Origin of the sequence: Microbacterium sp. S1037 (assembly GCF_048381605.1) — a bacterium.
GTDB lineage: Bacteria > Actinomycetota > Actinomycetes > Actinomycetales > Microbacteriaceae > Microbacterium > Microbacterium testaceum_B.
Genome location: NZ_JBLWIG010000004.1, coordinates 1 through 42,284 on the forward strand (window position 1 = coordinate 1; position 42,284 = coordinate 42,284).

Annotated in this window: 37 protein-coding genes; 14 read left to right on the forward strand and 23 right to left on the reverse strand. The window is 70.5% G+C overall.

Going from position 1 to position 42,284, the window contains the following annotated elements:
- The 4 genes from ACMW4R_RS18600 to ACMW4R_RS18615 form a co-directional block, all read right to left on the reverse strand.
- A partial coding sequence (locus tag ACMW4R_RS18600; RefSeq protein ID WP_418300651.1) for an ATP-binding cassette domain-containing protein occupies nt 1–638 on the reverse strand: 638 nt, incomplete at its 3' end.
- A 2-nt stretch (nt 639–640) separates the two neighbouring features.
- Entirely contained in the window at nt 641–2,032 is a 1,392-nt protein-coding gene (locus ACMW4R_RS18605; protein ID WP_418300652.1) for an FGGY-family carbohydrate kinase, read from the reverse strand.
- Nucleotides 2,029–3,066 (reverse strand): class I mannose-6-phosphate isomerase, encoded by a 1,038-nt coding sequence (locus tag ACMW4R_RS18610; protein ID WP_418300653.1) that lies wholly within the window; start codon nt 3,064–3,066, stop codon nt 2,029–2,031. The genes ACMW4R_RS18605 and ACMW4R_RS18610 overlap by 4 nt, the downstream gene beginning before the upstream one ends.
- Nucleotides 3,067–3,214: 148 nt before the next feature.
- Entirely contained in the window at nt 3,215–4,207 is a 993-nt protein-coding gene (locus ACMW4R_RS18615; RefSeq protein ID WP_418300654.1) for a DUF4432 family protein, read from the reverse strand.
- A gap of 127 nt (nt 4,208–4,334) precedes the next feature.
- On the opposite strand from ACMW4R_RS18615, the gene ACMW4R_RS18620 reads away from it, so the two are divergent.
- The 5 genes from ACMW4R_RS18620 (at nt 4,335) to ACMW4R_RS18640 (ending at nt 10,216) form a co-directional block, all read left to right on the forward strand.
- Nucleotides 4,335–5,174 (forward strand): class I fructose-bisphosphate aldolase, encoded by an 840-nt coding sequence (locus tag ACMW4R_RS18620; protein WP_058595129.1) that lies wholly within the window; start codon nt 4,335–4,337, stop codon nt 5,172–5,174.
- Nucleotides 5,171–6,325, forward strand: coding sequence for a Gfo/Idh/MocA family protein (locus ACMW4R_RS18625; RefSeq protein ID WP_418300655.1), 1,155 nt, complete (start codon nt 5,171–5,173; stop codon nt 6,323–6,325). Before ACMW4R_RS18620 ends, ACMW4R_RS18625 begins: the two co-directional genes overlap by 4 nt.
- 130 nt (nt 6,326–6,455) lie before the next feature.
- Nucleotides 6,456–7,451: a LacI family DNA-binding transcriptional regulator gene (locus ACMW4R_RS18630; protein ID WP_418300656.1), complete on the forward strand. Its 996-nt coding sequence runs from the start codon at nt 6,456–6,458 to the stop codon at nt 7,449–7,451.
- 181 nt (nt 7,452–7,632) lie between these two features.
- A complete protein-coding gene (locus tag ACMW4R_RS18635; RefSeq protein WP_418300657.1) occupies nt 7,633–8,790 on the forward strand; it encodes an ROK family transcriptional regulator in 1,158 nt (385 codons plus the stop codon).
- 178 nt (nt 8,791–8,968) lie between these two features.
- Entirely contained in the window at nt 8,969–10,216 is a 1,248-nt protein-coding gene (locus ACMW4R_RS18640) for a D-arabinono-1,4-lactone oxidase (RefSeq protein WP_418300658.1), read from the forward strand.
- Here ACMW4R_RS18640 and ACMW4R_RS18645 read toward each other — a convergent pair.
- The 4 genes from ACMW4R_RS18645 to ACMW4R_RS18660 are packed head-to-tail and all read right to left on the reverse strand — an operon-like array spanning nt 10,213 to nt 13,346.
- Entirely contained in the window at nt 10,213–11,346 is a 1,134-nt protein-coding gene (locus ACMW4R_RS18645; RefSeq protein WP_418300659.1) for an alpha/beta hydrolase, read from the reverse strand. The genes ACMW4R_RS18640 and ACMW4R_RS18645 overlap by 4 nt on opposite strands.
- The gene (locus ACMW4R_RS18650; protein ID WP_418300660.1) at nt 11,343–12,269 is read right to left on the reverse strand and encodes a hypothetical protein; all 927 of its coding nucleotides are present in this window, start codon (nt 12,267–12,269) and stop codon (nt 11,343–11,345) included. Before ACMW4R_RS18650 ends, ACMW4R_RS18645 begins: the two co-directional genes overlap by 4 nt.
- The gene (locus ACMW4R_RS18655) at nt 12,263–12,724 is read right to left on the reverse strand and encodes a hypothetical protein (protein ID WP_418300661.1); all 462 of its coding nucleotides are present in this window, start codon (nt 12,722–12,724) and stop codon (nt 12,263–12,265) included. The genes ACMW4R_RS18650 and ACMW4R_RS18655 overlap by 7 nt, the downstream gene beginning before the upstream one ends.
- A gap of 22 nt (nt 12,725–12,746) precedes the next feature.
- Nucleotides 12,747–13,346, reverse strand: coding sequence for a helix-turn-helix transcriptional regulator (locus ACMW4R_RS18660; protein WP_363338832.1), 600 nt, complete (start codon nt 13,344–13,346; stop codon nt 12,747–12,749).
- A 411-nt stretch (nt 13,347–13,757) separates the two neighbouring features.
- On the opposite strand from ACMW4R_RS18660, the gene ACMW4R_RS18665 reads away from it, so the two are divergent.
- The 3 genes from ACMW4R_RS18665 to ACMW4R_RS18675 all read left to right on the forward strand — a co-directional run bounded on the left by ACMW4R_RS18665 (nt 13,758) and on the right by ACMW4R_RS18675 (nt 19,633).
- A complete protein-coding gene (locus ACMW4R_RS18665) occupies nt 13,758–16,841 on the forward strand; it encodes a chitobiase/beta-hexosaminidase C-terminal domain-containing protein (RefSeq protein ID WP_418300662.1) in 3,084 nt (1,027 codons plus the stop codon).
- Nucleotides 16,842–17,068: 227 nt separating this feature from the next.
- A complete protein-coding gene (locus ACMW4R_RS18670; protein ID WP_418300663.1) occupies nt 17,069–18,247 on the forward strand; it encodes a nucleotidyltransferase family protein in 1,179 nt (392 codons plus the stop codon).
- Nucleotides 18,248–18,304: 57 nt separating this feature from the next.
- Nucleotides 18,305–19,633, forward strand: coding sequence for an O-antigen ligase family protein (locus ACMW4R_RS18675; protein WP_418300664.1), 1,329 nt, complete (start codon nt 18,305–18,307; stop codon nt 19,631–19,633).
- Here the strand turns inward: ACMW4R_RS18675 and ACMW4R_RS18680 are convergent.
- Nucleotides 19,546–20,799 (reverse strand): lipopolysaccharide biosynthesis protein, encoded by a 1,254-nt coding sequence (locus tag ACMW4R_RS18680; protein WP_418300665.1) that lies wholly within the window; start codon nt 20,797–20,799, stop codon nt 19,546–19,548. The genes ACMW4R_RS18675 and ACMW4R_RS18680 overlap by 88 nt on opposite strands.
- A 256-nt stretch (nt 20,800–21,055) precedes the next feature.
- Here ACMW4R_RS18680 and ACMW4R_RS18685 point away from each other — a divergent pair, with 256 nt between their 5' ends.
- The gene (locus ACMW4R_RS18685; protein ID WP_081319247.1) at nt 21,056–22,141 is read left to right on the forward strand and encodes a glycosyltransferase; all 1,086 of its coding nucleotides are present in this window, start codon (nt 21,056–21,058) and stop codon (nt 22,139–22,141) included.
- A gap of 15 nt (nt 22,142–22,156) precedes the next feature.
- On the opposite strand, the gene ACMW4R_RS18690 is transcribed toward ACMW4R_RS18685, so the two are convergent.
- On the reverse strand, nt 22,157–23,248 hold the full coding sequence (locus ACMW4R_RS18690) for a glycosyltransferase family 4 protein (protein WP_418300666.1): 1,092 nt from the start codon (nt 23,246–23,248) through the stop codon (nt 22,157–22,159).
- Nucleotides 23,249–23,598: 350 nt separating this feature from the next.
- Between ACMW4R_RS18690 and ACMW4R_RS18695 the strand changes: the two genes are divergently transcribed.
- On the forward strand, nt 23,599–24,669 hold the full coding sequence (locus tag ACMW4R_RS18695; RefSeq protein ID WP_418300667.1) for a glycosyltransferase family 4 protein: 1,071 nt from the start codon (nt 23,599–23,601) through the stop codon (nt 24,667–24,669).
- Here ACMW4R_RS18695 and ACMW4R_RS18700 read toward each other — a convergent pair.
- The gene (locus tag ACMW4R_RS18700) at nt 24,638–25,747 is read right to left on the reverse strand and encodes a glycosyltransferase (RefSeq protein ID WP_418300668.1); all 1,110 of its coding nucleotides are present in this window, start codon (nt 25,745–25,747) and stop codon (nt 24,638–24,640) included. The two genes, ACMW4R_RS18695 and ACMW4R_RS18700, sit on opposite strands and share 32 nt — an antisense overlap.
- 137 nt (nt 25,748–25,884) lie before the next feature.
- Between ACMW4R_RS18700 and ACMW4R_RS18705 the strand changes: the two genes are divergently transcribed.
- From ACMW4R_RS18705 to ACMW4R_RS18720, 4 genes are all read left to right on the forward strand, one after another.
- Nucleotides 25,885–26,787: an SDR family oxidoreductase gene (locus ACMW4R_RS18705; RefSeq protein ID WP_418300669.1), complete on the forward strand. Its 903-nt coding sequence runs from the start codon at nt 25,885–25,887 to the stop codon at nt 26,785–26,787.
- 154 nt (nt 26,788–26,941) lie between these two features.
- Complete coding sequence (locus ACMW4R_RS18710) at nt 26,942–28,303, forward strand: alpha/beta fold hydrolase (protein WP_418300670.1); 1,362 nt, start codon at nt 26,942–26,944, stop codon at nt 28,301–28,303.
- Nucleotides 28,300–29,850 (forward strand): GMC family oxidoreductase, encoded by a 1,551-nt coding sequence (locus ACMW4R_RS18715; RefSeq protein ID WP_153001436.1) that lies wholly within the window; start codon nt 28,300–28,302, stop codon nt 29,848–29,850. The genes ACMW4R_RS18710 and ACMW4R_RS18715 overlap by 4 nt, the downstream gene beginning before the upstream one ends.
- Before the next feature lie 128 nt (nt 29,851–29,978).
- Nucleotides 29,979–30,323 (forward strand): helix-turn-helix domain-containing protein, encoded by a 345-nt coding sequence (locus ACMW4R_RS18720; protein WP_058597174.1) that lies wholly within the window; start codon nt 29,979–29,981, stop codon nt 30,321–30,323.
- A gap of 108 nt (nt 30,324–30,431) precedes the next feature.
- Here ACMW4R_RS18720 and ACMW4R_RS18725 read toward each other — a convergent pair whose 3' ends face one another.
- From ACMW4R_RS18725 to ACMW4R_RS18780, 12 genes are all read right to left on the reverse strand, one after another.
- The gene (locus tag ACMW4R_RS18725) at nt 30,432–32,072 is read right to left on the reverse strand and encodes an ABC-F family ATP-binding cassette domain-containing protein (protein ID WP_418300671.1); all 1,641 of its coding nucleotides are present in this window, start codon (nt 32,070–32,072) and stop codon (nt 30,432–30,434) included.
- Nucleotides 32,073–32,084: 12 nt separating this feature from the next.
- A complete protein-coding gene (locus ACMW4R_RS18730) occupies nt 32,085–32,567 on the reverse strand; it encodes a hypothetical protein (RefSeq protein WP_058629976.1) in 483 nt (160 codons plus the stop codon).
- A gap of 77 nt (nt 32,568–32,644) precedes the next feature.
- On the reverse strand, nt 32,645–33,574 hold the full coding sequence (gene xerD, locus ACMW4R_RS18735) for a site-specific tyrosine recombinase XerD (protein ID WP_418300672.1): 930 nt from the start codon (nt 33,572–33,574) through the stop codon (nt 32,645–32,647).
- Nucleotide 33,575: 1 nt separating this feature from the next.
- On the reverse strand, nt 33,576–34,154 hold the full coding sequence (locus tag ACMW4R_RS18740; RefSeq protein WP_418300673.1) for an NUDIX domain-containing protein: 579 nt from the start codon (nt 34,152–34,154) through the stop codon (nt 33,576–33,578).
- Between the two features lies 1 nt (nt 34,155).
- Nucleotides 34,156–35,856, reverse strand: coding sequence for a CTP synthase (locus ACMW4R_RS18745; protein ID WP_058626888.1), 1,701 nt, complete (start codon nt 35,854–35,856; stop codon nt 34,156–34,158).
- A gap of 132 nt (nt 35,857–35,988) precedes the next feature.
- The gene (gene recN / locus ACMW4R_RS18750) at nt 35,989–37,686 is read right to left on the reverse strand and encodes a DNA repair protein RecN (protein WP_418300674.1); all 1,698 of its coding nucleotides are present in this window, start codon (nt 37,684–37,686) and stop codon (nt 35,989–35,991) included.
- Nucleotides 37,683–38,603 carry an NAD kinase gene (locus ACMW4R_RS18755; RefSeq protein ID WP_058626887.1) on the reverse strand — a complete coding sequence of 307 codons (921 nt, stop codon included), beginning with the start codon at nt 38,601–38,603 and terminating at the stop codon, nt 37,683–37,685. Before ACMW4R_RS18755 ends, recN begins: the two co-directional genes overlap by 4 nt.
- Complete coding sequence (locus tag ACMW4R_RS18760) at nt 38,600–39,397, reverse strand: TlyA family RNA methyltransferase (protein WP_418300675.1); 798 nt, start codon at nt 39,395–39,397, stop codon at nt 38,600–38,602. The genes ACMW4R_RS18755 and ACMW4R_RS18760 overlap by 4 nt, the downstream gene beginning before the upstream one ends.
- Nucleotides 39,394–39,564, reverse strand: coding sequence for a hypothetical protein (locus tag ACMW4R_RS18765; RefSeq protein ID WP_193751329.1), 171 nt, complete (start codon nt 39,562–39,564; stop codon nt 39,394–39,396). The genes ACMW4R_RS18760 and ACMW4R_RS18765 overlap by 4 nt, the downstream gene beginning before the upstream one ends.
- A gap of 19 nt (nt 39,565–39,583) precedes the next feature.
- Nucleotides 39,584–40,621, reverse strand: a complete 1,038-nt coding sequence (locus tag ACMW4R_RS18770) for an HAD-IIA family hydrolase (protein ID WP_058597148.1) — start codon at nt 40,619–40,621, stop codon at nt 39,584–39,586.
- Nucleotides 40,618–41,307: a hypothetical protein gene (locus ACMW4R_RS18775; protein ID WP_418300676.1), complete on the reverse strand. Its 690-nt coding sequence runs from the start codon at nt 41,305–41,307 to the stop codon at nt 40,618–40,620. The genes ACMW4R_RS18770 and ACMW4R_RS18775 overlap by 4 nt, the downstream gene beginning before the upstream one ends.
- 398 nt (nt 41,308–41,705) lie before the next feature.
- Entirely contained in the window at nt 41,706–42,014 is a 309-nt protein-coding gene (locus tag ACMW4R_RS18780) for a hypothetical protein (RefSeq protein WP_418300677.1), read from the reverse strand.
- Nucleotides 42,015–42,284: the final 270 nt, after the last annotated feature.

Consider the following 42,284-nt stretch of genomic DNA (forward strand, 5'->3'; position numbering starts at 1 on the left):
ATCGAGTGCGAGATCAGCACCACCGCGATGCCCTTGTCCCGCACCCGGCGGATGGTCTCGAGCACGTTCTTCGTCTGACGCACCCCGAGCGCGGCGGTCGGCTCGTCCAGGAACACCATGCGCCCGGCCCAGTGCACGGCGCGCGCGATCGCGATCGCCTGCCGCTGTCCACCCGACATCTCCCCGACCGGGGAGGTAAGACTGCGGACCGTCGCGCCCAGCTCGTCGAACGCGGCGCGCGAGGCCTTCGCCATCTCCTTCGTCTTCATGAAACCGAGAGCACCGGCGAGGCCCGGACGGCGGATCTCCCGACCCAGGTACATGTTCTGCACCGGGTCGAGGTGGGGGGCGAGGGCGAGGTCCTGGTAGACGGTCTCGATCCCGAGAGAGGACGCCACCTGCGGGTTGGTCATCTCGATCGGCTTGCCGTCGAAGAGGATCTCGCCCTCGTCGACCGCGAGGTTGCCGGAGAGGGCCTTCACGAGGGTGGACTTCCCGGCGCCGTTGTCGCCGATCAACGCGGTGACCTCGCCCGGATAGACCTCGAAATCGACGTTGTTGAGGGCGCGGACGGATCCGAACTGGCGCGACAGGCCCCGGGCCTGCAGCACCGGGACGCTCGTGCTGACTGACGACATCGTCAGCTCCTTTCAGGAGTGAGGAGGGAGGAAGTGAGGAACGTCTCAGCGACGTCCTCGAAAGAAGCGGCGGACACGGCGAAAGCGGCGAACAGCGCCGCCCCGTAGGCGGTGCCCTCGTCGTGAGTCGAGACGGTGACCTCGGGCAGGAGCGCCGAGCGGGAACGGACGACGGATGCCATCGACGACCACCCGCCGGTCAGCACGGTCGAGGTCGGCGGCTCGACCTCGCGGTCCATCACCACCGTGTACTCGGCGAGCATGTCGTTGCCGTGGCGCAGGGCGGCGGCGAACAGCTCCGCGGGGCTGAGCCCGTCGCTCTGCGCGACGATTTTCAGCACGCCGTCGTCGTTGCGCGCACCCGAGACCGCGAGACCGGCGTCCGAGACCGTTCCGAGCGCGGGGAGCGCCATGGTCTCGTCGTCGATGCGCGCCCGGCCCACGGCATCCGTGATCCCGAGCAGCTGCAGGACGCGTCGCATCAGCAAGCCGGACTTCGTGCCCGCCAGGAGCACGTACTTGCCCGGGATGACGTGCCGCACGCAGTTGATGCCCGCGTGGGCGAGCCGCTCGCGCGCGGCGAAGGGAAGGGTGTCGTCGAGCACGCGCACGAGAGCCTCGGCGGTGCCCATCGAGTCGTAGAGCTGGCCCGTGTGGGTCGCGCCGACCGCGACGGCCGAGACGAGGTGGTCGTGACCGGCGATGGTGAGCGCCGCCCCGCGGAATCCGGCGGGCATCCCGGGGTCGCTCAGCGTGCCGACGGCCTCACCCGCGCTGACGAGCTCCCCGAGGATCGACGCGTCCACGCCGAGCACGTCGAGCGCCGCCTGCCAGGGGGTGCTGTCGTCCTGGTCGATGAGGCCCGTGCGCGAGACAAGCGAGTACTCCGCGACCCGCGGTCCGCCGAGCGCATGCACGACGTACTCGGGGACGTTGAGGAACGTGGTTCCGACGAGCGCGATTCCGCTGTCGCGCAGGTGGAGCAACTTGGCGATGGATGCCAGAGGCCCGACCGGCAGGCCCGTGCGGCCCGGGAACTCGGCGCGGAAGGCGTCGGGGGTCGCCATGATCTGCGCGGCCCCCCGCGGGTCGAACCAGGCCATGATCGGCGCGAGCGCCGTGCCCTCGGCATCCAGGAGCACGCCGGCCTCGGCCATGCCCGAGACGCCGAGCGCGACGATGCGGTATCCCTCGTCGAGGCGGGCGTCGGCCTCGGCGGCGAGCTCGTGCACGACAGCGATCGCCTGCGCGGCGGTCATCTCGGCCCGGCCGTGGTCGAGGTTCGTCCACGGCGAGCGGCGGCTCATCACGAGCACCTGGTGCCCCTCGGGGGTGGCCACCAGCAGCTTGGTGCTGGTGGAGCCCATGTCGATTCCGACGACGTAGTCGCTCATCGCACGTCACCGCCGCGGAGCGTGCCGGGCCACCCTGCGCCGGGGGCGGCGACGAGGATCTCGGCGGCACCGGTCAGGCGCCAAGCACCGAACGCGTGCGGCACGGCGTAGACCTGGCCGCGCTCGACATCGATCGATCCCACGTCGGACACCAGCGCACCGGAGCCCTCGCGCACCAGCACCACCGCGAAGCCGGCCTCGCGAGCAGCGGTGTCTCCCGCGGCGTCGTACAGGCGGAAGTACGGGTCGGCCACCGCGGGCAGCAGCGAGCGGAAGCCCGTCCCCGCCGGGGTCTCACCGACGGTGCTGATCAGGGCGTCGAGGGCCTCGGCATCCAGCTTCTCGGTCGACACCGACGGCATCACGGCGTCGAAGCCGAGATCGAGGTGCGACTCGTCTCGCGTCGACGTCGTGATCGACCACTCGAGCAGGATCGAGAAGTCGGTGGGCTCCTGCACCTCGGCGACGAAGATCCCTCCGTCGATCGCGTGCACGGTCCCCGCGGGCACGAGCACCCCCATGCCCGGCCGCACGACCACGCGGTTCATCCGCGACAGCATCCACTCGCTGTCCTGCGCGTCGCGGCGGCGGTCGAGCTCGTCGCGGTCGACCGGCTGGTTCCAGCCGACGTGTACGGCGCAGTCGTCCTCGGTCTCGAGCACGTACCAGGCCTCGGTCTTGCCGTACGGGCAGTCGAGGTGGGCGCTCGCGAATCCGCGGTCGGGGTGCACATGCACGGGGAGGCGCTGACGCGCGTCGAGGAGCTTGACCAGGATGCCGAGGTCCGCGGCGTCCCGTCCCGCGCGGGCCCCCACCCACGCGGCGCGATCCCCGGCCACGAGGTCGCGCAAGAAGTCACCGTCGTCGGTCACGGCGAGGCCGATCTCGTCGGAGCCGAAGCGCGAGACGGTCGAGCCGAGCCACTCCTCGGGCTGACGGTCGGTCTCGGGCACGATGCCGCGGAGCGCGGCGATGCGGTCGCCGCCGAGGTAGAAGTGCTGCACGGGGTTGGGGGGCAGCAGGACGGGCTTCATCGGGCGAACCCGATCGGCTCGGGGGCGGCCGCGGCGGTCGCTCGTTCGTGGTGGGTCATGGCTGTCCAGACATCGTTGTCTTGCTCGAAGGAGGTCTTCTCGCGACCTCGTGGGATTGAGCATGGGCGTCCGGGACAACGTTGTCAAGTCACAATTCGGGACTCATGACACCGATGTCGAGCCCAAGCTTCCACGACTGCCCCGCCGACAGCGCCCGCAACAGCCCACGCTCGCGGGCGTCCTGGCGCCCGAGGATGGTCACCGCCGTCGCCGGCTCGACACCCAGCACGACGCCGTCGTCCTGCGCCACACGCCACTGGAACAGCCCCGGCAGCGCAGCGGTGTCGAACGAGATCCGGATGCCGAGCCCCGACGGCGCGTGCACCTCGGCGCTCACCCACTGATCGGCCGGGAGCTCGTGGGCGAACACCTGCTCGGGATACCTGTCGGCGGGCGCGGGGAACTGCGCCCAGGTCGCCAGGCCGGCCTCGGCGTCGGCGTCGCGCGGCACGACGCGCTCCGCCGGGGAGTGCAGCAGCGTCCCCTCCTGGATCAGCGGCCGACCGAGGTTCACGTGGTAGAGCACCATGGGCTCGATGGCGCGCGCGCCGCGGTTGACGATCTCGTCGCGCAGTTCGATGCGCGCCTCGCCCCGCGGCACGCGGATGCGCCGGTGCAGCTCGAGGTGCGCGCCGAGCACGGTCGCCTCGACGATCGTCGCCTCCACGACGACGGCGTCGTCGAGCACCTCCGCCCGGGTCACCGTCGCCGCGAGCGTCGTGTACCGCCCGTGCTGCGGATGCTCGCCCTCGCCGTCGCGCGAGGGCGGCCCGAACGACAGCAAACCGCACGTCGTGACGAGCCCTCCCCCGAACGTCGCGCCGAACGGGCCGCCGCTCGGGCGGGGCCAGCCCGTGGGCGAGACCCAGGCCAACGGCACCCCACGATGCCGCACCTGCCCGAGATCGAGGCCGCGGTCGGGAAGGAGCTCGATGTCGAGATCGCCCGCGATGACGCGGAGACGGCGGGTTCCGGCATCCGGTCCGTCGGTGCGGATCGACGCCTCGACGGCCGCTTCCGGCCACCCGAGTGCGGCGCGCCCCCGCGCCGTGGAGGTCATCCTGTCATTGCGCTCGTCCATGAGCTCCGCCTTCCTCGCCGTGTGCGGTCACACGATAGCAGTCGTTGACAACGTTGTCTCGAGACCGCATACTGACCGACGAGCGCAGAGCCGCGCCCCGACACGACGCTTCGGAGACCCACACCCCATGTCGAAACCCCGCCTCAACCGCCTCTTCAACGCGCGCTCCGGCCGCGCGCTCGATGTCGCCGTCGACCACGGCGCCTTCCACGAGCATCACTTCCTCACCGGCATCGAGGACATGGCCAAGACCGTCGCGACCCTCGTCGACGCCGGGCCCGACGCCGTGCAGCTCACTCTCGGCCAGGCGCCGCTGCTGCAGTCCGTCCCCGGCAAGCAGAAGCCCGGCCTGGTGCTACGCACCGACATCGCCAACGTCTACGGCGACCCGCTCGAGTCTCCTCTGCACAGCGTCCTCGTTCCGGATGCCATCCAGGTCGCAGTCCGCTTGGACGCGGTAGCGGTCTGCGTGAACCTGCTCGATCTGCCCGGTGAGCCGCAGATCCGCGAGCAGTGCATCCGGTCGATCCTGGCCTTGCGCACCGACGCGGAGCGGTACGGGATGCCGCTGATGATCGAACCGCTGGTCATGCAGACCAAACCCGGCACCGGCGGATACGGCGTCGACGGCGACACCGCCAAGATCGTCACGCTCGTGCGACAGGCCCGCGAGCTCGGCGCCGACCTCATCAAGGCCGACCCGACCGACGACATCACCGACTACCACAAGGTCATCCAGGCGGCCGGGGACACCCCCGTGCTCGTGCGCGGCGGCGGACGCGTCGACGACCGCACGCTCCTCGAGCGGACGAAGGCCGTGCTCGAACAGGGCGCCCGCGGCATCGTCTACGGCCGCAACGTCATCCAGCACGACGACCCCGCCGGCATCACCGCGGCGCTCATGGCGGTCGTGCACGACGACGCCTCTGTCGACGAGGCCCTGACCCTGATCGGTGGTGCCGCATGACCGGTAAGAAGGTCGGAATCGGCATCATCGGCGGCGGCCTCATGGGCCGCGAGATCGCCGCGGCCCTGCGCCGCTGGCCCGCACTGATCGACCACCCCGCCGAGCCCGAGCTCGTGGCCGTCTGCGACATCAACCCCGCCGCTCTCGAGTTCTTCGAGCGCATCGACACGGTGCAGCTGACCACGACCGACCACCACGAGCTCCTCGCCGACCCCCGCGTCGACGTCGTCTACATCGCCGTGCGCCACGATCTGCACGAGCGGCTCTACGTCGACACCGTCCGCGCCGGCAAGGCCCTGCTCGCCGAGAAGCCCTTCGGCATCGACCGCGCCGCCGCCGACGCGGTCGTCGCCGCCATCGACGAGACGCCCGAGTCGTTCGTCCGCGTCTCGAGCGAGATGCCGTTCTTCCCCGGCGCGCAGTGGGCCGTCGACTACGTGCGCTCGGGCGCCCTCGGCCGCATCGTCGAGGCGAAATGCACCTTCCTCCACGCCAGCGACATCGACGTGAACAAGCCGCTGAACTGGAAGCGGCAGAAACAGTTCTGCGGCGAGGCCGGGGTGCTCAACGACCTCGGCATGCACACCTGGCACGTGCCGCTGCGCCTGGGCTGGACGCCCGAGAAGGTCGTCGGCATCCTGCAGGATATCGTCACCGAGCGCCCGGGCCCCGACGGCACGCCGCAGCCGTGCGACACGTGGGACAACGCCGTGATCCACTCGTGGGCCCGGCACGACGACGCCCCGTTCCCCCTCACGACCGAGACCAAGCGCATCGCGCCGGGGCAGAAGAACACGTGGGAGTTCGAGGCCATCGGTATGGACGGCGGCGTGCGGTTCAGCACCAAGAACCCCAAGCAGGTCGAGGTGTTCGCCTTCATCGACGTGCCGGGTGTGGGCCGTGAGCAGAGCTGGCAGAGCGTCGACGCGGGCAGCCAGTCGGTGTGGCCCACGGTGACGGGTCCGAACTTCGAGTCCGGTTTCTCGGATGCCATCCTGCAGATGTGGGCGGCCTTCCTCGCCGAGTACGTGGGTGAGCTGGGCGACGGCTTCGGCTGCGTCCGCCCCGAGGAGGCGGCGCTCACCCACCGCTTGTTCGCCGCGGCCATCGCCTCGCACGAGACCGGGACGTTCGTCGCACCCGAGCACTGATCCACCCGCCCGGGCGCGCCGCCTACTCGCGGCGCGCCCGGGTTCCGCGCCCGGAGCGGCGAGCGCCGGATGCCGCCCCGCGGCTCCCTAAGCTCGGAGGACGCCGCCCGACGGCACCCCGAGGAGACGCATGCGCAAATCCGGCCGCCCCACGATGATCGACGTCGCCGCCGAGGCCGGCGTGAGCCTGAAGACGGTCTCGCGCGTGGTCAACGGCGAGCCCCACGTCGACCCCGCGCTGACCGAGCGCGTGAACGCCGCCGTCACCCGCCTCGGCTACCACCGCAACGCCCTGGCCGCGAACCTGCGGTCGGGCAGCCGCGACACGATCGGCTTCATCGCCGCCGACCTGTCCAACACCTTCTACATGGCGGTCGCCGCCGCCGTGTCGTCGATCGCGGCACGTCAGCGCATGCACGTGGTCATGGCATCCAGCGAAGAAGACGCCGACATCGAACGCGCCCTCGCCCTCGACATGTGCCAGCGCCAGGTCGGCGGGCTGATCGTGGTGCCCACCGCCGCCGACCACTCCTACCTCGCGCGGGAGGTCGAGTTGGGCACCCCGGTGGTCTTCCTCGACCGCCCAGGTAGCGGCATCCCCGCGGACGCGATCCTGCTCGACAACCGCGGCGGAGCCCGGGCCGCCGTCGCGGAGCTGCTCGCCGAGGGGCATCGGCGCATCGCCGTGCTGCAGGACTCGCTCGGGATCTACACGATGGCCGAGCGCTGGGAGGGGGTGCGCGACGCCTTCGCGGCCGCGGGTCATACGCCCGATCCCGCGCTCGTGGTCGAGAACCTGCACACGCCGACCGCCGCACGCGACGCGATGGAGCGCCTCCTCGCCGCCGACGACCCGCCCACCGCGGTGTTCTGCGCCAACAACCGCGCCACGATCGGCGCGCTGGAGTCGATCCTGCCGCGCGGAGCCGACGTCGCCATCGCGGGATTCGACGATTTCGAGCTCTCCCGGCTGCTGCCCCGACGCATCCGCATCGTCGACTACGACATCGCCGACCTCGGCACGCGTGCGGCGCAGACCCTGCTCTCCCGAGGGGCCGAACCGGCCACCGGGTCGCACACCCAGCTCGTGCCGACGCGCCTCGTCGACCGCGGCGGAGTGGGCTGATCCAACGCGCGGCGGGTCCGGCGGGCGGCCCGCGCACCTCCGCGTCCACGTCGTCGGCATAAACGCGATCCGCGCACAGAAACACGCTGTACTCGCGTTTCCGTGCGCGGATCGCGTTCATGGCCGCGCGGGGAGGTCCCGGATGCCGACGCGTCGACGCGCCTCATGGCACAGTGGACGAATGGTCACCGCGAGCAGAGGCGACGGCATGCGCCGCGCCAATCTCGCGCTGGTGCTGCGCACCGTGCACCGCGAGGGCCCCCGCTCCCGCGCGGCGCTCACCGAGGCGACCGGCCTGAACCGCTCGACGATCGCCGACCTCGTCGGCGAGCTCGTGAGCGATGGTCTGGCCGTGGAGCGGGCGCCCGATCCGGTCGGCCGGGTCGGCCGCCCGTCGCCCACGGTGGCGCCCGATCCGCGTGTCGTCACGGTGGCGGTGAACCCCGAGGTCGACGCGCTCGACATCGGCGTCATCGCGCTCGACGGCACGCTGATCGCTCGCGAACGGCTCCCGCAGACGCGGCTGCTGACGCCGGAGCGCACCGCCGAACTCGTCGGCGAGCGCCTCGCCGCCTGGGCCGAAGGGCCCCTCCGCGGTCGCCGCACGGTCGGTGTGGGAGTCGCCGTCCCCGGCCCCGTGCGCGCCGCCGACGGCCTCGTGCGGACGGCCCCGCACCTGGAGTGGACGGATGCCGCGATCGGCGCGCTCATCGAACAGGCGACGGGATTGCCGGCCCGGGTGGGCAACGACGCCGCGCTCGGCGCTCTCGCCGAGTATCTCTTCGGCGCCGCACGCGGCGCGCACGACGTCGTCTACCTCAACGGCGGCGCGAGCGGCATCGGCGGTGCCGTGATCGTCGGCGGCATCCCGCTCGGCGGCGCAGGCGGGTACGCGGGCGAGTTCGGGCAGAACCGCCCCGGGATCGTGGATGCCGCCGACCGCCGGGCCGCCGACGGGGTACTGGAAGACGAGGTGAGCCGCTCGCGGCTGCTCGCCGCCGTGGGGCTCGAAGGCGGTGACGACGCGGCCCTGTCCGACGCCCTGGCATCCGCATCCGACCCCGTTTCGGCCGCCGAAGTCGATCGGCAGCGGCGGATCCTCGCGACCGCTCTCGCCAACGCCGCCAACGTGCTGAACCCGGCGGTGATCGTGCTCGGCGGCTTCCTGGCTGTGCTCGCGGCACGCGATCTCGACGGGCTCGACGCGGCGGTGCGCGCGCAGACGGTGCCCGCGTGCGCCGAGGGTCTGCGCCTCGCGGTCGCTGAGCTGGGCGAGGACCGGTTGCTCGTGGGCGCGGCCGAGGCGGTGTTCGAGGCCGAGCTCTTCCCGGGGCGGTGAGCGCTCGCCCCGGGGCCCCGCGGCGTGACGCGGGGAGGACAGGGGACGAGCGGAGGATGCCCCCGGCCGGCACGCCCTCCCCTCGTCCCTGCCCCTCCCCTCCTCACCGCGGGCGCGCCGCGCCGGCCCCGGTGTCGGCGACCCAGGGCAGGATGGACACGTCGACTCGAGGAGAACCATGACCGAGACACGCCCCGCCGGAGCCACGTGGTCGGGAAACCACCGCTACCGCGCCACCGAGGTGCTGCTGCCCGCCGACCTCGACGAGCTCGCCGAGGTCGTGGCATCCGCCCGCACCCTCCGCGTCCAGGCGACGCGGCACACGTTCAACGACGTGGCCGACTCCGACGCGGCGCTGGTGTCGCTCGAGCGCATGCCCACCCGCGTCCAGACGACCGGCGACCGGGTACGCGTCGAGGGTCTCGTGACGTTCGCGCAACTCGCCCCCGTGATCGAGGCCGAGGGCCGCGCCCTGCACAACCTCGGTTCGCTCCCCCACATCTCCGTCGCCGGCGCCACCGCCACGGGTACGCACGGTTCCGGTATCCGCAACGGCAACCTGTCGAGCGCCGTGCGGGCTGTCGAGATCATGGATGCCGAGGGCCGGACGCACCGCATCGACGAGACGCACGCGTGGTTCCCCGCCGCCGCGCTCAGCATCGGTGCCCTCGGTGTCGTCACCGCGGTAGAACTGCAGACCGAGCCGACCTACCGGGTGACGCAGCAGGCGTACACCGGGGTGGCGTGGGACGACATCGTGGCGGACCCGAAGCGGGTCTTCGGCGGCGCGCGCAGTGTCAGCATCTTCACGACGTGGGGCGACCCGGCCCACGATCTCGTCTGGGCGAAGAGCGACGACGGCGCACCCGATTGGGTCGGAGAGCTGGGCGGTCGACCCGTCGGAGACGACATCCACCTCGGGCGGATCCGGACCGTCGACAACACCACTCCGCGCGGGACCGCCGGCCCGTGGCACACGCGGCTCCCGCACTTCCGCGCCGACGCCCTGCCCAGCGACGGCGACGAGATCCAGTCCGAGTACTTCGTCCCGTTCTCGTCCGCGCGCGAGGCCCTCGCGGCGGTGCGGGCGATCGCGCCCGCGTTCGACGCGCACCTGCTCGTCACCGAGCTGCGCACCGTCGCCGCCGACGAACTGTGGCTGAGCCCCGCGTATCAGCGTGACGTCCTCGCGATCCACTTCACCTGGCGCAACGACACCGCCGGCGTGCTCGGGGTGCTGCCCCGCATCGAGGCGGCGCTCGCCCCGTTCGACGCACGACCGCACTGGGGCAAGGCCTTCACCATGCCCGGAGAGACCGTCCGCGCCACGCTCCCCCGCGCCGACGACTTCCTCGCGACGGCGAGGGAGGCGGACCCGCGCGGCGTCTTCCGCAACGACTTCCTGCGGCGGACGCTGGGTCTCTAACCGGCGGCCGGCACCCCGCGCAAGAACCCGGCGATCGCCTCTCGGAACCGCCCGGGGTCCTGGTTGGCCTCGTTGCAGTGCCCCGTCGCGTCGAACGCAACGAGTGAGACCTGCGGATGCCGCGCCGCGTAGGCCGTCGAACCGGTCACCGGCACCACCGGGTCGCGCAGACTGTGCACGATGAGGGTCGGCACCGCGGGCGCGGGACGCGAACCGTCGACCCAGTTCAGCGCGCGGGCGTCGACCGCCTCGACGAGCCCGAGCACCCGCGATCCGAGCCGGCTCTCGAGCACCCGCAGGGCGGTGGCACCGACCGAGCCGGGCAGGTGCACACCCCGCACCGCGCGGGCGACGATCCGGTTCCAGTCCAGGGCAGGGGCGACGAGCACGAGACCGGTGATCGCGCCGCGGTGGCGCGATTCCTCGAGCGCGAGCATCGCGATCGTGGCTCCCATCGACCACGCCACGAGCACGATCTCGCGCGCGCCGTGCTCGACGGCGTAGGTGATCGCGTCGTCGACGTCGCGCCATTCCCGCATCCCGAGCGACGAGGGCAGCGCTTCGGCGGGAGCCGCTTCCTCGTCACCCGCGTACGACACGACGAGTGAGGTCCATCCGACGTCGTGGGCGGCGGGTGCTGAGCGCAGCGCACCGGACCGGCTCGACCGCAGGCCGTGCACGTGAATGGCCCAGCGGGCGGCATCCGGATCCCCGATGACCCATGCTCTGGCATCGCCGCCGCGCCGGAGGGGGATCGCGACGTGCTCGGTCGGGCCCACCTCCTCGGGGGCCCCGATGCTCTGCGACGTCCATGCCCCTCGCGCGGGGCCGTCGACCAGGCCGTCCGGACGCGCGAGGATGGATCGGACGATGCGCGCTCCGTCGTCCCGCACGATCTCGCCGACCGTGAGGTGCGTGCCGTCGTCGAGCCAGACTCCGTACGTTCCGGGTTGCCGGCTCTCGGCGGTCGCGGGCACCGAGACCGTGTCGCCGTCGATCTCGACGGGGACGAAGGGCTTGGCTGCGCGCGGTGCGATCAGGCGCCGGGCGACGTAACCGCCGAGCGCGAGATGCACAGCGCCGACGGCCGCCGCGGCGATGCCGGTTCCGACGATGAGGCGGCGAGTCATGCGCGGTCTCCTGAGGTGGGGCGGGTGAGGTGGGTGTCGATGGCGTCAAGCAGAGCGCGCTCCTCGTCCCGCAGAGGGGTCGAGGTGGCGATCGCGTCGTCTTCGATGGCGACGCGCAGGGCGTGGAGTCGGGTGTCGAGTTCCCCGAACGCCGCGGGTCCGACCGGCACGCTCGCCGCGCGATCCCGAGCGAGCCGCTCGGCGCGTGCGAGCAGGCTCTGCCCCCGACGACGGATCTCTGCGACGGTCCGGGATGCCATGAAGATCCCGATCACGAACGACACCACGCCGAGATAGAACAGCGGGTCGAACAGGGCGCTGACGACGGCGTTCGGGACGAAGAACCGCGTGAGGGTGAGGTCGACGACCTCGCTGAGACAGCCGAGCACGATGCCCGCAGCGCCCACCCGGAACAGCCGGCGTGCGACGGGGAGCGAAGTGCGCGCCGATCGGTAGAGCAGGGCCCCGACCAGGGCGATTCCCGACATGTGCACGACGCCATAGGCCCACGCACCGGTCGACGTGCGCGCCGCCGTCTCGAGGAACAGGAACGACGAGGGACCACGCTCCGGCATCGCCACGAAGAAGACCACGGCGAACAGCGCGGCCAGCGCCAGCGGGAAGCCCCACCGCAGGGTCCTGATCCGCGCGCTCGCGGGCGCCGTGCCGGCCTGGATGCCGAGCCACAGCGCGACCATCGTCAGCACGTTCTGCACGAGTTTGAGCACGTTGGTTCCACCGAGCGGCGCGTCCATCGTCACGAGAGGGATGACGGTGCCCTGGGTGAGGAGAGCGATGACGCCCAGGAGGGCCGCGAGCCAGGCGATCCGCGCTCGCGGTTGCCGCCAGGCGACGCGCGCTCGCGCGATCACGACGAGCGCGAGTCCGACGAGCGCTGCGTCGATGAGCAGCGTGGTCACCATGACAGCTCCGCGACTCTCGGGCTGGCATACATCAGACGGGCGATGGCGTGTGCGACGTGTTCGGCCACGAGCTCTGCCTCCACCTGCGCCGTGTCGAGATCGGGATTGGTGTGAGGCGAAACCGACGAGCGCTCGTGCACAGCGCCGCAGCATTGCGCGTCGTCGAGAAGGTGACCGAGTTCGTGCGAGGCCGCGAACTCCCGATAGACGCGTGCGTCGGCCGCGCGGACGTGGATGGTGCCCTCTCGACGATCGGGAAATGAGACGAGGAAGCCGGTGAGAGTGCCCCACGTCGCGGTGTCGGTCTCGGCGATGACCCGGATCCGGATGCCGACCGCGTCCTCGACGGCGCGCACGACCTCGTCGAAGGTCGCGCCCGGAGCGAGCGTCGTGCGGGCGAGCGCACGATCGCCGCGCGTCCGCACGCGCGCGAGCATGTCGTCGGACGCCGTCACCGCCGCCTCCCCGTCCGGTGGATCATGACGCCGGCGGCCTGCCCCGGAGAGATCGGGCGATGGCGCGGAGCGCGTCGGGTGACATCTGGCCGAGCGCACGGAACTGGATGCTCTCCGCACCCGCCTCGCGCATCGCCTCGCGCAGTTCGAGTTCGGCCTCTGTCCGATCCGTCAGGGCCTCGTCGGTGTAGTCGGTGAGGTACTCCGCAGGCACATCGGCCCAGTGCGTGATGAGCCGCAGCACCTCTTCGTCGAGAACCACCGTGTTCGTGGTGGCGGAGAGCAGGATGCGCGCACCGTGCGCGGCACGGGGATCGACGTCTTCGAGATGAGCGAGCAGATCGGCCTCGGTCGCCGCGTGACTCGCGACCAACCGACGCACACGCTGAGCGAGCGGCCCCGCCGGTACGCGCATCTCGATGCGGGGGGCCGAATCGGGGCTCGCGAGCTGCTCGGGCGTCACCTCGAGGACGGCGGCGAGCGCTTCGATGTCGTTGGTGTTGTACGGCAGCGAGAAGCCCGCGCGCGACTGGTAGTAGCTCTTCGTCATCCCGGCGCGACTGATGAGCTCGCCGACGGTGAGCCCTTTCGCCCTCCGCAGGCGATCCACGTTCGCCACCACTCGCCGGGAGTACCGGGAGGGTGGTCCGACAGCACCGCGACCCACGCATCGATCGTAGACGACCCGTCTCTCGATCGTATTTACATGAATCGAAGAGTGCTATTTACGACCCCCTGTGCTTGGATGAAGACAGAGACATGGTGCGAGGCCCCCGACTCCTCCTTCGCTCACGCGCATCGGACGACCCCGGGCCCCTCCTGTTCTCATCAGCGGGCGCGGCGGCATTGGGGGACGCCGCGCCCGCTGTATCTCTTGCGGGGCGCGCACCTTCCCTCCAAATCGGTAGCAGGACTACCCTCACTACCTTTCCTGCAGCTCTTGCGCGCACGAATCGCACCGGATTACCCTCGACGGCATCCACAGTAGGTAGTTTGACTACCCGCTACTCGCCCTCGAAGACGACGGAGTCTCATGCGATCCCCCCATCCCCTACGCCGTTGGACGGCGCTCTCCACCACCGGTGCGGTGATCGCGTCCCTCGCGGTCGCGGGCACCGTGTCGCCGGCCACCGCCGACACGACAGCCACGATCTCGGTCGACACCGCCACGGTGGTGCAGAACGATTTCCTCGGCATCGGCGTCAACGTCATCCCGTCCGCCCTCATGGAGCGTTCACGCGGATTCGGATACTCGGATGCCGACTGGGCGGTGGATGCCGAGCGCATCGCCACCATCCGCCCCAAGGTCGCGCGCGTCTGGTTCCAGATCGACTGGATGGAGCCCGAGAAGGGGGTCTACACCTGGGACAGCGACCGGATGAAGGCTTTCTACGCCTACCTCGACGCGTTCAAGGCCGCCGGCACCGACATCGAGCTGAACTTCGGCTGGAAGGTCGGCTCGACCGTCCACGACTGGTTCGGCATCCCCGGCGTCGACCCGTGGACCAGCGCCCCGGCCGACAACGCCGCGTACGCGGCATCCGCCTCCGCTCTGATCGACCAGCTCAAGAACGTCCGCGGGTACGACAACGTCAAGTACCTGACCTATTACAACGAGCCCAACGGCAGCTGGGACTTCGAAGCCCCCGGTGACCAGCAGGCCGCCTACGTGCAGATGGCGCAGGCCGTGCACCAGCGGCTCGTCGCCGACGGGCTCCGCGACGAGGTCGAGATCTGGGGACCGGAAGAAACCGGCGCCCCGGCGTGGACCACCTACATGGCGCAGAACGGCGGCGACGCGTTCGATCAGTACAGCTTCCACACCTACGGCGACTCGTACGGCTCCGTCCCGACGAGCATCAACGCCCGCAAGAGCGTCGCCGGGGGCAAGCCGGTGAACATGTCCGAGTTCGGCTGGTCGGACGACAACGCGAGCGGCTGGGACTCGGGGTACGCCAACTACGTGATCGCGGGCGCGAACCTGGGGCTGCATTCTCTCCTGGTCTGGCAGCTCAACGGCACCTGGACCGTCGACCCGGACGGCGACACGAACGGCACCTACAACATGTGGGACGCCCTCCCGCTCGGCCTCGAGCCGCGCAAGACGTTCCTCTCCGCAGGGTTGCTGAACCGCTACATTCCGGCGCACAGCCAGGTGCTGCAGTCCAGCTCGTCGACGGCGGACGTGCGCACCGCCGCGTTCCGCGACGCCGCGGGCGAATACACCCTGCTCGTGGAGTCGAAAGGTACCGCTCCGACCGACCTCGACGTCTCGTTCGGTTCCACGGCGATCGGCAAGGACTTCCACCGTGTCGTCTACGACAACGATCTCGTTCCCGATGAGAACGCGCTCCTGCCCGCCGTATCGGCCACACTGCCGGCGGGAACGGGCTTCTCCGACCAGCTCGACGAGGGGTACTCGTTCGCGATCTACACGACGGCCGACCCCGCCGTCCAGGTGCGTGTGAGCGATGCCGACCCCACGGTGGCGTCGGGTTCGACCCTCGCGCTCACCGCCGATGTCATCGACGGAGCTGCCGGCGTGACGTGGTCGGTCGACGGCACGGGCAACGGCTCCGTGTCGAGCGCCGGCGTCTACACCCCGCCGAGCGTCGACTCGGAACGCGAGGTCGCCGTCCGCGCCACCAGCACCGCCGACCCGACGTCGTCGGCCGTCGCGATCGTGACCGTGACCCCGCAGCTCACCGCGAGCCGCGTCGACCCCGTGCAGTTCGATCTCGACAGCGGCGTCTACGCCGGCTCGGAGGTGCTGACCCTGTCGACGCCCACCGCGGGGGCGCAGATCCGGTACACCACCGACGGTTCGGAACCGACCGCGAGCTCGACGCTCTACGAGCGCCCCCTGATCCTCCCGGAGACCTCCACGAAGCTCTACCGCGCCGCGGCCTTCGCAACGGGAAAGCAGGCCTCGGGCATCACGAGCCGCCTCTTCAAGGTCGGCGGCGTCTCCGAAGGGCCCGACGGCTACACCCTCTGCGCGAACGAGGGCGGGGAGTGCTTCTTCTCCGGTCAGCAGAGCGTGGCGTTCGGTGGCGACGGACTGTTCACCTACCAGGCGAAGACGGGCCCCGTCTCCTGCGACGCGGCGACACTCGGCGACCCGAACCCGAACGGGACGCAGAAGTGTTACGTCAGCCCCGAGCTGCCGTCGTCGTACCCGCTGGTGACGCTGACCAACGCCGGCTTCGAGAAGCCCGGTGGGACGAAGTCCAAGACCGGCCCCTTCACGAACGGCTGGACCTTCAACAGTCGCTCCGGCATCCAGAACGGCCAGGGACCCCTGGGGCCGCCGACACCGTCGGAGGGTCAGCAGGTCGGATACCTCAAGACGGATGCCGGGGTCCAGGGCACCATCTCGCAGGAGGCGGCGTTCCCCGCCGGGGAGTATCAGGTCGTCTTCGCCCTCTCGGGACGATCCGGCTACCCCGCGCAGAGCTTCGACGTGCTGTACGACGACACCGTGATCGGCTCGTTCGCAGTCGGTTCGACGAGCTCGTACGAGACCAAGCGGACCCCCGCCTTCACGTCCGACGGCGGTCGCCACACGATCACGTTCCGCGCCACCGCCCCCTCGGGCGACCGCACCGCGTTCCTCGACGCGGTCCGGATCGAAGCCCCGGTCCCGCCGGAGCCGGCGCAGCTGCAGAACACCGGCTTCGAGGCTCCGTCCACGACGGGCGTCAAGTCGGCTCCCTTCACCGAGGGCTGGTCGTTCGTCGGCCGCAGTGGCATCCAGCACAACGGGAGTGCCTTCGGGGCGCCGTCCGCGCCCGAGGGCACGCAGACCGCCCTCCTGCAGTCGCGTGACGGGCAGCACGGATCGTTCTCGCAGACGCTCGACATGACCGCCGGCGACTACACGCTCACGTATCAGGCGTCGCGACGCCCCGGGTACAGCGCGGTGCAGACGGTGCAGGTGCTCATCGACGGGGTGGTCGTCGACAGCTTCGCTCCCCCGACGGCGACGTTCACCTCTCACACCTCGCCGACGTTCACCGTCTCGGCGGGCGACCACGAGATCATGTTCCGCGGGTCGGCAGCCTCGGGAGATGCGACGGCGTTCATCGATCAGGTGGTGCTGTCGCCGATTCCCTGAGTCCGGACGACGGCTTCAGGAGCGGGGGCTCGGGCGGTGCGCCCGGGCCCCCGTGCCGTAGGTCCGCGGGGTCCTCTTCCCCTCGGGCCCACGGCACGGGTGAGACGCCACCGGGTCGCGGGCGAACTGCAGCGCGGTCACCCGCGGGAAGACGCGTCGCGACCAGACCGCCCGGATTCGTCGCGGTCACACTGGGAGGTCGACCCCGTCTTCCCGAGGACCGCCGCATGTCTTTCACCTCCCCACCCGACGAGCGGTGGATTCCCGTGGCGTTCGGCGCGCTCGACGCGCGTGGCATCCCGACCCTGGCCGCCGAGGCGGACGTTCTCGCTGTTCCGATCGTCCCCGGGCCGGCGCTCTGCCTCGTCGGCGACGGCGCCACGCTGTGGCGCGAGCTCGTCGGTAACGCGCCTCGCACACCTCGCGAGTTCACGCCGGAAGAGAACGTCGTTCTCGAACATCTCCGAGACAGGGGTCTGGTGGTCCTGGGTCGAACCCATCCCGCGGCGGTGACGCACCTCGATCCTCCGGCGCTCTCCTCTCCCCTGCACGAGCTCGTCTATGCCCTCGTCCAACGCGTCGCGGCATCCCTCGGCATCCGGTGCGTGTTCGTGAAAGGGCCCGCCCTGCATCACCAGGGTCTGCGTGAGCGCGAGCATTCCGGCGATGTCGACGTCTGGTGCGATCCCGCCCGGTGGGATGAGCTGGCCGCCGCTCTCGCCCCCTGGGGGTGGGAGCGTGAGCCCGACCCGTGGAGGGGCACCTCCGTCCACCACACCGCGACAATGACGCCCACGTCCTGGGGGTGTGAGATCGACATCCACCGCCGCTTCCCGGGGCTGACGCTCGACGACTCCGAGGCCTTCGAGGCGGTCTTCGCGACCACGACCCACGTTCGCTACGCCGGCGTCGCGGTCGCCGTCCCCACGACGGATGCGCACGCCGTCCTCGCCGCTGTCCATGTCGTCCGACCGGAGATCGGGGCGGGGCCACGATCGGAGACGACGTCCGCGTCCGCGAAGAATCTGCTCGCGGCGGCTGACGATCCTCTCCGACATGCGAGGGATCTCGGCGCGATCGCGGTGCTGCGGGACGAGCTCTCGATCATCACCGGCAGGCGGGTGCACGTTCCCAAAGACGCGGTGCCCCGCGACTGGGCATGGCGCGGTCGACCCGACCGTCTGCGCGCTTACTGGACCGCCCTGCAGACCCTGCCCCTGTCCGCTCGTCTCCGCGTCGCCCGCCGCCTGCTGTGGCCCGACGACGACGTCGCGCTCGCGTCGGAACGTCGCGCCGGCGTCGCGATCACCTCGGCCTCGTCAGCGCGACGGAGACGGCTGACTCGCGCCGCCCGCGCCTGGGTTCGAAGCCGATTCCACGGCAGCCGGAGACCGAGCGATGAGTGACTCCTCACGAGACGTCGCAGGGCGACGAGCCCACATGTCCACAACAGCAGGAGTCTCATGACGTTCCTCACACTCGCCGTCTGTCTCGGCTGCATGATCGTCGTGCTGCGTGGGACCCGTGAGACAGCTGCGGCCCGAGCGGTCGGCGGGAGCGTGGTCCTCGCGGCGCTCGTTCCCGTGATGTCGGTCACCGACCAGGTGTCTTCCTCGACCGCCCTGCTGACCGTCGTGCTCCTGTGCGCGACCGCGCAGGTGCGCTCGGGCTTCCGCCCGGCGAGCGGCACGCTCTGGGGAGCGGGGATCTTCGCGCTCTTCGGCGGATGGTTGATCCTCCGAACCGTGGGGCAGTTCTCCGCGGATTCGACGATCCTGAACATCGCGATGGTCAGCACGGCGATCGCCGTCGCGATGATCGTCCCTCACCTGCGTCACGCTGATCTGCGGCCGCTCGCCACGGTCTTCCTCGTGCTGAGCCTGATCGTGACGGTGTATGCCTTCTGCGAGCAGCTGAGAGTGGTCGATACGGCGTGGTCCCTGCGCCAGAGCTCGCTGGAGAGCATCGACGAGCGGGCGAACGTGCTCGTCCCGTGGTTGACGGGACGCTCGCAAGCCAGCTTCGGTCATCCGATCCCCTTCGCCGTTTTCCTCAGTGTCGCGACGCTGGTGCTTCTGCACGCCGCCATCGAGACGCGGCGATGGCGATTCGCGCTCGGTGCCGCTGTCAGCCTCGCAGGACTCTCCCTGTCGGGAACGCGCAGTGCCGTCGTGGCTCTGCTCGTCGCTCTGCTCACCTATCTCGTGGCGAACGTGCGGTGGCGTCGATTGCTCGCCCTCACCGCACTCACGGGGGTCCTGAGCATCGGTGCTCTCCTGACGGACCTCCCCAAGCTGCTGTCCCTCGATGACAGCTTCGGATCCTCCGTGTCCTTCGTCCACCGGACACTCGTGGCCGACTCGTGGTCATCGCTGTGGTCGCAGCCGGACGCGCGGTTGTGGATCGGCGCCGGCGCCGGCGGCACTGCCGAGCTCTTCCGGTCCGGGGTGGTGCGGGGTGCGCGGAATCTCATCTACTTCGACAACATGTACATCTCACTGTTCGCCCTGTTCGGCCTGACCGCTCTGGTCCTCCTTGCCGGGGTGTTCCTGCGGGCACTGCGCGGCGGAGCGCTGGCGATGTCCACCACGGCCTTCCTCGCCGTCATGGGTTTCTCGTTCGATGAGCAGCAGTGGCAGATCTCCTTGATCCTGCTCGCCTTCTCGGCGTTGATGCCGCGCTCGTTCGGTTCGCTTTCGCGTCGTCAGTCGGCCCTCGCCGCGCCGGGATCCCCCATCGCTGACGCGCCGTTCTTGAGACCCCGTGACACGATGACCGCCGAGAGCGCGTAGCCGAGCGTCGCCGCGGCCTCGGTGGTGGCCAGCGCGAGGGGGATCCCCGCGACCCCGACCGTGGGCACAAGGAGGAACGCGGTCCCCGCACCGCACACCAGCCCGGCCGCGTCGGCGACGACGACGGCACGCGTTCGGCCCAGCGGCACCAGCACGTTTCGAACGAGCGGCGTGCCGAGCGACACGAAGAAGAACGCGACAGCGTATCCGGCGAAGAGCTCTCTCGTCGCTCCGAGGTGGTCGCCGAAGAGGACCGCCGTCGCCCACGGTCCGACGAGCCCGAGACCCGCGGCGCCCAGCACACCGAGCACCGTGTGGAGGAGAAGGGCGATGCGATGTCGACGTCCCCCCACGCCGGCTTCGAGCACCCAGTTCTGCAGGGCATCGCCCAGCGCTGACACGCTGAAGAGAGAGTAGCGATACAGCCGATCGGCCGACGAGAGCCTCGCGACGGTGCCGGGATCGCTCACGAATGTCGCCGCCGGGATCGGAGCGGCGGATCGGACGCCCCCGAGGACGACGACAGCCGCGCCGGGGGCGCTCAGACGCAAGGCACCCGTGAGAGCAGCGCGGCCGGGCCACCGCGGGACGGTCCAGCGGAAGGTCCGCCGGTGGAAGACCGTTTGGGTGCCCACTGCCCCGACCAAAGCGGACACCGGGTACCAGACGGCATGACCGGTGAGGGCGACGACGATCGCTCCCAGCGTCAGAAAGGCGAGACGAGGTATCACCTCGAAGATGGTGATCATCCCGGGGCGCCCGCGGCCGATGGCGTACCACGTCATCGACATGCCCGCGAAGGCGGCAGAAGCGCACATGGAGATCGCCAGCACCGCGTTCCCTGCCGGAGAGAGACCCGCCGCCACGACCGCGGCACACGGAGTGGCGGTGAGGAAAACGCCCGCTCGCAGCCACCAACTCGCCGCGTAGATCTCCCGCGCCCCCTCTTCGCCTGCGGCGAGCGCCACCGCCGGCGGGCCCACCACCTGCCAACCGAACATGGTGGCCGCCGTGGCGAACGAACCCACCGCCTGTCCGATGCTGAGGGCCGCCCACTCGTCCGCCGTGCACGAACGCGTCACGATCCCCAGGAGCAGTAGAGGAGCGAGGGAGGCGAGCAGCGGGAGCGAACCGAACCCTACGAGTCGCCCCAGAAGGGCTCTCATTCGATCAGACCGGAGACGAGGGATGCCACCGACCGATACTCCTCGGCGATGCCACAGCCGTATGGCACCCTGTCGCCCGCTCCTGAGGGTCACGGCAGAGGGGCGGACGGGTGACGAATCGGGTGAGTCATCGCGACCGAGAGTCCACCGCCTGCGGGCTGACCGGCTCGCGGATGCGCTACCGTACGCGCCACACCCGGACCGCCTCTTCGGAGGAAGCACCAGCGGTGTCACCGCTCCCCCGTAGAACGGACGGATGCCGACCCCTTCCACCACCTCCTCCGCAGACGGCCGGGTGACCGTCGTGACCGTGACATACGGCGACCGATGGGACTCCGGCCTGTCCTCCACGATCACGTCCGTACTCGCAGACGAACGGGCCGACGTGATCGTCGTCAGCAACGGCGCATCAGTCAGAGTGCAGGAACGGCTGCGCGAGTGCGCGGATCGCGCCGAGGGACGCCTTGAGGTGATCCTGTTCGCGAGCAACAGAGGCTCAGCCCCCGCGTTCAGCGCGGCCCTTGCGGCGGCGTACCGCCGGGACACGCCCGTCCTCATCCTCGACGACGACAATCCTCTCCCCGCGGGTGCTCTCCATGGTCTTCAGGCCGTCGCCGCCGGACTCGGTGCCGGTGACGGTGAGCGTGTTGCCGTCGCGTGTTTTCGCGCGGTCAACCCGGTCCACACCCGACTGCGCTCCGGCGTGTCGCCGAGGGTCGCTTTCGCCGAGCTTCGGCCCGGTGCGTTCCTGTCGACGGACGTCTTCCGTCGCCGTGTGGTCGCCAGAACGTCGTCGATCACCGACGTGCGAACCGAACTCGGCGTCTTTCGTGTGGTCGACCTCCCGAACGCCATGTGGGGAGGGCTTTACCTCCCCCGCCCGACGGCGGCGTTGTGCGTGCTGCCACCCGAGGACTTCGTCCTGTACGCCGACGACAACGCCTTCTCCGCGCGTCTGCGCGCCGCGGGAGTCGACATCTGGCTCTGCCTCGACATCGAGATCCGCGACACCACCGACTGGCGAGCCACCGCCGAACCGCCCCGCAGCCGCTTCCGCCTGCCGCGAATCCTCCGCACCGCGGACGCGGATCTCTGGCGCGTGCGCTACCAGTACCGCAACGCCGCGTTCCTCAGCGCCCAGCAAGCAGGTTCATCCCCCGCTGCACGCGTTCGCCTCGCGGTGAATGTCGGTGTCCGGCTCGGACTCCTCTTCGTCGCCGCCGTGATCGCTCGACGCCTCCCAGTCTTCCTCGCGATCCTGCACGCCAGCGTCGACGGGCTCCGGGGGCGGCTGGGGCACAGTTACCCCCTGCCCGGGGACGGCGGCCGGATCGGAACCTGAGCGCGCGGCGAGGTATCAGCGGTCGATGGCGCGCCGATAGGTCGCGAGGGTCTGGGCGGCCATCCGTTCCCACGAGTATTCATCCGCCTTTCGGCGCCCCCGGCGCACCAGCTCCTCACGCAGTTCCGGGTCGTCGAGGACTTCGGCGAGCGCCCGCGCCATCCGCTGCACGTCACCGGGAGGGAAGTATCGCGCGGCATCGCCGTAGACCTCGGGAAGACAGGTCGCGGAGCTGCTGGCCACCGGGCAGCCGTGTCGCATGGTCTCCAGGCCGGGCAGGCCGAATCCCTCGAAGAAGGAGGGAAACGCGTACACCGACGCGTTCTCGTAGAGCCAGCGCAGTTGCGCATCACTGACGTAGCCCGCGAAGTGCACCCGGTTCATGAGGTCCGGCCGTCGTTCCCTGAGGAGTCGGCCGTCATCGTCGATCCGCCCCGCGACGACCAGACCGACATCGGGATGGGTGCGACGGAGCTCTTCGACCGCCACGGCGAGTCGCTCGAGGTTCTTGTAGGGCACCTGGTTGCCGACGAAGAGGACGAAGCGCGAGAAGGGAACGGTGACGACGACCGCGGCCTCCGAGATGGGGTCCGCCGCGGGGTAGGTCAGCACGATCTTCCTCTCGGGCACCCCGGTGAATCGGCGCAGGTCACGGCCGCTGTAGCGGCTGACGACGACGTTCGCGCGTCCTCGGTGGGCGACGACGGCGAAGGCCACGGCTCCGACGGCGCGACGGAGCAGAGACACGAAGAGCGGCTTCTTGCGGTTGTGGATCTTGAGCAGCGTGAGGTCGTGAAAGGTCGTGATCCTCGGGGCGCCGAGGAGAACGGGCTGTTGCTGCATGCAGAAGTGCACGACGTCCGGCTTCAGAGACCGAATGAGGCGCGCGAGATCCGTCTGCTCCGCCCACGAGAAGAACGGGGCGTCCGATCCCACGGCATGGAATCGCGGCGACGGTGGCACCCATTCCGCGAGGCGGTCGGCCGGAAGCACAAGTGTGTAGTGGTTGTCGTCATCGGGGCAGCGGGCGAGCCACTCGACGAGCTTGCGGATGTACCTGCCGGTCGTCGTGAAGTACCCGCGCGCGTCGAGAACGATATGGGCCATGGCTCCTCCTGCGACCCGCCGACTGCGGAAGCGACGGCCGCTCGGGTCATCGTGCCGGACGCCCGCTCGACGGCCCGCAGCCCCCGTCCGACCTCGATCGGGCGAGAGCGATCTGACACCGAGGTGAGTTCGGTCGTGAAGGGCGTCGCGGGCTCCCGGGGCGGGAGTTCCGAGATGACGAGTCGACCTCGGCGGGATTCCCCCGCTCACGCCCGGAACCGGATGCCAGGAACCGACTTTCACCCCTCCGGTCACCCGTGGTGGCACGTTTCGTTCGGCGTGGGAGCGAGCGAGCGTCGAGGTGATCGCGCCCAGCGATCACGCCAGCCCTCACTTCCGGAGACCTTCGCATGACCTCTCTCCGCGATGCGGTCGTCGTCAATGGGCGATTCCTTGCCCACGCCACCACCGGCGTGCAGCGTTTCGCCCGCGAGATCGTGCGCGAACTCGCGCCGCTCGTTCCGCTCGTCGTCGCAGCCCCGCCCGTGACGCTCCTCGACGCCGACCTGGGCGCGCGCATCGTCCCCGTCGGACGACGGGGAGGCCACGCATGGGAGCAACTCGACCTCCCTGCCTTTCTGCGGCGATCCGGATCACCGCTCCTCCTGGGCCTGGCGAGCACCGGTCCCTCCTTCTACCGACCGCAGATCGTCGCCCATCACGACATCACCTACGTCCGGCACCCCGAGAGCTTCGCCCGCTCGTTCCGCCTGCTCTATCGGGTCCTCATCCCTCCTCTCCTGCGCACGAGCGCTCGAGTGCTCACCGTCAGCGACTTCTCCGCCGGCGAAATCGCCGAGCACTATCGCGTTCCCGCCGAAAAGCTTCGGGTCGTGCCCAATGCGGTGTCGAGCGGTTTCTCCCCGGATGGACCCGCGCACGACGAAGGGCAGCCCTACCTCCTCGCGGTTTCCTCCCCCAATAGGCACAAGAACTTCGATGCTCTCCTCCGGGCGTTCGAGTCCGCGGAGCTGCGTCATATCCGCCGTCTGCTGATCGTCGGGGGCCAAGCGAGGGCTTTCCGATCCGGGCGAGGCGATGCGGGTGCCGAGCGGGTGCGCTTCCTCGGTCGCGTCGACGACCACGAGCTCGCCGCCCTCTACCGCGGTGCAGCGGCGTTCGCCTTCCCCTCGCTCTACGAGGGTTTCGGCATCCCTCCGCTCGAGGCGCAGCGCGCGGGGACTCCCGTGCTCGCGAGCCGAGCCGCGTCCCTCCCCGCAGTGCTCGGCGAGTCCGTCCTGTGGGTGGATCCGCGTGACGTGGACGACATGCGCCGCGGCATCGAGCGGCTGGATCGCGACGAGTCGCTGCGCGCGGAGCTCACCCAGCGCGGAAGAGCGAACGAGCAACGCTTCTCCTGGGTTGCCTCGGCACGGCGTGTGGCCGAGGTCATCGCGGAAGTCCGAGCCGAGACGGCGTGACACCGCGCGCGGTCCACGCTCGGTTCAAAGCCGACCGTTGCGCGCGAGCGGTGCGGTCACCCAAGTAGGCATCCCATGTCGCGCGATTCGCGCGACCCCACTCGAGAAGACGTCCCCCGCGCACGGCCGTGACGAAGCCGTCCCAACCGCGCTCGACGGAGAGCTCCGGAGGAAGACCGGGAACCGCCGAGATCGATCGGCACAGCATCGGAAGACCGGCCGCTCGCGCGTCGAGGAGGGCGATGGGGAACCCCTCCCAGGCGGCGCTGTGGAGGTAGACGTCCAAGTCGCGCAAGCGATCCCCCACCTCGAGCGGCGTCAGCCACCCCGTGCGGTGGACGAGGCCATCCGGCCCCGATCCGGCTGTCGGGTCGCCCGATCCGCCGATCCACCACCCCTCCACGCGAATGCCCGGGAGCTCCCGTCTCAGCGCTTCGATGCGGTCCCGGAAGAACACGGGGTCTTTCTGCGGCGCCCAGCGACCGAGCATTCCGACGCGGATCCGGTCGCTCTTCGCGGGGATCCGGCTGCTCGCTTCCCTCGGCACCGCGAGCAGCGACGACACGTTGGGCACCTCGACGATCCGTTTGCGAGGGAGGCCGAGCTTCTCGGCCTCGATACTCTCCCCCGGACCGCAAGCGGCGAGGACGCTCGTACGGGACGCGAGTATCCGTTCCGCGAGTCGGTAGGCCACCCGGACGGCGCCGGGGACGTCCTGGCGCAGGAAAGCGAAGCAGTGCGGGGTGTACACGACATGCGTCGTCCGCGGCGAGCACAGCAGCCGCGCGTAGACCCCGGGGAAGCTCGAATGGGCGTGGACCACGTCGTGGTGCTCGCCCCGCAGGAGACGCCGGGCATGCGCGAGAGCCCGGGCGGGCGAGCGTGTGTCCCAGTCGACATGGGCGACCTCGAGACCGGTCCACACGGATGCCGGGCACCCGTCCTGGAACGGCGAAGCGATGACGTGCTCGTAACGGCCCGGCGAATGCGCGATGTATGAGCGAACGGCGACGGGTACGCCGCCCGTGACGCGGTCGACGAGGTGGAGGACACGATGGCGCGCGGGCGTGACGTTCACTTCTTCACGCTACGGAGAGCGGCGACCGGGCTTCCCCGTGTCACTCCCGCCCCGAACCGGGTGAAACACCGGGAAGCGGCATCCGCCCCGCCGTCAAGGCCGCGCGCCACGGCGCGCGCCCTGCCTACCGTCGCTTCATGACCACCGATCGCGATCAGCTCACCTTCGACAACCCCGTCACCCGCTACGCGCGTGTCGAACCCCCGATCCAGCACCAGCCCGAGCCGGGTGTGCAGGCCGACATGACTCCGGTCCCCGACCTCGGCGAGAAGACCTACCGCGGTCTCGGCCGCCTCGAGGGGCGGAAGGCGCTCGTCACCGGAGGCGACTCCGGTATCGGCGGGGCCGTCGCGATCGCGTTCGCGCGCGAGGGGGCCGACGTCGCGATCGTGCATCTCCCGGACGAGCAGCGCGACGCCGACCACATCCTCGGGCAGATCCGGGATGCCGGCCGCACGGGCGTCTCGATCGCCACCGACATCACCGATCCCGCCGCGTGCCGCGAGCTGGTCGACCGCGCCGCGGAGGCGCTCGGCGGTCTCGACATCGTCGTCAACAACGCCGGCAAGCAGGTCATGGTCGAGAAGGTGGACGACCTGTCGGACGAGCAGTTCGAGCTGACGTTCCGGACGAACGTGTTCGCGCCCTTCTGGATCACCAAGGCTGCTCTCGCGCACCTTCCCGAGGGCGGGACCATCATCAACACCGCCTCGCTCGAGGCGTACGTGCCCGCCCCCGACCGCCTCGACTACGCGGCGACGAAGGCTGCCGTCAACAACCTGTCGAAAGGGTTGGCCCAGCAGCTTGCGCCGCGCGGCATCCGCGTCAACGTCGTGGCCCCGGGACCGACGTGGTCTGCCCTGCAGGTGAGCGAGGGTGTCTCGGACGACCAGATGGAGCACTTCGACGACGAGAGCACCTACCAGCGCGCCGGTCAGCCCGCCGAGATCGCTCCCGCGTTCGTCTTCCTCGCCTCGGCCGAGTCGAGCTACGTGTCGGGAGAGACGCTGAACGTCAACGGCGGCATGGTCACGCCCTGACCCTCGCGCCCGGGCCGAACTCCCGAGCCTCCGTGGGGGCGACCGTCCTCGCGCGTGTCTCTCAGGAGTCCGGCTCGGGGCGCCCGTCCTTGCGCATATCGTCCGAATTGGCAAGCGGCCCGTTCCCGACCGGGGTGTGCGGGAGCGTGAAGGCATGCCCGTCACCCTTTTCCTGCTGCACGCGCTGGGTTCCAGCGCCGACGAGTTCTCGCGCCTGCGCGATCTCCTCGACGGCACCGTCGATGTGCGCGGCGTCGACCTCCCCGGCTTCGGCGAAATCGCGTCGGCTTCCGACTCCTCGCTCGACGCGACCGTCGAGCACGTGGTGCACCACCTCGTCCGCCACGCCCGGGGCCGCTGGATGCTCGGCGGGCACAGCATGGGCGGAAAGGTCGCGGCGCTCGTGGCATCCCGTGTCCTCCGCGGGGACGCACCTCTCACCGGCCTCGCCGGCATGGTGCTCATGGCTCCCTCACCGCCACGTCCCGAGCCGATGGACGAGGAGCGACGCGAACGCATGCTGTCGTGGGTGGCCGACGGCTCCCTGTCGGACCAGGATGCCGAGACCTTCATCGATCAGAACACCGCGGAGCCGCTCGCCCCGGCGGCTCACGAGCGCGCACTGACCGACCTCCGGCGCACCTCCCCCGCCGCGTGGCGCGCGTGGCTCGAGACCGGGAGCCGGGTCGACGCTTCCGCCGAGGTGGGGACGCTCGACCTTCCGGTCCTGGTGCTCGCCGGTACCGACGACGCCGACCTCGGCGCGGCCGCTCAGCCCGAGCTGCTGGCATCCGTGTACCCCCGGGCGCGCTTCGTCGCTCTGGGCGACACCGGCCACATGATCCCGCTCGAGCGCGCCGCTGAAGCCGCCGGAGCGATCGCGGACTTCGTCGCCGACGAGGTCGTCCTCGGGCCCGTGGTTCCGGACGACTGGGCCGCCCTGATCGCCGGCGACCGCGTGGAGGCCCGGGTGCGCGGCATCCTGAACCGCCGTGCGGTTCCCGATGACCGCGGATACGCCCCCGTCGTTCTCGATCTCGCCCAGCTCACCCTGCTGCGCGAGATCGCCGACCTCGTCGTCCCGCAGGACGGGCCCGCGATCGACATCGCGGCGCGCGTCGATACGCAGCTCGCGCGCGGCGAAGGCGACGGGTGGCGCAACGCCGAGCTCCCTCCCGACCCGGATGCGTACCGCGCCGGGCTCGACACGCTCGCCCGCGTCTGGCCGACCGATCCCACGAAGCGGGCGGATGTCCTGCGCGCGGCGATCGAGGGGACGACGGATGCCGACGGCCCCCTGGACGCGGCTCGGCTGCAGCTGTGGCTCGAGGACGTCCGCAACGACCTCGTCCGTCAGTGGCTCGCCCACCCCGCGAGCATGGCGCTCATCGGCTACGACGGTTTCGCGACCGGCGGCAACCCGATCCGCGGGTACGTGGAACTGCGGCTGGGGCGCCGCGAAGACTGGGAGCCCGTCGGCGTCGGCGGGACTGTAGCCGAGGGAGACGCGGCATGAAGCTCGACCAGATGCGCACGTTCGGCACCGACGAGACCGTCGACGTCGTGATCGTCGGCACCGGTGCCGGCGGCGCTCCGCTGACCGCCGAGCTGGCGAAGAAGGGCCTCCGCGTCATCGCGATCGAGGCCGGACGCCACTTCGCCCTCGACGACCTGACCCCCGACGAGACCGAGGCGGTCGAGATCAACTGGATGTCGGAGCGCCTCAGCGGCGGTGACGACCCGACCGCATTCGGTCCGAACAACAGCGGACGCGGGGTCGGCGGCTCGATGCTGCACTGGGGTGCCTTCACCCCGCGTCCCGACCGTCGCGATCTGGCTCTGCGCACCGAGACCGGTGAGGGCCGCGACTGGCCGATCGACCCCGACGAGTTGCTGTCGTACGTCGAACGCGTGGAGGGTGACATCGGGGTGTCGGGCCCGTCCCCGTACCCCTGGGATCCGTCGCGCCGCTACGCCTACGCTCCCGCGAAGCGCAACGCTCCCGCGAACCTCGTGGCCAAGGGATGCGATGCCCTCGGGGTCACCTGGGCGGACGCGCCCGCCGCAGTCCTCACCCGTGCGCGACTGCAGGATCACCACGGCGAGCGCGGAGCGTGCGTCAACTGCGGCGAGTGCCACCAGGGGTGCCGGACGGATGCCAAGGCCTCTACGGCCAACACGTACCTGCCCGCGGCGGTCGCCGCCGGAGCCGAGATCCGCGCCGAGGCGATGGTGCACGCGATCGAGCTCGATGCCCGCGGTCATGTCGCCGCGGTGGTCTACCGCCAGAACGGCGTGGACGTGCGTCAGCGCTGCCGCGCGCTCGTCCTCGCGGGCGGCGGGGTCGAGACCCCGCGTCTCCTGTTGCACACCGGCCTGGCGAACGACAACGGCCAGGTCGGACGCAACTTCCTCGCCCACGGCGCGACGCAGGTGTGGGGACGCTTCGACGAGCCGGTGCGCGGCCACCGCGGCTACCCGTCGTCGCTCATCAGCGAAGACATGATGCGGCCGGCCGACGCCGACTTCGCGGGCGGGTACCTGGTGCAGAGCCTCGGAGTCATGCCCCTGACCTTCTCGACGACGCTCGTGCGCGGCGGCGGCCTCTGGGGCACGGAGCTCATGCAGCGGCTCGAGCAGTCGCGGTACATGGCCGGGATCGGCATCAACGCCGAGTGCCTGCCATCGGACGACAACCGGCTCGAGCTCGCCCCCGAGACCGACGAGTTCGGCATCCCGCGCGCGCGGGTGACGTTCACCGCCGGCGCGAACGAGAAGGCGCTCGACGCGCACGCGACGGCGTTCATGCTCCGGGTGATGGAGGCTGCGGGGGCGCGCGAGACGATGGTCCTGGCCCGCACGGCCCACACGATCGGCACCTGCCGCATGTCGCTGGACCCCGCCGACGGCGTGGTGGATGCCGACGGCCGCTCCCACGAGATCCCCAATCTGTGGATCAGCGACAACTCGGTGTTCCCGTCCGCGATCGCCGCCAACCCGGCACTGACGATCATGGCCCTGTCCCTGCGCACCGCCGACCGCCTCCTGGCATCCGTCGCCTGATCCCGCGCGTCGCCTTTCCCCGTCGTCTCTCTCCATCGAGTGTCCAAGACACGCCGCATCGGCCCCACGCGAAACGGCGTGTCCTGGACACTCAACGTCTCGCCGCGTGACACGGGAGAATGGATGCCATGAAGCTCGAGCATCTCCGCCGGTTCGCCGTCCTCGCCGAGGAGCTGCACTTTCCGCGCGCGGCCGAGAAGCTCGGCATCCCCCTCCCCTCCCTGTACACGACGCTCGACAAGCTCGAGGAAGAGGTGGGGCAGCCGCTCGTGCAGCGCACGCCGCCGACGCGTCTGCTCCCCGCCGGCGTCCTGCTCCTCGACGAGGCGCACGCCCGCATCGCCGACGCCCCGCCGCCCGCGCCGAGGCAGAAGGCTCCGGGCGGCGGCAAGGCGAAGGCCTCGAAGGGCAAGGGCCGCGCCCCGATCGTGAAGGGCCAACCCAAGCCCTATAAGAAGCGCCAGGGCCGCTGACCCCGTCGCACCACGCATAAACGCGATCCGCGCACATAAACGCGTTCTGCACGTGTTTCTGCGAGCGAATCGCGTTTATGAGCGTTTCCTCGCGCGGTGGAGCCCGGTCTACAGCTCGGTGACCGCGCCGGCCTCGACCCGCCAGCGGCGATCCGTCTCGACCGCCGAGAGCATCCGTCGGTCGTGGGTGACCAGGAGCAGCGTGCCCGTGTACGACTCGAGTGCCTGCTCGAGCTGCTCGATCGCGGGCAGGTCGAGGTGGTTCGTCGGCTCATCGAGCACGAGCACGTTGACGCCCCGCGCCTGCAGCAGAGCGAGGCCCGCGCGCGTGCGCTCCCCCGGCGACAGTCCGTCGACCGGACGCATCACATGGTCGGCTTTCAGCCCGAACTTCGCCAGCAGCGTCCGCACCTCGCCGGAGTTCATCTCGGGCACGAACCCCTCGAACGTCTCGGCGAGTGGCCTCTCCCCGACGAGCAGCGACCGCGCCTGATCGATCTCCCCGATCTCGACGCTGGCTCCCAGACTCGCGGTTCCGTCGTCCGGCGCCTGACGGCCCAGGATGCCACGCAGCAGCGTCGACTTCCCGGCACCGTTCGGTCCGGTGATGCCGATCCTCTCCCCGGCATTCACCTGTAGAGACACCGGGCCGAGGGTGAAGTCACCCTGCCGGAAGACCGCCCCGGACAGCGTCGACACCACGGAGCTCGAACGCGGAGCCGAACCGATCGTGAACTCGAGCTGCCACTCCTTGCGCGGTTCCTCGACCTCCTCGAGTCGCGCGATCCGGCTCTCCATCTGGCGCACCTTCTGCGCCTGCTTCTCGCTCGACTCCGTCGCGGCCTTGCGGCGGATCTTGTCGTTGTCGGGCGACTTCTTCATCGCGTTGCGCACGCCCTGGCTCGACCACTCCCGCTGGGTCCGCGCTCGCGCGACGAGGTCGGCCTTGGTGTCGGCGTACTCCTCGTACTTCTCGCGGGCCTGGCGACGCAGCGTCGCACGCTCTTCGAGATACGCGTCGTAGCCGCCGCCGTAGACCCGGTGCGAGTTCTGGGCGAGGTCGAGTTCGAGCACCCGTGTCACCGAACGGGCCAGGAACTCGCGGTCGTGGCTGACCAGCACCACTCCCCCGCGGAGACCCCGCACGAAGGTCTCGAGTCGTTCGAGGCCGTCGAGGTCGAGGTCGTTCGTCGGCTCGTCGAGCAGGGCGATGTCGAAGCGCGACAGCAGCAGCGCCGCCAGGCCCACGCGAGCCGCCTGACCTCCCGAGAGGCCCGTCATCTCGGCGTCCGGCCCCACGTCGAGTCCGAGGTCGGCCAGCACCTGCGGCATCCGCTCGTCGAGGTCGGCGGCACCGCTCGCCAGCCACCGTTCGAGAGCCGTCGCGTAGGCGTCGTCGGCACCGACGACGGTGGGATCGCCGAGGGCCGCGGCCGTGGCATCCATCTCGCGCGTCGCCTCGGCGCATCCCGTCCGCCGCGCGATGTACTGCGCGACGGTCTCGCCGGCGACGCGCTCATGCTCCTGGGAAAGCCAGCCGACGAAGGCGTCGGCGGGTGCGAGGCTGATCGATCCCCCCTGGGGTTCGTCGACCCCCGCGAGCAGACGCAGCAGCGTCGACTTGCCCGCGCCGTTGGCCCCGACGACACCGACGACATCGCCCGGCGCGACCGTGAGGTCGACGCCCTCGAAGAGCGTGCGGTGCCCGTGGCCCCCGGTGAGGTTCTGTGCGACGAGGGTGGCGGTCATCCCCCTAGTCTCTCAGGGCACAAGAGCCGCGCCGCGGGCCCCCGCAACACGGCGGGCGTCATCGCGCTGGATGAACCGCGAGATCGTCAACGCGCAGATCGCCACAATGATCACCGGTGCACAGACGCCCAGCGAGAAGGGCAGGGTTCTCCACACATCGCCCGGACTCTCCCGGTATCCGATCACCACGACGACCGTCCATCCGACGGCGAGGAACGTGGCGCCGCTGGCGGCGATGCTCACCGCTCCCGGACGCAAGCGCGACCTGACCGCGCGGCCCCGCAGACAGATCGCGGCGAGCAGCGGCGCACCCCCTGCGGCGGCGACGGCGCAGAGCATGCGAGCGATGTCGACAGGTGAGGTCTCACTCCGCAGCACGAAAGAAGCGATACCGAGTGAGAAGATCCCCGACACCGACGCAGCCACGATCAGCGCGACATAGAGCAGAGATAGCCACCACGTCCCCCCGGTGTTCCTCTCCCTGGCGATCCTCATGCGCCCGCTCGTTCCTCTCATCGTGTTCCCCGCCGGAGAAGGATCCCGCGCGGAGATCAAGTATGCCGCCGCGCTGCTCACCGCGCCCGCGGATGCGCGGTGGCGTACACGTCGCGAAGAGCGTCGGCGGTGACGTGCGTGTAGATCTGCGTCGTCGCCACGGAAGCGTGCCCCAGCAACTCCTGCACCACGCGCACATCCGCGCCGCCCTGCAGCAGGTGGGTCGCGAACGAGTGCCGCAGCGTGTGCGGCGAGACGTGGGCGGTCAGCCCCGCCCGCTCCGCCGCAGCCTGGATGATGAGCCACGCGCTCTGGCGCGACAGCGGTGCACCCCGAACGCCCAGGAACAACCGGGGCGTGGCCCGCCCCTTCGCCGCGAGCGCGGGCCGGATACGCGTCAGGTACGCCTCGATCGCCGCGCGCGCGTACGAGCCCACCGGAACCACACGCTCCTTGTCGCCCTTGCCTCGCACGCGCAGAAGATCGCCGTGAACGGTGTCGTCCACGTCGAGGTGCACGATCTCCGACACACGGGCTCCCGTGGCGTAGAGCAGCTCCACCAGCGCGCGATCCCGGACGGCGGCAGGTTCCGCCGCCGACGCGTCCGAGGACCCCGGCGCCGGCCCCGCGGCATCCAGGAGATCCTCCACCTGGCTGATGGTCAGTGCCTTCGGCAGCCGTCTCGGCGTCTTCGGGGGCCGCAGCCGACCGCTCGGATCGTCGTCGACGCGTCCTTCGCGTACGAGGAAGCGATGGAGTCCGCGCACCGAGGACTGCAGTCGGGCGAGCGACGACGCCGCGGGCGGTGGCTCCGCCGCTGCGCGCTCGGCGACGAACTCGGTGACGAGCGCGGGTGTCACCGCCTCGATCTCCGCGGTTCCGCGCGCGCGCAACCACTCGACGTACACGACGAGGTCGCGCCGGTACGCGGCGATGGTGTGGTCGGAGAGTCCACGCTCGAGCGCGACATGCCGGAGGTAGGTCTCGACCGCCCGCTCGAGCTCCACGTCAGCTCGCGGCGGCCTCGCGGCGGAGGACCTCGGCTGCGGCGAGCGCGCCGGTGGCCAGGATGCCGTTGCGCAAGCGTCCCGCCAGCACCCCGTCGACGACCTCGGCGAGCGGCACGCGCTCGACGCGCATGTCGGACTCCTCGTGCTCGCGTTCGTAGTCGGTCTCGACCGACCGGAGCCCGCGGGCGAGGAAGACGTGCACGACCTCGTCGTTTCCACCGGGGGTCGTGTGCATCGAGATGAGGTGCTGCCACCGGTCGGCCTCGAGGTCGACCTCTTCGGTGAGCTCGCGCTTCGCCGTCTCCAGCGGCGGCTCGCCCGCCACATCGAGGAGTCCCGCCGGGATCTCCCAGTCGCGTTCCTTGATGGGGTGCCGATACTGCTGGATGAGGACGACACGCCCGTCGTCATCGATCGCCACGACCGCCGCCGCGCCCGGGTGCTCGACGTACTGGCGGGTCATCTGCGCGTCGCCGTACCGCACGGTGTCGCTGCGCACGTTCCACACCGCACCCTCGTAGACGAGGTCTGTCGAGACGATCTCGAGATCCACCCGCTCGTCGCGCAGCTCGCCCATGTCAGTCCTCCTCGACGTCGAACAGCTCGCTCGAACGGTGGCGCTCGAGCGCCGCACCGACGAGCCCGCGGAACAGCGGGTGCGGCTCGGTCGGCCGCGACCGCAGCTCGGGGTGCGCCTGTGTGGCGATGTAGTACGGGTGCACGTCGCGCGGCAGCTCCACGAACTCGACGAGATCGAGGTCGGGGTTCAGACCCGAGAACACCAGACCCGCCTCGCTGAGCTGCTGCCGATAGGCGTTGTTGACCTCGTAACGGTGACGGTGACGCTCCGAGATGCGGTTCGCGCCGTACAGTTCGGCCGCGAGCGACCCCTCGGCCAGATCCGCGGGGTACAGGCCCAGACGCATCGTGCCGCCCAGGTCGCCGCTCTCGAGGATGTCGACCTGCTCGGCCATCGTCGCCACGACGGGATGCGTGGTGTCGGGGTCGAACTCGCTCGACGAGGCTCCTTCGAGGCCGGCGACCGTGCGCGCGTACTCGATCACCATGCACTGGAGGCCCAGGCAGATGCCGAGCGTCGGGATGCCCTGCTCGCGCGCGAAACGCAGAGCTCCGAGCTTCCCCTCGATGCCGCGGATGCCGAACCCGCCCGGCACGATGATGCCGTCCACCGCGGAGAGGGCCTTCGCCGCGCCCTCGGGGGTCTCGCAGAGGTCGGAGGGGATCCACGTGATCTTCACGTGCGTCTCCTGACCGAAACCACCGGCCTTGATCGCCTCGGTGACCGAGAGGTACGCGTCGGGGAGGTCGATGTACTTGCCGACGAGGCCGATCGTGACCTCGTGCTTGGGGTTGTGCACGGCTTGCAGCACGCGCTGCCACCGCGACCAGTCGACGTCAGCCGCCTTGTCGATGTCGAGCGCGTCGACGATGTAGGCGTCGAGCCCCTGGTCGTGCATCATCGTCGGGATGTCGTAGATGCTCGGCACGTCGATCGCGTTGACCACGGCGTCTTCGTCGACGTCGCACATGAGCGCGATCTTGCGCTTGTTCGACTCGGTGACGGGGCGGTCGCTACGCAGCACGAGGGCGTCGGGCTGGATGCCGATGGAACGCAGCGTCGCGACGGAGTGCTGCGTGGGCTTGGTCTTCTGCTCGCCGGAGGCGCCCATGAACGGCACGAGCGACACGTGCACGAAGAACACGTTCTTGCGGCCCAGCTCGTGCCGGATCTGGCGAGCCGACTCGATGAAGGGCTGCGACTCGATGTCGCCGACCGTGCCGCCGATCTCGGTGATGATCACGTCGGGCTGCGGGCTCTCGCTCGCCTGCAGCCGCATGCGGCGCTTGATCTCGTCGGTGATGTGCGGGATGACCTGCACCGTGTCGCCGAGGTACTCGCCGCGGCGCTCGCGCGCGATGACCTGCGAGTAGATCTGGCCGGTGGTGACGTTCGCCGCCTGACTCAGCTCGATGTCGAGGAAGCGCTCGTAGTGGCCGATGTCGAGGTCGGTCTCGGCTCCGTCGTCGGTCACGAAGACCTCGCCGTGCTGGAACGGGTTCATCGTTCCCGGGTCGACGTTCAGATACGGGTCGAGCTTCTGCATCACCACGCGCAGACCGCGGGCGGTGAGGAGGTTGCCGAGGCTTGCCGCCGTCAGGCCCTTCCCCAGGGAGGAGACCACGCCTCCGGTGACGAAGATGTGCTTCGTCGTGAAGGTCTTGTTGTCTGAATTTCCCGCCGCGTCCGAAGTCTGCATCACGGGCTTCGATCCTATCAGTCGCATCTGTCCGGTGGGCTCGCGGATCCGCTCCGCTTCGTCCGGAAGTCTGTCACCGACCTCCGACATCCACGTCACGGGGTCGTGACGATCGCGGGTCGATCCGTCGGATCAGGCGCCGGTACGCCCGGTCTCGAGCAGTTCCCGGGCGTGCGTCAGCGCGGCATCCGAGTCGCTCAACCCCGACAGCAGGCGCGCCATCTCGGCCTCCCGCTCCGCACCCTCGAGCCGTCGGACACTGGATGCCGTCACCGCTCCGTCGTGACCCTTGACGACCGTGAGGTGGTTGCCCGCGAACGCGGCCACCTGCGCGAGGTGCGTGACGGCGATGACCTGCGACGACTCGGCGAGACGCGCGAGACGGCGTCCGACCTCGATCGCCGCCGCGCCGCCGATCCCGGCGTCGACCTCGTCGAACACGAACGTGGGCACCGGATCGACCCCGGCGATAACGACCTCGATCGCGAGCATGACGCGACTGAGCTCACCCCCTGATGCACCGCGTGACACCGGACGCGGATCGGCACCGGGGTGCGGCGCGAGCAGGATCGACACCTCGTCGCGCCCGTGACCCGCGGGGGTGGCGGGGGCGACGTCGACGGTCAGACGCGCGTCGGGCAGGGCCAGGGCGTGCAACTCTTCGGTGACCGCCGCGCCCAGTCGCGCCGCCGCATCGCGCCGCGCCGCGGTGAGTCTCTCCGCGGCCGAGTCGAGTTCGGCCGCCGCCGCATCGCGCTGGGTCTCGAGGCGCTGCAGGCGGTCGCCGTCATCGTCCAGCTCGACCAGACGGGCTGAACCCGTCTCGAGCAGCGCGATGGCAGCATCCACCGATCCGTGTGTTCGCGTCAGCCCGGCGAGCACCGCGCGCCGCTCGTCGACCGCGGCGAGTTCGTGCGGTCCGGACTCGTCCAGATCGGCGAGATAGCCCGACAGCGCGACGGACGCGTCGGTGGCGCGGTACCCGAGGTCGGCGACCTGCTCCCCGATCGCGGCGAGCGCGTCGTCGCTCGCGGCGATTCTCTCGAGAGCGCGACGCGCCTCAGCGAGCAGAGTGATCACGTCGGGCGCGCCGTCTTCGTTCGAGAGCGCGGCGTGAGCGGTGACCGCCGCGATCCGCAGCTCCTCGGCGTTCGCGAGACGCTCGGCGCGGCGGGCGAGCTCCTCCTCCTCACCGGGAAGGGGCGCGGCGGCCTCGATCTCGGCGATCGCGGCGCGGAGCTGCTCGGCCTCCCGCGCGCGTGCGTCGCGGTCGGTCGTGAGCGTGGTCAGCTCGGCATCGAGAGTCCGCCAGGTATCCCACGCCGCGCGATAGGCGGCGCGCGCGACGGTGATCGTCTCGCCTCCGAAACGATCGAGGGCCTCGCGCTGCGCCGACGACGACTTCAGCCGCAGCTGGTCCGACTGCCCGTGCACGACGACGAGTTCGTCCGCCAGGTCCGCGAGCACGCCCGCCGGAGCGGTGCGACCGCCGACCGTGGCACGTCCTCGTCCTTCGCTCGAGACCGTGCGTCCGAGGTACAGCTCGGCGGATCCCCCGCCGACGGGCTCGACGTCGCCGCCTGCTTCGCGCACGCGAGCGGCGACCGGACCGTCCTCGGGAACGAGCCAGACGCCCTCGACCGCCGCCTGCGCCGCTCCCTTGCGCACGGCGCCCGAGTCGGCGCGTTGACCGAGAAGAAGACCGAGCCCGGTGACGACCATCGTCTTACCGGCGCCGGTCTCGCCCGTGATCGCCGTGAAACCGCGTCCGATCGGCAGCGTCGCGTCGGCGATGACGCCCAGGTCGCGAAGACGCATCTCCTCGATCACGAAGCACCTCCCGACGCGCCGCGCCATCCCGTGACGGGGAGACGGAACTTGCGCACGAGTCGTTCGGTGAACGCCGCGGGATGCAGGCGTGCGAGCCGAACCGGCCGCGACGAGCGACGCACGACGACCCGAGCACCCGGGGGCAGCTCGTGCGAACGGCGCCCGTCGCACCACAGGATGCCGCTGCCGCTCGTCCGTTCGAGGACCTCGACCGCGACACTCGCGTCCGGGCCGACGACCAGGGGGCGGGCGAAGAGCGCGTGCGCGGACAGCGGAACCACCGCGATCGCTTCGACCGTCGGCCAGACGACCGGCCCCCCGGCCGAGAAGTTGTATGCGGTCGACCCGGTGGGAGTCGCGATGACCACTCCATCGCAGCCGAACGACGAGAGGGGGCGCCCGTCGACGGCCATGACGACTTCGAGCATGCGCTCGCGGCTGGCCTTTTCAACGGTCGCCTCGTTCAGGGCCCAGGTCTCGTAGATGACGCGGTCATCGGCATCCTGGATCTTCACCGCGAGGGCGAGGCGCTCCTCGACCGTGTAGTCACGGGCGATGACGCGACGCACCGCGTCGTCCATGTCGTCGCGCTCGATCTCGGCGAGGAAGCCGACATGGCCCATGTTGATGCCGAGGATCGGAGCCGTACTCCCCCGCACCATCTCGGCCGCGCGAAGGATCGTCCCGTCTCCGCCGAGCACGATGGCGAGCTCGACGTCGTCGATTCCGACGTCGGTCCCGAGAGTCGCGACGCCCTCGAGCGACAGCCGCTCCGCGAGCTCGGGCCGGTCTTCGGCTGAAACCACGGGCACAGCCCCCGCCGCGAGCACCGCGGAAATGATGCGCTGGGCGGCCTGGACGGTGTCGTCGCGGCGCGCGTGGACGACGAGGAGGATTCGGCGATCGCTGGGGGTCATCGGCTTCCGGTCAGTCGGGTCACGGTGCTCTCCCATTCTGAGGGGTCGGTGCCGTGAGCGGCCGAGAACCACGCGACGTACTCCTGGTTGCCGTGGGTCCCGACGATGGGCGACGAGATCAGGCCGTTCGTCTTGAGCCCGGCGTCCCAGGCGGCCCAGAGCACACTGTGGACGGCATCGGATCGCAACGCGGGATCGGTGACGAGCCCGCCCTTGACCGCGGTGCGACCGACCTCGAACTGCGGCTTGACCAACAGGACGACGTCAGCGTCCGCTGCAGCGGTTTCGGCCACCGCAGGGAGCACGTGATGGAGCGAGATGAACGAGAGGTCGCCCGTCACGAGCGTCGGGCGCGCGGCGATGCCCGTGGCGTCCGAGAGCGAGGCGGCGGTCATGAACCGCACGTTATACCCCTCGACCGACACGACGTCGGGGTCGGACGTGAGGACTGTGGACAACTGGCCGTGTCCGACGTCGACGGCGAGCACCGGTCGCGCTCCGCGTTCGCGGAGCACCTGCGTGAACCCGCCCGTGGACGCCCCGAGATCCAGGGCGACGCGGCCCGGGACGTCGATCTCGAAAGCATCGAGGGCGGCGATCAGTTTGTGGGCGCCCCGACTGACGTAGTGGTCGGGGGTCGCCACCTCGATCACGCTGTTCTCGTCGACCGCAGCGGAGGCCTTCACGACCGCTCTGCCGTCGACGCTGACCTCGCCCGCGGCGATCAACTGCGTGGCGTGCGAGCGCGAGCGCGCCAGACCGCGGGCCGCGAGTTCGGCATCCAGGCGCGTCATGCGCGCGCGGCCGGCGGCGCGTCGCGAGGGCCGGACTCCAACCGTCGCGCCAACTCGTCGTGCAGCGCCGCGTACGCGTCCGCCCGTGTGTCCAGCGGCTGCTCCTCGATGATGCGCAGTCGGCTGATCAGCTCGGGGTCGGCGTCGTTCTCTCGGCTCTCCGACATGGATGCCATGGTACCGGCGTCAGCGCACGCGGAACGGGTCCGCGTAAAGCTGCTCCGGGACGCGGAACCCGAAGATCGCGCGGCCGGAGTTCCAGATCGCCGCAGCTCCCGCCCTCAGCAGATCGATCTGACGCGAGCCCTCGGACACGATGCGGAGATCGACGCCGTCGATCTCGACGACGGCGTCACCCACGCGAGTCCGCTCACCCTTGACGGTGGTCGACGGGTACGGCTCGAACAGCTCGCGCAGGTCGGCGACGATGAAGTCAGGCCGCTGCGAGGGCGGGGCCGCGAGCACCTGTTTCGGACGATCGATCCCGGTCAGGACGAGGAGCGAGGCCATCTCGGCGGCGCGCGCTCCCTGGATGTCGGTGTCGAGACGGTCGCCGATGAACAGCGGATTCGTCGCGCCGGTCCGGGTCACCGCCTCGTCGAAGATGGGACGCTCGGGCTTTCCCGCGATCGTGGCGAGACGTCCCACGGCGGTGTGCACCGCCGAGACCAGGGTGCCGTTTCCCGGCGCGATCCCCCGGGCCTGCGGAATCGTCCAGTCCGTGTTCGTCGCCACCCACGGGATACCGCCCTCTTCGACGGGCGTGGCAAGCGCGTAAGCGGCCTCAGCGAGCTGCGTCCAGCCCACCTCCGGCGCGAACCCCTGCACCACCGCAGCGGGCGCGTCCTCGGCGCTGCGCGTCACCACGAAGCCGGCCTTCTCGACCTCGACGACAAGACCTTCTCCGCCGATCACGAGCAGCGTGGAGCCGGCCGGAACGAGGTCGCGCATGAGTCGCATCGCCGCTTGAGGGCTCGTGACGACATCGTCCGCCGCGACCCGTAGCCCCAGAGACGACAGATGAGCGGCGACGGTGGCGTCGGTGCGAGACGCATTGTTGGTGATGTACCCGAGACGGCGCCCCTCTTCCTGCGCGCGATTCAAACTGTCCACCGCGTGCGGGAGCGCGCCCGGACCGGCGTAAACGACCCCATCCAGGTCGGCGAGGACGACATCGACGTCGTCGAGCGGCGTCGCCTCACGCTTCGCGCGCCCGAAGATCATCGCGACTCCTCCGCGTCGTCCGCGTCGTCCGCCACCGTCTGCATGTCGATCGCCTCGTCTTCATCCACGTCCGCGACGGGAATGACTCCGGATGCCACGTCCACGCCGCCCTCGTCATCGATGAGGTCGATCTCCTCGACGACGATGACCTCGCGATCGGCGACACCGGACGCGGCGTCGAGAGCGTCCGAGGCGATCTGCGCACGGTGCTCCCACTCGGCGGCTTCATCGTGGCGCCCCAGCTCTTCCAGAACGGCGGCACGCGCCGAGAACAGCGCCGGGCTCCACTCGAACGCGCGGTCCGGGTCAGCCTCGGGAATGTCGAGCTCCTGCAGCGCACGATCCGTCTGTCCGAGATCCAGACGAGCCCCGGACATAGCGATCGCCAGTTGCACGCGCACCGGGACGGACAGCGTCATCCGGTCGACCGCGCGTCCCTCCTCGAGCGCGCGATCCGGGCGTCCGACACCGCGCTCGCTGTCGACGATGAGCGGGAGCTGCTCGTCGGAGCCGGTGATCCGCCTGTGAGTACGAAGTTCACGCAAGGCCAGGGCGAAGTCGCCGACCGCATACGCGGTGATGGCGACCGTCTCGCGGACCACGCCGACACGCCCCGCGCTGCGAGACGCTGCCAGAGCGTGCTGGTGGGCGAGCTCTGGATCCTCATCGATGAGGCGGGCCGCCATGGCGAGGTGCCGGGCGACGTTCTCCGCGTTGTCCTTGCTCAGGGTCTTCAGTTCGTTGCGCGCCGCGCCCGGAAGGTCCCACGCCGTGATCTCTTCGGGGATCTCAGGACCGCGCTCACGGCGGTCTTGCGGCGGCCGGGTCGCACGCGAGTCTTCGCGGTCGAAGCGACGGGGCGCTCCGGCTCCGGGGCGCCGGTCGCCAGAGGGGCGCCGGCCCGAAGCATCGCCCTCGCGACGGTACGGCCGGTCCCCGTCACGCCGAGGCCGATCGGATCCCTGTCCGTCACGACGGTAAGGACGGTCCCCGTCCCGGGACGGGCGGGAATCGTTGTCTCGGCGGGATGGACGCTCACCCTCCCGACGGAACGGCCGATCGCCGTCACGTTGCGGGCGACCGTTCACCGGGTTGTCGCCTCGGTAGGGCCGGTCCCCGTTTCGGGCAGGGCGGGCGTCGTTGTCACGGCGGAACGGACGGTCGCCGCTCCGCGCCGGGCGACCGGCGCTCTGACCAGCACGGCGGGCGGGACGATCGCCATCGCGCGCGGGCCGCGAATCAGCGTTCCGGCTGAACGGACGGTCGCCATCGCGCCGGAACGGACGATCACCGCCACGAGCCGGCCGGCCTGCGCCCTGACCGTCGCGGCGGAACGGACGGTCATCGCGCGCCGGACGCGCGTCGTTGTCGCGCCGATACGGACGGTCGCCACCCCGTGACGGCCGTCCGTCGCCTTCGCGTCGCGGACGGGCGTCGTTGTCACCGCGGTATGGACGGTCCCCGCGCGCGGAACCGCCGGATGATGACGGCCCACGACCGGATGCGCGGTCGCCGGAGCGCCCTTCGTTCCCCTTGCGATCGTTCGCGTCGTCCGTCGACATGACTGTCCTCCCCGGGAAAAACTACCCGTAAATGCGAAATGGCCACCCAGCTTTGGGTGGCCATTTCGTTAGAAGAAGTCCGGCGGTGTCCTACTCTCCCA

Excerpts from the sequence above, each read along its gene's own strand:
- ACMW4R_RS18615 (WP_418300654.1), bottom strand. The coding sequence starts at position 4,207 with ATGGACGAGCGCAATGACAGGATGACCTCCACGGCGCGGGGGCGCGCC.
- ACMW4R_RS18710 (WP_418300670.1), top strand. The coding sequence starts at position 26,942 with ATGCCCGTCACCCTTTTCCTGCTGCACGCGCTGGGTTCCAGCGCCGAC.
- ACMW4R_RS18740 (WP_418300673.1), bottom strand. The coding sequence starts at position 34,154 with ATGGGCGAGCTGCGCGACGAGCGGGTGGATCTCGAGATCGTCTCGACA.
- ACMW4R_RS18695 (WP_418300667.1), top strand. The coding sequence starts at position 23,599 with ATGACCTCTCTCCGCGATGCGGTCGTCGTCAATGGGCGATTCCTTGCC.
- ACMW4R_RS18770 (WP_058597148.1), bottom strand. The coding sequence starts at position 40,621 with ATGATCTTCGGGCGCGCGAAGCGTGAGGCGACGCCGCTCGACGACGTC.
- ACMW4R_RS18745 (WP_058626888.1), bottom strand. The coding sequence starts at position 35,856 with ATGCAGACTTCGGACGCGGCGGGAAATTCAGACAACAAGACCTTCACG.
- ACMW4R_RS18755 (WP_058626887.1), bottom strand. The coding sequence starts at position 38,603 with ATGACCCCCAGCGATCGCCGAATCCTCCTCGTCGTCCACGCGCGCCGC.
- ACMW4R_RS18640 (WP_418300658.1), top strand. The coding sequence starts at position 8,969 with ATGACCGAGACACGCCCCGCCGGAGCCACGTGGTCGGGAAACCACCGC.
- ACMW4R_RS18720 (WP_058597174.1), top strand. The coding sequence starts at position 29,979 with ATGAAGCTCGAGCATCTCCGCCGGTTCGCCGTCCTCGCCGAGGAGCTG.
- ACMW4R_RS18775 (WP_418300676.1), bottom strand. The coding sequence starts at position 41,307 with ATGGCGGCCCGCCTCATCGATGAGGATCCAGAGCTCGCCCACCAGCAC.
- ACMW4R_RS18625 (WP_418300655.1), top strand. The coding sequence starts at position 5,171 with ATGACCGGTAAGAAGGTCGGAATCGGCATCATCGGCGGCGGCCTCATG.
- ACMW4R_RS18605 (WP_418300652.1), bottom strand. The coding sequence starts at position 2,032 with ATGAGCGACTACGTCGTCGGAATCGACATGGGCTCCACCAGCACCAAG.
- ACMW4R_RS18680 (WP_418300665.1), bottom strand. The coding sequence starts at position 20,799 with ATGAGAGCCCTTCTGGGGCGACTCGTAGGGTTCGGTTCGCTCCCGCTG.
- ACMW4R_RS18645 (WP_418300659.1), bottom strand. The coding sequence starts at position 11,346 with ATGACTCGCCGCCTCATCGTCGGAACCGGCATCGCCGCGGCGGCCGTC.
- ACMW4R_RS18665 (WP_418300662.1), top strand. The coding sequence starts at position 13,758 with ATGCGATCCCCCCATCCCCTACGCCGTTGGACGGCGCTCTCCACCACC.
- ACMW4R_RS18630 (WP_418300656.1), top strand. The coding sequence starts at position 6,456 with ATGCGCAAATCCGGCCGCCCCACGATGATCGACGTCGCCGCCGAGGCC.
- ACMW4R_RS18670 (WP_418300663.1), top strand. The coding sequence starts at position 17,069 with ATGTCTTTCACCTCCCCACCCGACGAGCGGTGGATTCCCGTGGCGTTC.
- ACMW4R_RS18610 (WP_418300653.1), bottom strand. The coding sequence starts at position 3,066 with ATGAAGCCCGTCCTGCTGCCCCCCAACCCCGTGCAGCACTTCTACCTC.
- ACMW4R_RS18705 (WP_418300669.1), top strand. The coding sequence starts at position 25,885 with ATGACCACCGATCGCGATCAGCTCACCTTCGACAACCCCGTCACCCGC.
- ACMW4R_RS18765 (WP_193751329.1), bottom strand. The coding sequence starts at position 39,564 with ATGTCGGAGAGCCGAGAGAACGACGCCGACCCCGAGCTGATCAGCCGA.
- ACMW4R_RS18725 (WP_418300671.1), bottom strand. The coding sequence starts at position 32,072 with ATGACCGCCACCCTCGTCGCACAGAACCTCACCGGGGGCCACGGGCAC.
- ACMW4R_RS18650 (WP_418300660.1), bottom strand. The coding sequence starts at position 12,269 with ATGGTGACCACGCTGCTCATCGACGCAGCGCTCGTCGGACTCGCGCTC.
- ACMW4R_RS18690 (WP_418300666.1), bottom strand. The coding sequence starts at position 23,248 with ATGGCCCATATCGTTCTCGACGCGCGCGGGTACTTCACGACGACCGGC.
- ACMW4R_RS18620 (WP_058595129.1), top strand. The coding sequence starts at position 4,335 with ATGTCGAAACCCCGCCTCAACCGCCTCTTCAACGCGCGCTCCGGCCGC.
- ACMW4R_RS18635 (WP_418300657.1), top strand. The coding sequence starts at position 7,633 with ATGGTCACCGCGAGCAGAGGCGACGGCATGCGCCGCGCCAATCTCGCG.
- ACMW4R_RS18730 (WP_058629976.1), bottom strand. The coding sequence starts at position 32,567 with ATGAGGATCGCCAGGGAGAGGAACACCGGGGGGACGTGGTGGCTATCT.
- ACMW4R_RS18715 (WP_153001436.1), top strand. The coding sequence starts at position 28,300 with ATGAAGCTCGACCAGATGCGCACGTTCGGCACCGACGAGACCGTCGAC.
- ACMW4R_RS18675 (WP_418300664.1), top strand. The coding sequence starts at position 18,305 with ATGACGTTCCTCACACTCGCCGTCTGTCTCGGCTGCATGATCGTCGTG.
- ACMW4R_RS18760 (WP_418300675.1), bottom strand. The coding sequence starts at position 39,397 with ATGACGCGCCTGGATGCCGAACTCGCGGCCCGCGGTCTGGCGCGCTCG.
- ACMW4R_RS18685 (WP_081319247.1), top strand. The coding sequence starts at position 21,056 with ATGCCGACCCCTTCCACCACCTCCTCCGCAGACGGCCGGGTGACCGTC.